We start from the raw sequence: 57671 nt of genomic DNA, 5'->3' as shown, positions 1-57671 counted from the left end.
TGCCTTGACGGGCCGGTATTTAAAGCTGAGGAGGTGGCGCTGTAATGTTAGAGGTGAATCTGCCGGGTCTCCAATTGAAAAACCCGATCATCCCCGCTTCCGGATGTTTCGGTTTCGGGAAAGAATATGCCGGATTTTACGATTTATCATGCCTTGGAGGCATTATGATTAAAGCCACGACGAACGAAGCCCGCTTCGGAAATCCGACGCCGAGAGTGGCGGAGACAAGCGCGGGAATGCTGAATGCCATCGGACTGCAAAATCCCGGCCTTGAGCATGTGCTCAATCACGAGCTGCCTTGGCTCGAACAATTTGACACGCCGATTATCGCAAATGTCGCCGGTTCTCAGGTGGACGACTATAAAGAAGTGGCCGAGCACATCAGCCAAGCGCCGAATGTGCATGCGCTTGAGCTTAACATTTCATGTCCGAATGTCAAAACGGGGGGGATTGCTTTTGGTACTGATCCCGTCATGGCGGCCGAACTGACAAAAGCGGTGAAAGAAGTTTCCGCAGTGCCTGTGTATGTGAAGCTTTCGCCTAATGTCGCAAACATAACCGAAATTGCCAAAGCGATTGAAGCGGCCGGTGCTGACGGTCTGACGATGATTAATACACTCATCGGGATGAGGCTCGATCTCAAGACGGGCCGGCCGATTTTAGCAAATAAAACGGGCGGACTGTCAGGCCCGGCGATCAAACCGGTCGCCATCCGGATGGTATACGAAGTCAGCCAGGCCGTTCAAATTCCGATTATCGGGATGGGCGGCGTTCAGACCGCAGAGGATGCATTAGAATTTCTTCTTGCGGGAGCGAGTGCGGTTGCCGTCGGCACGGCGAACTTCGTCAATCCGTTCGTCTGCCCGGAAATCATAGAACAGCTCCCCCATGTGCTGCGCCAACACGGCTTTCAATCTGTAAGTGAATGCATCAGAAGGAGCTGGAAACATGAAAAACAACCTGCCCATCATCGCGCTTGATTTTGCATCAGGGGAAGAGACTTTAACGTTTTTAGACTTGTTTGAAAAGGAAAGGCTCTTTGTCAAAACGGGGATGGAACTTTTTTATCAGGAAGGCCCCGCCATCATTCACCAATTAAAAGAACGGAACTGTGATATATTTTTAGATTTAAAGCTTCATGATATCCCGACTACGGTCAATAAAGCGATGAAGCGGCTGGCCGGCCTCGGCGTTGATCTCGTCAATGTGCATGCGGCAGGGGGCGCACGCATGATGCGCGCGGCCCTTGAGGGGCTTGAAGAAGGCACGCCGGCAGGCAGAAAACGCCCGTCTTTAATCGCAGTGACTCAGCTGACCAGCACTTCAGAGCAGGTGGCGAGGGAAGAGCTTCTGCTGCATAAGCCGCTGTTAGAAACGGTTGTGCATTACGGCAAAATGGCGGAAGAGTGCGGGCTGGACGGAGTGGTATGTTCGGTCCATGAAACAAAAGCCATTTATGAAGCGGTCCGGCCTTCATTTCTGACAGTCACGCCGGGCATCCGCACCGCCAGTGACGCAGCTGACGATCAAGTCCGTACGGCGACTCCGTCATTTGCGAAAGAAAACGGTTCGTCAGCCATCGTCGTGGGCCGCTCAATTACAAAAGCGGAAAACCCCGTTAAAGTATATGAAGCAATTAAACTGGAATGGGAGGGCGTTCGCCGATGAAACAGGCTATCGCAAAACATCTATTACACATTGAAGCTGTCTTTTTACGCCCGAATGAGCCGTTTACGTGGGCGAGCGGCATTTTATCACCGATCTATTGTGACAACCGTCTGACATTGTCGTATCCAAAAGTGAGAAATGATGTGGCGGACGGACTCGGCAAACTGCTGAAGGAGCATTTCCCCGAGGCGGAGATGATCGCGGGCACTGCAACGGCGGGCATTCCGCATGCTGCGCTTCTCGCAGACCGTACGGGCGCGCCGATGTGCTACGTCAGAAGCAAACCGAAAGCGCACGGCAAAGGAAATCAAATAGAAGGCGCCATTAAGAAAGGACAAAAAACAGTCGTGATTGAAGACTTGATTTCTACCGGAGGCAGCGTGCTTGAAGCTACGGCGGCTCTTCAAAGAGAGGGCGCGGAAGTCCTCGGCGTCATTTCCATTTTTACATACGGACTGCCGAAAGCAAAAGAAGCCTTTAAAAAAGCGGGTCTTCCTTATTACTCGTTAACCGATTATGACACGCTGATTGAAGTTGCGCTTGAAAACGGTACGATTCATTCAGCTGACATTGAAAAACTGAAATCATGGAAACTGAATCCCGAGTCAAAAGATTGGTTTAAAAAATAATGACAATAAAAACAGGCCTCAGGGCCTGTTTTATTATTCCTATCAAAAAACTCGGGTTGACTTCTGTTAGAATTGTGCTAAAATTTAGTACAAATCTAAAAAGCTTATCAAGAGCGGCTGAGGGACTGGACCGATGACGCCCGGCAACCTGCGTGTATTGCAAGGTGCCGCATCCAGAAAAATGCACAGCATTTTGAAGATAAGGGCTATACCGGGTCACTGTCTTTCATTCCGCTGGATTGAAAGTTTTTTATATGAAAAAAAGATTGAGGGATAAGACAACCGGCAGAGAACAACAGCTGTTTGATTGTCTCCGGGAGGAGGAAAGAAAAAATGCTAACGTATGACACATGGGAGGAACCGGCGATTACATTTCCGGAAGACGATTCCTATAAAGGCGCGCTGTCCGTTTTAAAATGGGCATACGGCCACTACGGAGACCAGCTTGTTTACGCGTGCAGCTTCGGGATTGAGGGCATCGTCCTGATCGATTTAATTTCTAAAGTAAAGAAAGACGCGGAAATCGTGTTTCTCGATACGGGTCTTCACTTTAAAGAAACATATGAAACGATCGAAAAAGTGAAAGAACGTTATCCGGGGCTGAACATTATCCTGAAAAAGCCCAGCCTTACTCTCGAGGAACAGGCCGAGGCTCACGGAGATAAACTGTGGGAAAGAGAACCGAACCAGTGCTGCTACATCAGAAAAATTCTGCCGTTAAGAGAAGCGCTCGCAGGGCATCCGGCATGGCTGTCCGGCCTTCGCCGGGATCAAGGGCCGAGCCGGGCGAATACGAATTTCCTGAATAAAGACGACAAGTTTCAATCGATTAAAGTATGCCCGCTGATCCATTGGACATGGAAAGACATCTGGAGATATACTTCCAAGCATAAGCTGGATTACAATATCCTCCATGATCAGGGGTATCCGAGCATCGGCTGTGAACCGTGCACTTCACCTGCGTTTACCGCGGAAGATTTGCGGAGCGGCAGATGGAACGGCATGGCGAAAACAGAATGCGGACTGCATGAATAAAGGAGCTGCCCGATGGAATTAGCCGCTATTTTATTCTGTCTGTTTTTTGCCATGAATATCGGAGCCAGCGGAGCCGCGGCATCAATGGGAGTCGCTTACGGGTCCGGCGCCGTTAAAAAGAAAACGTATGCGCTGATCATCTGCGCGGCCGGAGTCCTGTCAGGGGCGGTTATCGGCGGCGGTGAAGTCGTTAAGACGATCAGCGGCGGAATCATTCCCGAACAAACCATTACGCTCACCATTGTCTGCATTATAATCGGAGCGGCGGCGCTATCGTTATTCACGGCGAATGTGCTCGGCATTCCGCTGTCGACGAGTGAGGTCACTGTCGGGGCGATTGTCGGTGTCGGCGTCGCGTACAAAGTATTGTTTTTACAGCATCTTTTGGTCATCGTGATTTTTTGGGTGCTCGTACCGTTCGTCGCGTTCTGTTTCACTTTTCTCGTATCGAAGGTATTCAGTTCTCTGAATATTCGAGTCATTTCGAAACGGAAACAGAAGATTTTAGGAATTGTGCTGCTTTTTGCGGGTTTTTGGGAAGCTTTTTCAGCCGGAATGAACAATGTCGCAAATGCGGTGGGCCCTTTGGTGGCTGCGGGCGTACTCAGCGTGTCAAAAGGAACGCTGTACGGAGGCATCTTTGTCGCTCTCGGCGCTCTGCTTTTAGGACGCAAAGTGCTTGAAACCAACGGGAAAAAGATTACGAGGTTTTCAGCCGGAGAAGGCATACTGCTTTCAGGAACCGGTGCGGGGCTTGTCATTATCAGTTCCGTCTTCGGTCTGCCGGTCCCATTGGCGCAAGTCACATCATCATCAATTATCGGTATCGGAATGGCCAAAAACGGGCCGAACGTTTTTCATAAAGAAGTCGTGAAAACGATGCTCAAAGTATGGGTTGTTTCGCCGTTTTTGTCACTGTCGATTTCGTATCTGCTTGTCTCCCTGCTGTTAAAAGGAGATTACTATTCCATCTTTATGATGGCCAGCGTGCTTTTGGCAGCTGGCGGAGCCGCCAGTCTGATGAAAGCCATCCGAAAAGAGAAACGCTCTGTCCATGAACAAGGCGGGGGCATTTAACTATTAATCTGAGTTTATTTATCTGTTAACTGGGAGGAATCATGTATTATGAGTTTAGCACCGCACGGAGGAACATTAATTAATCGGGTGAATGAGCAGTATGATCTTACATCCGTCCACAAAGAAATTGAGCTTGATTTGATTTCGTTCGCTGATTTAGAGCTGATCGGGATCGGGGGGTACAGCCCGATTGAAGGATTTTTCACAGAAAAAGATTACGTGTCAGTCGTTGAAAATATGCGTCTGGCATCAGGGGTTGTCTGGTCCCTGCCGATCACGCTTCCGGTCGATTCAGAAAAAGCGGCTGAGCTTGCCGTCGGCGACACGGTGAAACTGACTTACGGCGGAGAAACATACGGTGTCGTCGACATCGAAGATATTTATACGCCGGATAAACAAAAAGAAGCCGTTCACGTATATAAAACCGATGATGCCGCGCATCCGGGCGTGAAAAAATTATTTTCACGCGGCGATACGTATGTCGGCGGGCCGATCACATTAATTAAAAAAGCGTCAAAGCAGTTTCCTGAGTTTACATTTGAACCTGCCGATACAAGACGAAGCTTCGAAGAAAAAGGCTGGAAAACCATCGTCGGTTTCCAAACGAGAAATCCGGTCCACCGCGCCCACGAATATATCCAAAAAACCGCGCTTGAGACGGTTGACGGCCTGTTTTTGAACCCGCTCGTCGGTGAAACAAAATCAGATGACATTCCGGCGGATGTCAGAATGGAAAGCTACCAGGTGCTGCTCGATCATTATTATCCGAAAGACCGCGTATTCCTCGGCGTGTTTTTGGCGGCAATGCGGTATGCGGGGCCGAGAGAAGCCATTTTCCACGCGCTTGTCCGCAAAAACTACGGCTGCACGCATTTTATTGTCGGCCGCGATCATGCCGGCGTCGGTGATTACTACGGCACATATGAAGCGCAAGAGCTGTTTGATCAATTTACAGCGGATGAACTCGGGATTACACCGATGAAATTCGAGCACAGCTTCTTCTGCCAGAAATGCGGCAACATGGGAACGGCCAAAACATGTCCGCATGACAGAGAAGACCACGTCATTCTGTCAGGAACAAAGGTCAGAGAAATGCTGCGAAGCGGCGTCATGCCGCCGGCGGAATTCAGCCGTCCTGAAGTTGTCGAGGTGTTGATTAAAGGGCTGAAAACGAAAGAAGAAGCAGGCGTTTCTTAAGGAGGAAAATAGAGTGACAAATCGTGATATCGTATGGCATGAAGCCTCAATAACGAAAGAAGAATACCAGCAGAAAAACAAACATAAAAGCTCTATCCTCTGGCTGACGGGCTTAAGCGGTTCAGGGAAATCCACAATTGCAAACGCCGCAGCGCGCGAGCTGTTTGAACAAGGCTATCAAGTCATTGTGCTTGATGGTGATAACATCCGCCACGGCTTAAACAAGGACTTAGGTTTTTCCGATGATGACCGCAAGGAAAATATACGCCGCATCGGGGAAGTGGCGAAGCTTTTCGTTCAGCAGGGAACCATCGTCATCACGGCTTTTATTTCTCCGTTCCGTGAGGACAGAGATCAGGTGAGAGAGCTTGTGGCAGAGGGCGAATTTAATGAAATCTACGTGAAATGCGACCTCGATATATGTGAAAAGCGCGATCCGAAAGGGTTATATAAAAAAGCAAGAAATGGTGAAATTCCGTTCTTTACGGGGATCGACTCACCGTATGAAGAGCCGAAAGCGCCTGAGCTCGTACTTGATTCAGGCAAATTTGAACGTGAAGAATGCACCGGAAGACTGGTTGACTTTGTGAAAAACAGCTTAGCATAATAGGTCCAAAAAGGCCGCGCAATCAGCCGGATATCCCCCGCAATGGCGGGATATGGTAAAATAGCTGAAGTGCGGCCTCGCGGCTGTTCTGGGAAGATTTCAAAACGGATCGGGGAGACATGCTATGGGGAAAGTATTTATCGTTGGAGCCGGTCCGGGAGATCCGGACTTATTAACGGTGAAGGCAATGAAAGCCATACAGAAAGCGGACGTTATATTATATGACAGATTGGTAAACAAAGAGATTTTACAGTACGCCGGAGAAGAAGCGGATCTGATTTACTGCGGCAAGCTCCCGGATTTTCACATTATGAAACAGGATACGATCAACCGTTTCCTTGTGAAGTATGCGAAAAAGGGGAAAACCGTTGTAAGGCTCAAGGGGGGCGACCCGTTTGTTTTCGGCCGCGGAGGCGAAGAAGCGGAGGCTCTCGCGCAAAACGCCATTCCGTTTGAGATCGTTCCCGGCATTACATCAGGAATCGCGGCTGCTGCTTATGCCGGCATTCCGGTGACGCACAGAGAGGCGAGCTCCAATGTCGCATTCGTTACGGGGCATTATAAACAAGAAGACGACTTTGAAGAAAAATGGAAAGCGCTGGCGACGGGCATTGATACGCTGGTGATTTATATGGGAATTAAAAATATCCGGCAGATTGAAAGAATGCTGCTGGAAAACGGCAGAGACGGCGGCACTCCGGCAGCCTTTATTCATTGGGGGACGACGGACAGGCAAAAAACAGTCGTCTGCACCGTCGGCACGCTTTCAGACACAGTGATAAAAGAAGAAATCAAAAACCCGAGTTTAATTGTTATCGGTGATGTCGTCAATTATCACTGCACACTGGACTGGTATGCATCTGATCAGAAAAATCCGGATTTGAGCGAGGCGTTGTAAATGAAGCAGGCGATTTTATATATCGGACACGGAAGCAGGCTGAAAAAAGCGCAGACAGAGTCGGCGGCGTTTTTAAAAGGGTGCATGCCGCACGCTGACGCTCCCATTCAGGAAATCTGTTTTTTAGAACTGCAGGAACCGTCTATTGAAGCGGGATTTGAAGCTTGTGTCAGACAAGGCGCCACTCATATTGCGGCTGTGCCTTTGCTGCTGTTGACCGCTGCCCACGCGAAACATGACATTCCGGCTGAAATCGCCCGTGCGGCGGCCCTGCATCCCGATATAAAAGTGACATATGGTGTTCCGATCGGAGTGGACGATGAAGTCGTAAAAGCCGTGCATCATCGCATTGAAGATACCGGAGTGTCCATTGAGCAGGCGAAAGTGGTGCTGATCGGAAGAGGAAGCACAGATCCGGCAGTTAAAAGCGCAGTCAGTGAGATTGCCGGAAAACTTGAGGCGATTACACCTGTTAAAGAAGTCATCCCTTGTTTTTTAACAGCATGTGACCCGCACTATAAAGAAGTGTTTGCCGGCCTTGAAGAGGATGACGGAGCACCCGTTTTTATCGTTCCATATCTTCTGTTTACCGGGCTTTTAATGACTGAGATTGAACGGGAAGTTCAAAAGCTTCAAACGGTCAATCAAAATGTTCATCTCGCTTCATACTTAGGTTTTCACCCGCATATTAAGCAGGCGTTTTTGAACCGTGTGACGGAAGCTGTCCGAAACCCCGGCGGGCAGTTTGATTTTAAGGGGGGACAGTATGCTGCCTCTGCACATTAATCTCAGCGGAAAAAGAATTGTCATCGCGGGCGGAGGCAATGTTGCCTTAAGAAGACTCAAAACAGTGCTTCCGGAAGGCGCGGATATTACTGTAATCAGTCCCGATGCCCTGCCTGAAATTAAACAGCTGGCGGATGAAGGACGTATCCGCTGGGTTTCCCGTAAAATTGAAATGAAGGATCTTGCGCCCGCTTTTTTCATCATTGCCGCGACAAATGACCGCAGCGTGAATCGGGAGATAGCCGAGGGCGCTTCTGAAACGCAGCTGGTCAATTGTGTAAGCGAGGCTGAACGGGGCAGCGTGTATATGCCGAAGATCATCCGCAAAGGGCGCATTCAAGTATCCGTATCAACAAGCGGCGCAAGCCCTGCACATACGAAAAGACTGGCTGAGGACATAAAGCCTCTCATTACTGCTGATTTGGCTGAAGAAGTGGATCGATTATTTGAGAAAAGAAGAAGACCATAAAAAACACCCTGTCTGTCATCAGGCAGGGTGTTTTTTATACTGTCCTGACAGTCCGCCGAATGTGAAAAATTCAAAACGAAAGCGGGCAGTTTGAATGGTATATGCCGACAAGCGGTCAGGATTGCGAAGTGATGCGGAATATGTATGTGATCCCGATGCCGCCTGGATTTCGCCCGCATACAAAGGAAAGGTCAGAGACCCGCCCGGATGTGCTCAGGTTCGGCGAGGGAAGGTGAAAGTATCCGCCGCCAAATCAGGTGTGACCGTTTAAATCACAGACGGCCCGGCGGATCATGCAGACATGACGGGAAACTGATCAGATACTGTAAAGATCGGTTCTGACGGCTGGGAGAGTTTCGTCTCCGTTTATACGTAATAAAAAAACACCTCCAAGCCGAGTGCGGGTTTCAGCTTGGAGGTGCGTTTATTTTTTCAGCCGTATGACAAGGTCGGCATCAGGTGTGACAAATACGGTATGCTGGCTGTCATAGGTGACAAATCCGGGCTTTGCGCCGTTTGGCTTTTTCACATGTCTGATTTTTGTATAATCAACCGGAACGGAGCCGGAATCTTTCGCTTTGGAAAAATAAGCGGCGATCGCAGCCGCCTCCAGTATGGATTGTTCATCCGGATCGCTGCTTTTAATCACAACGTGGGAACCCGGAATGTCTTTCGTGTGGAACCATAAATCATCCCTCGCGGCAGCTTTTGTCGTTAAGTACTCATTTTGTTTATTGTTTTTGCCGACAAGAATCGTCAATCCCCGTGAAGATTCATATTGCTCCAAAACAGGAACGTGCTGCTTCTGTTTTTTCTGTCCTCTCTGCTGTTTCGGCCGCAGATATTTGCCTTCCACAAGCTCTTCCCTTATTTCGTGAATATCCTTTGTGGAGGCGGAGGAGAGCTGCTGGATCAGCTGATCGAAATAAGCGATTTCCTCCTCGGCCAGACGGATCTGTTCTTTTACCACCTCGACGGAATTCTTCGCCTTTTGATACTTTGTAAAATACATCTGCGCGTTTTCTGACGGTGTTTTGTTCGGATTTAAAGGGATGGTCACCGTCTTACTTTCTTCATCATAATAATTGATGACTTCCGCTTCTTTGTCACCTTTTTTCAGCATATACAAATTTGCCGTCAGCAGTTCGCCGTATAGCTGGAATTCCTTCGCATTCTCTGAGTAGTCGAGCGTCTTTTCCAGCTTTTTTATCTTATTGGCATTCTTTTTCCGTTCATTTGCGACAAAACGCTCGAGATCCTGAGCCTGCTGTTTGACGCGGTCGCGTTCCGCTTTGCCGAAATAAAACCGGTCCAACAGCTCACTCAGTGAGTGAAAGGTGCGCTCCTCTCCGTTTACATGTGTGAGAGACAGGAGATAAAAGTATTCCTTTCCGCCGGCTGTCGTAATGTTCGGTGTAAACCTGCAATCTTTCACGGCATGGAACATTTCAATCAGCGTCTTCGGCAGCGTTATTTTGTTAGCGAGACCCGCTCTGTGCACGGCTTCTTTTGCAAACAGCGGAGAAACACCGGAGAAATGTCTGACGATCTGCTGGTCAAGCCGTCCTTCCTGAAAACTGAGATAACGCAAAACGTCCTCTTCATCCGCGGCAAGCGGCGAAACTTTTTCCTGAGCGGGAGGAAGCTTGTAATCATAACCCGGCAGAACGGTCCGGTAGCTGTTCATTGACGGAGATAAATGCTTCAGCCCGTCGATGATGGATCCTTCTCCGTCAGTCAGAATAATATTGCTGTGCCGTCCCATAATTTCAACATACAGCGTTCTTACGGTTTCGTCGCCGATTTCATTTCTGCTTTTTATGCGGAATATCATAATCCGGTCTAATCCGGCCTGTTCTATTTTCTCAATAAATCCGCCTTCTATATGCTTTCTGAGCAGCATACAAAACATCGGCGGCTCGCTCGGATTTTCATAGGCCTGGTTTGTCATGTGCACCCGTGAATAGCTCGGATGCGCCGACAATAATAATTTGTGGTTTTTTCCGTTGGCGCGGATATGGAATATCACATCGTGCTTAAAAGGCTGATGGACTCTCGTGATCCGTCCTCCGGCGATCCGGCTGTTTAATTCATGTGTCATTCCGTATGTAAACATGCCATCAAAAGACATATAAAACACCCTTTCCTTCTTCCTGCATTCGATAATTATAGCATGAAAAGGGACGAGTCAGAATAAGCTTGTTTACAGAGTGACATCTCTAAAGCGAGGCAGGGGAGTGGACGAGAAGAATGAAGTTTCATGAAATGGGACAAACCGATTTGCTGAAAGCAACAAATACGTCCATTAAACAGGGGTTGACCGAAAAAGAGGTGAAAAAACGCCTTGAAAAGCACGGGCCGAACGAGCTTCAGGAGGGCAAGAGGACACCGGCGATCGCCGTGTTTTTCGCCCAATTTAAAGATTTTATGGTGCTCGTGCTGCTGGCGGCAACCTTAATATCCGGGTTTTTAGGCGAATATGTAGATGCCGTAGCGATTATGGCGATTGTATTTGTCAATGGGGTTCTCGGTTTTTTTCAAGAGCGGCGGGCGGAAAAGTCTTTACATGCATTAAAAGAGCTGTCAACGCCGTATGTGTCAGCGTTGCGGGACGGGAGTTGGAAGAAAATTCAGTCCAAGGAGCTCGTTCCCGGCGATATCATGAAATTTTCAAGCGGCGACCGGATTGGCGCGGATGTGCGGATCGTTGAAGCGAAAAGCCTTGAAATTGAGGAATCGGCGCTGACCGGGGAATCAATTCCGGTGGTTAAACAAGCCGATAAATTGAGAAAGCCGGATGTTTCGTTAGGCGACATCAGCAATATGGCGTTTATGGGTACGATCGTAACGCGCGGCAGCGGTGTCGGCGTCGTCGTCGGTACAGGAATGAATACGGCAATGGGGAAAATTGCCGATATGCTGGAATCCGCCGGCAGCCTTTCAACACCGCTGCAGCGAAGACTTGAAGAGCTCGGCAAAATTTTAATTATCGTCGCGCTCCTTTTAACGGTATTGGTCGTTGCAGTCGGCGTCTTACAGGGACATGATCTTTACAGCATGTTTTTGGCCGGGGTGTCATTGGCCGTCGCCGCAATTCCGGAAGGGCTTCCCGCCATTGTTACGGTGGCATTATCAATCGGCGTCCAGCGCATGATCAAACAAAAATCAATTGTCAGAAAGCTCCCGGCGGTTGAAACATTGGGCTGCGCTTCTGTCATTTGTTCTGATAAAACCGGCACGCTGACACAAAACAAAATGACCGTCACTCATATGTGGTCAGGCGGCAAAATTTATAAAGTGTCGGGCATCGGCTATGTGCCGGAGGGCGTTTTCACCCGAGATGAGCGGGAAATCAAGCCGAAAGATGAGAAGATTCTTGAACAGATGCTGGTTTTCGGCGCGTTGTGCAACACATCTGAAATCGCACTGAAAGACGGCCGTTATGTACTCGACGGTGATCCGACAGAAGGAGCGCTGCTGACGGCTGCAAGAAAGGGCGGCTATTCAAACGATTGGCTCAGCGGGCATTACCGCGTGGTTGCCGAGTTTCCGTTTGACTCCGTCCGCAAAATGATGACCGTCATTGTAGAGGATCAGGAAAAAAAGCAGTTCGTCATCACTAAAGGAGCGCCCGATGTGCTGATTGACCGCTCATCACATCTGATGCACGGCGCAAGAAGTACGCCTTTTTCAGGAGAAAAGAAAGCAGAAACGGAAGCGGTTCTGAAAGAGCTGGCGTCGCAAGCTTTGCGTACGATTGCGATTGCTTATAAACCGCTTAAGCCCGGAGAAAAGCCGACAATGGAGCAGGCGGAAAAAAATCTGACGATGCTCGGCTTGTCAGGCATGATTGATCCGCCCCGTCCGGAGGTCAGACAGGCCATTAAAGAATGCCGTGAAGCCGGCATTAAAACGGTTATGATCACAGGGGATCACGTCGAAACGGCAAAGGCCATTGCAAAAGATTTGCGTCTTCTTCCGAAAAAGGGGCGTGTGATGGACGGCAAGACGCTGAATGAGCTTACGGACAAAGAACTTATCGAAACGGTCGATGATGTCTACGTCTTCGCACGCGTGTCACCTGAACATAAATTGAAAATCGTCAAAGCGTTCCAGGAAAACGGACACGTCGTCGCCATGACGGGAGACGGGGTTAATGACGCGCCGGCCATAAAGCAGGCGGATATCGGTGTTGCCATGGGCGTGACGGGAACGGATGTGGCAAAGGAAGCCTCTTCTCTCATTCTGGTAGATGATAACTTTGCTACGATTAAATCAGCCATAAAAGAGGGACGGAATATCTATGAAAATATAAGAAAATTCGTCCGGTATTTGCTGGCCTCCAACGTCGGTGAAATTTTAGTGATGCTGTTTGCGATGCTTCTCGCTCTGCCGCTGCCGCTCGTCCCGATTCAGATATTGTGGGTGAACTTAGTCACTGACGGGCTGCCGGCGATGGCCCTCGGTATGGATCAGCCGGAAGGAGACCTGATGAGGCGGAAGCCGCGGCATCCGAAAGAAGGAGTGTTTGCGAGAAAACTGGGCTGGAAAGTCGTATCAAGAGGGTTTTTAATCGGAGCCGCAACCATTTTAGCGTTTATCATCGTCTATCACCGCAATCCTGAAAATCTGCCCTACGCACAGACCGTTGCATTCGCGACTCTTGTCCTGGCTCAGCTTATACACGTGTTTGACTGCCGGAGCGAAACGTCTGTTTTCTCCCGGAATCCGTTTGAAAATATTTATCTGCTCGGCGCCATCGTTTCTTCTGTCTTCCTGATGGCCATCGTCATCTATTATCCGCCGCTGCAGCCGATTTTCAAAACAGTGCCGATTACGCCGGGCGATTGGATGCTGATTATCGGGATGTCTGGCATACCTACTTTTTTGCTGGCGGGTTCACTTTTGACAAGAAAAAAATAATTCCATATGATATAATCTTAGGGGTAATAGCATGTCTATTGCCCTTTTATTTTGATAACGGGAAAGAATTGGGTGTTTCATATGATACGGAGTATGACAGGCTTCGGCAGCGCAAGCAGCACAAAAGGCGATCTCTCGGCAACCGTTGAATTGAAATCCGTCAATTACCGGTTCAAAGAAGTGAACGCCCGCCTGCCACGGCCTTTGCTATATGTAGAGGATAAGCTGAAACAAACGATATTGCAGCATATACAGCGCGGAAGAGTAGAGCTGTTTCTCACTGTCAACAGTGACGCGCTCATAAAAAGAAGCCTGAACATCGATTGGGAGCTCCTTGATGAATATGTGAGCGCCGCACGCGCCATGAAAGAGCGCTACAGCCTGGCCGCAGAACCCGATGCAATGGATTTCTTTAGATTTGAACATATTGCGCAGATTCACGAAGAACAGATGCGTGATGACAAGCTTGAAGAAGTCATCAGGGAAGCCGCTGAGCTGGCTGTAAAGGAACTTTGTGACATGAGGGAAAAAGAAGGCCGGCTTTTGGCGGAAGACTGCTTTCTGCACATTGAGCGGCTTGAGACGCTGTCCGAACAGGTGAAAGAGCGCGCTTCGGCCGTTGTTATTCAATACCGCGAGCGTCTTTACGCCCGAATGAAGGAATGGACGGAGGACGCGCTCGACGAAAGCAGGCTGATCACGGAATGCGCCATTTTCGCCGATCGTTCTGATATAACGGAAGAAATTACCAGATTGAAGAGCCATTTTGTTCAATTCCGTGATATATTAAAAGAAGGCGGGGCAGTCGGCCGCAAACTTGATTTCCTTGTTCAGGAGCTTAACCGGGAAGCGAACACGATCGGCTCAAAAGCCAATGATCATCAAATCACAAAGCTTGTCGTTGAAATGAAAAGTTCTATTGAAAAATTGAAGGAACAAGTGCAAAATATAGAATAGCGACTGTGCGTATTGTTTACAGACGGTCTCTTCAGGTTACACTAGAGACGTCTATTTTACAGGGGGAACGTAGAAGATGACGATTAAACTGATTAATATCGGATTTGGCAATATCATCTCCGCCAATCGGATGATTTCGATTGTCAGCCCGGAGTCTGCGCCAATAAAGCGAATGATCCAGGATGCAAGAGACCGCGGAATGCTAATAGACGCTACATACGGACGAAGAACCCGTGCAGTTGTCGTCATGGATAGTGATCACATTATCTTATCTGCCGTCCAGCCTGAGACAGTTGCACACAGACTTTCTGTGAAAGAAGAAATTATGGATGAAGGGCAGGGGTAATTGCCGCATGAAAGAAAGAGGGTTATTAATCGTTCTCTCAGGTCCCTCCGGAGTTGGAAAAGGAACGGTTCGGCAAGCAATATTTTCACAACAGGACACGAAATTTGAATACTCAATTTCAGTCACGACGAGAAACCCGAGAGAGGGCGAGGTCGACGGCGTCGATTATTTCTTTAAATCCAGAGATGAATTCGAGCGCATGATTGAAAACAACAAACTGCTTGAGTGGGCAGAATATGTCGGCAACTATTACGGTACGCCCGTTGATTATGTCGAACAGACGCTTCAAGAAGGAAAAGACGTCTTCTTAGAGATTGAAGTGCAGGGCGCGCTCCAAGTGCGGAATGCATTTCCGGAAGGCCTGTTTATCTTCTTAGCGCCGCCGAGTCTTTCTGAGCTGAAAAACAGAATCGTGACAAGAGGGACTGAAACCGACGATTTAATCGAAAACAGAATGAATGCCGCAAAAGCTGAAATCGAAATGATGGACGCGTATGATTATGTCGTTGAAAACGACGATATCCAAACGGCTTGTGATAAGATTAACGCAATCGTTCTCGCCGAGCACTTAAAACGTGAACGCGTTGCTCCGAGATATAAGAAAATGCTGGAGGTAGAATAACTTATGTTAGATCCGTCAATTGACTCTTTAATGAATAAATTAGATTCTAAATATACGCTGGTGACTGTGTCTGCAAGACGCGCCCGTGAAATGCAGATCAAAAAGGACCAGCAGATTGAACATACCATTTCTCACAAATATGTAGGCAAAGCTTTAGAAGAAATTGACGCGGGCCTGCTTTCGTTTGAAAGAGAAGACAGCGAATAACAAGCACACGTAGCAACCTATCTCTACATAGGTTGTTATTTTTTTCCGTTTGGGATTTGTCCAATGCTTTCATAAAGGGGAGAAGACTTCATGAAAAACCGAAACATTTTGCTATGCGTAAGCGGAGGAATCGCCGTTTATAAAGCTTCCGCACTCACGAGCAAGCTGGTTCAGGCCGGCGCAAATGTCAAAGTGATTATGACTGAGTCCGCGCGTGAGTTTGTTTCTCCGCTGACATTTCAGGCGCTGAGCCGGAATGAAGTGTATACAGATACATTTAATGAACAAAATCCGAAGGTGATTTCTCATATTGATGCCGCTGACTGGGCGGATTTAATTATTGTCGCGCCCGCTACGGCAAATATTATCGGCAAGCTTGCCAACGGAATTGCTGATGATATGCTCACAACGACGGTGCTGGCGGCTGAGGCACCGGTCTGGGTGGCGCCTGCGATGAATGTCCATATGTATGATCATCCGGCGGTGAAACGGAACATTTCTGTGCTTTATCAGGACGGGGTCCGCTTTATCGAGCCGAGTGAAGGCTATTTGGCATGCGGATATGTCGGCAAAGGAAGGCTGGAGGAGCCGGAGCTTATTGTTGAGCGTGTCAGAGAGCATTTTAAGGAGCCTGAAGACGATGCGCCGCTGAAAGGAAAACATATTGTCATTACGGCCGGTCCGACGCGCGAAGCCGTGGACCCTGTCCGCTTCTTCACAAATAAATCCACCGGCAAAATGGGCTACGCTGCTGCTGAAGCCGCCGTCCGTCTCGGGGCGCGGGTGACGCTGATTTCAGGCCCGGTGTCAATAGAGCCGCCAGTCGGGCTGTATCAGTTTCTTCCTGTGCAATCGGCAGCCGATATGAGAGAAGCCGTGCTTTCTGTGTTTGATTCATGCGACATGGTGATTAAGACGGCGGCCGTGGCCGATTTTACGCCGGCTGCTGTTTCTGATCACAAAATGAAGAAGAAAGACGGTTCGCTCGTGATCGAATTCAACCGTACGGCAGACATACTGAAAGAACTCGGCGAACGGAAAACACACCAGCTGCTGGTCGGATTTGCGGCTGAAACGCAAGACGTCGAACGCTATGCGCGCAGAAAACTCGAACAGAAAAACCTTGATATGATCGTTGCGAATGATGTGAAAGCGGAAGGGGCCGGATTTGGCACGGATACGAATGTCGTCACCTTCTATTTCCGGGACGGAAGAAAACGGGAGCTTGCGCTTATGTCTAAACTTGACGTTTCCTTTGAAATGCTGAAGGAAATGACAGCTTTGAAAGCCGAGGACCGAAAACCCGTATGAATGTAGCAGAAGTCATTGTCGATGTCAGCTCCAAAAACATTGACAGACCCTTTGATTACAAAATTCCCGATCATTTAAAAGGGATGATCGAAGTCGGCATGCGGGTGATTGTCCCGTTTGGCCCGCGCAAGCTTCAAGGATTTGTGACCGGTTTGAAAGATTCGTCCGAATTAAACGGCGGCTCAATGAAGGAAGTCGAGAAGCTTCTTGATTTGACGCCCGTTCTGACTGAGGAACTGATGCAGCTGTCTTCATGGCTTTCTGACAAAACGCTGTCGTTTAAAATCACGGCGCTTCAGGCAATGCTGCCCGCCGCATTGAAGGCGAAGTACGAGAAAGAGCTGAAAGTCGTTGACGAAGAAGCGCTGACACCGGACATCAAACAGCTTTTCAGGAATCAAAAAAGTCTTCTGTACTCGGATATTACCGATGAAAGCATTCTTTCGTCACTTCAGAAATTCGTGCGTAAAGGAAGCATTGATGTCACATATAAAGTCGCCCAAAAAACGAATAAAAAAATGATCCGCATGATCGAAGCGGGGGCAGACAAAGAAGAACTCGCCCGGCACGCAGATTCATTGACAAAGCAGGCCTCTAAACAGCTCGCCGTGCTTACTTATTTTATCGGCGGGGGAGAAAAGATTTCCGCGGCTGAACTTTGCAAAAAGACCGATTCCAGTTCCGCGACGCTGAAAACGCTTCTTAAAAAGGGGCTTCTTACGGAAAGCTTTGAGGAGGTTTACCGTGATCCTTATCAGGACAGAATGTTCAAAAAAACAGAGCCGCTCTCTCTTACAGAAGAGCAGCAGGCCGCTTTTGAGCCGATTAAACAAGCTGTAGCCGACCATGTCCATCACGTCTTTCTGCTTCACGGCGTCACGGGAAGCGGCAAAACGGAAATTTACCTGCAATCCATTGAAAAAGTGCTGGCAAAAGGAAAAGAAGCCATCGTGCTCGTTCCGGAAATCTCGTTGACACCGCAAATGGTCAACCGTTTTAAAGGCCGCTTCGGCTCACAGGTTGCGGTCATGCACAGCGGATTATCCACAGGTGAAAAATACGATGAATGGCGGAAGATTCAGCGCAAGGAAGTCCGGCTTGTCGTCGGAGCCAGATCGGCCATCTTTGCCCCGTTTGAAAATCTCGGCATGATCATTATTGATGAAGAGCACGAATCTTCCTATAAGCAGGAGGAAATGCCGCGGTATCATGCAAAGGACGTAGCTATCCGCCGGGCCGAGCATCACAGCTGTCCGGTCGTCCTCGGGAGCGCCACGCCGACATTGGAGTCATTTGCGCGGGCGAAAAAAGGCGTTTATGAGCTGCTTCCGTTAAAACATCGCGTAAACCGCCAGCTCATGCCTGACGTTTCTCTCGTTGATATGAGAGAAGAACTGAGAAACGGCAACAGATCAATGTTCTCAAGAGAGCTGATGGAACAGCTGGAAGAGAAGCTTGCAAAAAAAGAGCAGGCCGTCCTTTTTCTGAATAAACGGGGGTATTCCTCGTTTGTGATGTGCCGGGATTGCGGTTATGTGCCGCAATGTCCGCATTGCGACATTTCCATGACTTATCACCGCTACGGACAAAGGCTGAAATGCCATTACTGCGGCCATGAGGAACCTGTCCCGGGGACATGCCCGGAATGCGGCAGCGAACATATCCGCTTTTTCGGCACGGGAACGCAGCGTGTGGAGGAGGAGCTTACCAAAGTGCTGCCTCAGGCGCGTGTGATCAGGATGGATGTGGACACCACTTCAAGAAAAGGCGCCCATGAAAAACTGTTGTCAGCGTTCGGTGAAGGGAAAGCGGATATCCTGCTCGGTACGCAGATGATCGCAAAAGGGCTTGATTTTCCGAACGTGACGCTCGTCGGAGTATTAAGCGCAGATACGACGCTTCACATCCCAGATTTCAGAGCCGCGGAGAAGACATTCCAGCTGCTGACGCAGGTAAGCGGACGGGCCGGGCGGCATGAAAAGCCGGGAACGGTGGTCATTCAAACGTATACACCGTCTCATTACAGCATTCAGCTGACGAAAACGCACGACTATGAAACTTTTTTTCAGCAGGAAATGGCGCACAGACGGGCCCAGTCATACCCGCCGTATTATTACGTGGCGCTGGTGACCGTTTCTCATGAAGAAGCGGCAAAAGCCGCGGTCACCGCAGAAAAGATTACAAACTATTTAAGAGCGGGATGCGGGCCTGATACGAAAATTCTCGGGCCGGCGGCTTCCCCGATTGCCAGGATCAAAGATAGATATCGCTATCAATGCGTGATAAAATACAGACAGGAAAACGAGTTGCAGATTCAGTTGAAAAAGATACTGGAGCACTATAAACGCGACATTGCGCAAAAGCATGTAATGATTTCAATTGATATGAATCCGTACATGCTGATGTAACATTAGTTTTTGGAGGGCAAAATTTTGGCTGTAAAAAAAATCGTCACACACCCGGCGGAGGTTCTGGAAACACCCGCCGATGAAGTGACAGTGTTTGATAAAAAATTAAAAAAACTGCTTGACGATATGTACGATACGATGCTCGAAATGGATGGCGTCGGTCTCGCCGCGCCGCAAATCGGCATTTTAAAAAGAGCGGCCGTCGTGGACATCGGTGAAGAAAGCGGCCGGATCGACCTTGTAAATCCGGTTATTCTTGAAAAGAGCGGTGAACAGACCGGAGTCGAGGGCTGCTTAAGTTTTCCCGGGGTTTTCGGTGATGTCACCCGCCCGGATTACGTAAAGGTAAAAGCCCACGACCGTAAAGGAAAACCGTTTATTTTAGAAGCGGAGGGTTTTTTGGCCAGAGCCGTTCAGCATGAAATGGATCATTTAGACGGCATTTTATTCACATCAAAAATTACGGCTTACTACACTGAAGAAGAACTGGCAGAAATGGAAGGATGATTGGATGACAAGGATCGTTTTTATGGGAACGCCCGACTTTTCAGTTCCCGTCCTGCGCACGCTTATTGAAGACGGATATGAAGTGGTTGGTGTCGTTACGCAGCCTGACCGCCCGAAAGGCAGAAAAAAAATCATGACGCCCCCTCCTGTAAAGGCTGAAGCTGAACGTCACGGCATTCCCGTGCTTCAGCCCGAAAAAGTAAGGCTCGAAGAAGAAATAGAAAAAGTGCTAAGCCTGAAGCCGGACCTGATTGTTACGGCGGCATTCGGACAGATCCTGCCCAAGCAGCTGCTGGACGGCCCGAAATACGGCTGTATCAACGTACACGCGTCACTATTGCCTGAATTAAGAGGCGGAGCGCCGATACATTATTCGATTCTCCAAGGCAAGAAGAAAACAGGCGTGACGATCATGTATATGGTTGAAAAGCTTGATGCGGGCGATATGATTTCTAAAATCGAAGTGGAAATTGATGAAACGGATAACGTCGGCACGCTGCACGACAAATTAAGCATAGCGGGGGCAAAGCTTTTGTCAGAGACCGTCCCGAACGTCATCTCCGGAAATATTAAACCGATCAAACAGGACGAATCAAAAGCGACTTACGCGCCTAACATTAAGCGTGAGCAGGAGCGGATTGATTGGGCAAAGCCCGGAGAAGAGATCTACAACCAGATCAGAGGTTTAAACCCTTGGCCTGTCGCCTATACAACTTTGAACGGTCAAACTATTAAAGTATGGGCTTCTGAAAAAGTTGCGGCAAAAACTGATGCTGCGCCCGGAACAGTCATCCGCACGGAGCAAAACGGCATTGTCGTCGCATCAGGAAACAGCACCGCCCTTTTAATCACTGAGCTGCAGCCGGCGGGGAAAAAACGGATGAAGGGCGAAGATTTTGTAAGAGGCAAAAATGTGCAGCCCGGTGACGTGTTAGGAGCAGCAAATGAAGAAAATTAATGTCCGGGAGCTCGCCCTTGAAGCGCTTGAGAAGCTTGAGCAAAATCAGGCATACAGCAACCTGCTTCTTACATCGGTTATCAAAACGAACACGCTCAGCGATCAGGACAGAGGACTGCTGACAGAGCTTGTCTACGGAACGCTGCAAAATAAAATCGCCTTAGACTATATGCTGAAGCCTTTTATCCGCAAGCCGAATAAGGTGAAGCCGTGGGTGATTCAGCTGCTTCGTCTGTCCGCGTATCAAATGGAGTATTTAGAAAAAATTCCGGATCGCGCCGCCATCCATGAAGCGGTTGAAATCGCCAAAAAACGCGGGCATAAGGGCATTGCGTCCTTTGTCAACGGCATTCTCCGCTCCCTGCAGCGTGAGGGGGCGCCGTCATTTGCTGAAATTGAAGACCCGGTTCTCCGTCTTTCTACAGAGACAAGCCATCCCGAATGGCTCGTAAAAGAGTGGGTCGAGGCGTACGGCTTTGAGGCGGCTGAAAAAATCTGCCGGATTCATCTCATTCCGCCGAAGCAGACGCTCCGTGTCAATCACATAAAGAGCGACAGGGAAACGGTGCTGAATGAGATGGAGAATGCCGGTCTGGAAGCGGAAGCCGGAGACCTTTCTCCTGATGCGATTAAGCTTTTGAAAGGAAGCATCGCGAACACGGCATTTTTCCAAAACGGCCGGGTATCCATACAGGATGAAAGCTCAATGCTTGTCGCGCGGGCGCTGGACCCGAAGCCGGGCGAAACCGTTTTAGATGCATGCGCCGCACCGGGCGGAAAGTCGGCTCACATTGCGGAACTGATGGAGAACGAGGGGAGCCTCACATCGCTTGATCTTCACCGCCATAAAGTGAAGCTGATTAAAGAGGGCGCAGAACGGCTCGGACTTACGATCATCGACGCGCAAACGATGGATGCGCGAAAAGCGGGAGAGGCCTTTGGCGCAGAACGGTTTGACCGTATTCTCGTTGATGCCCCTTGCTCAGGTTTCGGCGTCATCAGAAGAAAACCCGATATGAAATATACGAAGACGCCGGAGGACAGCAGACGGCTGTCAGAAATCCAGCTCGGCATTTTAAGGGAAATCGCCCCATTAGTAAAAAAAGGTGGCACACTCGTATACAGTACGTGTACAATGGATCGGACAGAAAATGAAGAAGTTATGCATGCGTTTATACAAGAACACCCTGAGTTTGAACCCGATTTGTCTCTTGAAAAGCGGCTGCCTGAAAAGGCGAGACCCTTTGTTCAGGATGGAAGCCTTCAAATTCTTCCGCATTATTTCGGAACAGACGGTTTCTTTATTAGCAGCATGAGAAAGAAGGGATAAAAAATGACACAATTAAAAAAGACAAGCGTACGGAAAGAGCTGCGGACTGAGCAGCCGTCCATTTACTCTTTTGAATTAGATGAAATCAAACAATGGCTGACCGAGAATGGCGAAAAGCCGTTCCGCGCAGCACAGATTTTTGAATGGCTCTATGAAAAGCGGGTTTCTTCATTTGATGAAATGACGAACCTCTCAAAAAGCCTGCGTGAAAAACTCGAGAGCAATTTTGTGCTGACAACGCTGAAAACGGCTGTAAAACAGACATCTCAAGACGGCACGATGAAATTTTTATTTGAGCTTCATGACGGTTATACGATCGAAACGGTTTTAATGAGACACGAGTATGGTAATTCTGTATGTGTAACGACACAGGTCGGCTGCCGGATCGGCTGCACATTTTGCGCATCAACGCTCGGCGGTCTGAAACGGAATCTTGAAGCGGGAGAAATCGTCGCTCAAGTCGTGAAAGTGCAAAAGGCGCTTGATGAAACGGATGAACGCGTCAGCTCAGTCGTCATCATGGGAATCGGAGAGCCGTTTGATAATTTCAATGAAATGCTCGCTTTCTTAAAAATCATTAACCACGATAAAGGGCTGAACATCGGAGCGCGTCATATCACAGTTTCCACCAGCGGAATCATTCCGAAGATTTACGATTTCGCCGATCAAAAAATGCAGATCAATTTCGCGATTTCTCTGCATGCTCCGAATACGGAAATCAGAAGCCGTCTGATGCCGATTAACAAAGCCTATAAGCTTCCTGACCTTATGGAGGCCGTCAAATATTACATCGAGAAAACAGGCAGACGGATCAGCTTTGAATACGGGCTGTTCGGCGGCGTAAATGATCAGGTCGAACATGCAGAAGAACTTGCAGAACTGTTAAAAGACGTGAAATGCCATGTCAATTTAATTCCGGTAAACTATGTGCCTGAACGGGATTACGTCCGCACACCGAGAGATCAGATTTTCGCATTCGAAAAAACGTTAAAATCCCGCGGTGTAAATGTCACGATCAGAAGAGAGCAAGGCCATGACATTGACGCGGCCTGCGGTCAGCTTCGCGCGAAGGAGCGTCAAGACGAGACGAGGTGAAGAGGTTGATTACAGCCTTGAAAACAGATACAGGTAAAGTCCGCCGGCATAATGAAGATGCGGCGGGCATTTTCACAAAAGAAGACGCGGTGCTTGCGGTTGTCGCCGACGGCATGGGCGGTCATCTTGCCGGAGATGTAGCGAGCAGGATGGCGGTTGCGGCGATGGAAGAGCAGTGGAACCGGACCGAAACGGTTCCTTCTCTGCCGTCCGCTTGCGAGGATTGGCTGAAAGACCGGATTCATGAGGCGAACGTCAAAGTACATGATCACGCTAAAGCGAATGAAGAATGCCGGGGAATGGGCACCACCATTGTCTGCGCCTTATTCACGGGGAAGTTTGTCACTGTGGCTCATATTGGTGACAGCCGGTGCTACCTGCTTCAAGAGGGGGAATTCACTCAGCTGACTGAGGACCATTCGCTTGTGAATGAGCTGGTCAAGACGGGGGAAATTTCGAAAGAGGACGCCGAGCACCATCCGCGGAAAAATGTATTGACGAGAGCGCTGGGGACAGATGAAACCATCAGCCCCGACGCCCGTTCTTTTGAACTGTCTGACGGCGATCAGCTGCTTTTATGCTCTGACGGACTGTCAAATAAAATAGAAGATCACGAGATCAAACAAATGCTTCAAGCCGAATCTGATCCTCAGGAAAAAGTAGACCTTCTCATCAGCAAAGCAAATCAAAACGGCGGCGAAGATAACATCACGGCTGTGTTGATTGAGTTTTCCGCAGATGCAAAAGAGGGTGAAGACAAGTGCTAACCGGCAAGCGGATCAGCGGGCGTTATCATATCCTCCGGCCCATTGGCGGCGGCGGAATGGCAAACGTTTTTTTAGCTGAGGACATCATTCTCGAACGTGAAGTCGCAATTAAAATTCTGCGGTTTGACTTTGTGAATGACATTGATTTTATCAGGCGTTTCAGAAGAGAAGCACAGTCGGCATCAAGCCTCGATCATCCGAATATCGTCAGTATTTACGATATCGGGGAGGAAGGCGATATTTATTACATTGTCATGGAATATGTGGAAGGCATGACATTAAAGGAATACATAACCGCACACGGACCGCTTCATCCGAAAGAAGCGCTGTCCGTTATGGAGCAGATCGTCTCGGCCATCGCCCATGCCCATCAAAACCATATCGTGCACCGGGATATTAAACCGCACAATATATTGATAGATCATTTAGGGCATATCAAGGTGACGGATTTCGGCATCGCCACAGCGCTTACGTCTACGACAATCACACATACGAATTCTGTGCTGGGCTCGGTTCATTATTTGTCTCCGGAGCAGGCGAGAGGCGGTCTGGCAACGAAAAAATCAGATATTTACGCGCTCGGCATCGTGCTGTTTGAGCTTTTAACAGGCAAAATCCCTTTTGACGGAGAATCAGCCGTCAGCATAGCGCTAAAGCACCTGCAAACAGAAACGCCTTCCGCCAGAAAGTGGAACCCTTCCATTCCGCAGAGCGTTGAAAACATTATTTTAAAGGCAACCGCCAAAGACCCGTTTCACCGCTATGAAAGCGCCGAGGACATGGAGGCGGACATCAGAACGGCTTTTGACGCCGGCAGGCTGAATGAACAAAAATTTTCCGTGCAGGATGATGAGGAAATGACAAAAGCCATTCCCGTTATTACTGACGGCGCAAAAGCCGCGTCTCAGGCGGAAACGCCGGGGGAGACGGATGATAAGGAACAGCAGCCAGCCAAAAAGAAAAAACGGAAATGGCCGTGGGTTTTGCTGGCCGTCTGTTTCATTTTCATTATGGCGGCTGTTCTTGCGGTCACCGTGTTCCCGTCTTTATTTATGCCTAAAGATGTAAGCGTCCCCGACGTACGGGGCATGAAGTACGAAAAAGCGGAAGCCCTGCTTGAAAAGAACGGGCTCCGGGCTGATCCTGATATAACGGATATTGAAGATGAAAAAATAGAAGAGGAATTAATGGTCAAAACGGACCCAAAAGCGGGGTCTACCGTTAAAGAAGGCTCTTCTGTAAAACTGTACAAAAGCATCGGAAAACCGAAAACCCAGCTGATCGACGTGAAAGGACGGCAGATCGGCGACGCAAAAAAAGCGCTGAAGGAAAAAGGTTTCAAACATGTCAATGTCAAAGAAGAAAACGATGACAGCGAGGCCGGCACCGTAATTGATCAGGACCCGTCAGCCGGCACCGATATGGTCGCAAGCGACGATGAAGTCAATCTAACGGTCAGCCTCGGCCCGGCGGACGTTACGCTGAGGGACTTAAAGACTTACAGCAAAGAAGCGGCTTCAGGGTATCTTGAAGATAACGGCCTGCAGCTTGTTGAAAAACAAGCCCATTCAGATGACGTGCCGGAAGGACAAGTCATGAAACAAGAGCCGTCAGCCGGCACTGCGGTTAAGCCGGGAAGTAATGTTGAAGTGACGTTCTCGCTCGGACCTGAAGAAAAACCGGCGAAAACGGTAAAAGAAAAAATCAGCATTCCTTACGAACCCGAACATGAAGGGGAAGAGCTTGAAGTGCAAATCGCCATCGATGATAAGGACCACAGCATCTCTGATACGTATGACTCATTTAAAATAAAAGAGCCGACCGAAAAAACAATTGAACTGAAGATTGATCAGGGACAGAAGGGGTATTATCAAGTGATGGTCGATCATAAAGTCGTCAGCTACAAAACGATTGAATACCCGAAAGATAATGACTGATAAGGAGGGACCCTATGCCTGAGGGCAAAATTATAAAAGCGTTAAGCGGATTCTATTATGTCTTGGATGAATCACAGGACAAGATCATTCAATGCAGAGGCCGGGGCATTTTCAGAAAAAATAAAATAACGCCCCTGGTCGGCGATTATGCCGTTTATCAGGCTGAAAATGATAAAGAAGGCTACCTGCTGGAAATCAAAGAACGAACAAATGAGCTGATCAGGCCGCCGATTTCAAATGTCGATCAGGCCGTTCTCGTCTTTTCTGCCGTTCAGCCGGCGTTCAGCACGTCTTTATTGGACCGTTTTCTCGTCCTTGTGGAAGCCAACGGCATTCACCCGATCATCTGCATAACCAAAATGGACTTAGCTGCAGACGGGGAATCGAAAGAGGCGATACTTTCTTACGTGAAAGACTATCAGGCGATCGGTTATGACGTATATGTGACATCATCAAAAGAAAACAGCGGCTTAACAGGCATTGTGAAACACTTCGAGGACAAAACGACGGTGTTTGCCGGTCAGTCCGGAGTCGGAAAATCTTCGCTTTTAAATGCGATCAGCCCGGAGCTTGAGCTGAAAACAAACGAGATTTCCGCGCATTTGGGACGCGGAAAACATACGACGCGCCATGTGGAGCTCATTCATACATCAGGCGGTCTGGTTGCGGATACTCCGGGGTTCAGTTCGCTTGAATTTACCGGCATTGAGGAAGAAGAGCTGGGCAGCACGTTCCCTGAGATCAGAGAAATAAGCGCCTCCTGCAAATTCAGAGGCTGTCTGCATCTTAAGGAGCCGAAATGCGCGGTAAAGCAAGCGGTGGAAGAAGGAGAGATTCAGCCGTACCGCTACGAGCATTACAAAGAATTTATGCAGGAAATAAAAGAGAGAAAGCCGAGGTATTAATATGATTAAGGTTGCGCCATCAATTCTTTCCGCCGATTTTGCTACACTGGGCGAGGAAATTAAAGACGTGGAAAAAGGAGGGGCGGACTATATCCATATTGATGTCATGGATGGCCATTTCGTCCCTAACATTACAATCGGGCCGCTTATCGTTGAAGCCGTCCGTCCGGTGACTGATCTGCCGCTGGATGTCCATCTTATGATTGAAAACCCGGACCGCTACATCCCGGCATTCGCAAAAGCCGGTGCGGACATCCTTTCCGTTCACGCTGAAGCGTGTCCGCATCTTCACCGGACCATTCAATTGATAAAAGAGCAGGGGGTAAAAGCGGGAGTTGTGCTTAATCCGCATACGCCCGTCCAAATGATTGAACATGTGATCGAGGAGCTTGACCTTGTGCTGTTAATGACGGTTAACCCCGGTTTTGGCGGACAGCGCTTCATTCATTCGGTTCTGCCGAAAATCCGTCAGGTCAAACAGCTGGCTGAGGAGAAAGGCCTGTCTGAGCTTTTAATCGAGGTGGACGGAGGCGTTAATAAAGAAACAGCCCCTTTATGCGCTGAAGCGGGCGCCAATCTGCTTGTTGCCGGGTCTGCCGTATATAATCAGCCGGATCGGAAAAAAGCCATCGCTGACATCCGAAACGCATCATAAACATGCTGAAAAAGAGCCCGGTGAAAGCCGCCGGCTCTTTTCGCGTCTAAGAGAGAGGATAGCATATGAAGACAATCAATATCGTTGCGGGCGGCCCGCGGGAGCTTATTCCCGATCTATCCGAATACACAGACGGAGATACGACGTGGGTCGGAGTTGATAAAGGGACGGTTGCTCTTTTGGAGGCCGGAATCATTCCGCAGGAAGCTTTCGGTGATTTTGACAGCATTACGGAAGAGGAGCTCATGCAGATTCAAAAAGCGGCGCCGGCCCTCCATGTGTATCAGGCGGAAAAAGATTATACCGATCTTGAACTCGCCCTTGACTGGGCTTTACAAAAAGAACCGGAAAACATTCGGGTATTCGGTGTGACGGGCGGAAGAGCCGATCACTTTTTAGGGAACATCCAGCTGCTGTATAAAGCCTTACATAAGCATACCGATGTCAAGCTGATCGACCGGCAGAATGACATTCAGATGTTCGGGCCCGGCCGTTATACAATTGAAGAAAAAGTGCGCAGACGCTATATTTCTTTCATTCCGTTTACGGAAGCGGCAGACGGCCTGACACTCGACGGTTTTAAATATCCCCTTGATAATTGTCATATTCCTCTGGGTTCCACACTATGTATTAGTAACGAACTCATTCATTCACGAGGTACTTTTTCGTTTGCAAAAGGCATATTAATAATGGTAAGGAGCGCGGATTAGAAAAGCGGCTTCTGCCATATGCGGAAAAAACCATGAATCCTAAAGTGATGAACGCAGCGGATACGGGACTTATAGGAGGGGACAAAATGAAATTTTATACCATTAAATTGCCGAAGTTTTTAGGAGGAATTGTCCGGGCGATGCTGGGCTCATTTAGAAAAGAGTAAGCCCAAGAAGCTGAAATCGCCCTCTTTGAACGCATAAAAAACGCCTGCCGCATAAAAGGGCAGGCGTTCATTTTTGCTTATACACGCTCAACTTTACCGGATTTTAAAGCCCGGGCAGATACATACACTTTTTTAGGTTTGCCGTCAACGAGGATGCGGACCTTTTGAAGGTTGGCGCCCCAAGTACGCTTAGAAGCGTTCATTGCGTGAGAACGGTTGTTTCCGGCTTTTGTTTTTTTACCTGTAATAAAACATTTACGTGCCATTTGTTTCCCTCCTAACTGCGCGAAACATCTTTTTAAACATAGTGTCTCAGATGCTTTCGTTATACAATACTTTAAATAATTTACCACAGCTAAAAACCGTTTGCAACTATTGTTTCCCTTACTTTCAAGAAAAATCACTTGACATGTAAAACCAATCACATTTCCGCGCTGAAGGCCGCTGTCTGTATCTTTTCTTTTCATAATGGGATACATATAGTAGAATAATGATAACTCTATGCACCTGAAGGAGGAACCTGTGTGTCCATTGAAATGAAGACAAAATACGGACAGATTGATATATCCAACGAAGTCATCGCAATGGTTGCCGGAGGCGCTGCCATTGACTGTTACGGAATAGTGGGGATGGCCTCAAAAAACCAGATTAAAGACGGTTTGTCTGAAATCCTCCGGAGAGAGAACTTCGCAAAAGGCGTACATGTCCGTCAGGAAGCCGAACAAATACATATCGACATGTACATTATTGTCAGCTACGGCACTAAAATATCCGAAGTAGCCCACAATGTTCAGACGAAGGTAAAATACACAGTAAATCAAACAATCGGACTTGCAGTTGATTCTGTAAATATTTATGTCCAAGGCGTACGAGTAACGAACCCGTAGTGAGGAGGATGAGTATTGTCTAGACGAAACTTAGATGGGAGAGCTTTTGCGGCAATGATTCTGGCGGGGGCTGAGACATTGTCTCAAAACGCATCCGCGGTGGATGCGCTGAACGTGTTTCCCGTGCCTGACGGCGATACCGGAACAAATATGAATTTATCGATGTCATCCGGTGCAAGAGAGGTAGAGCACATTGACTCACCCGACATCGGCAAAGTCGGCATCGCCCTGTCAAAAGGCCTGCTTATGGGAGCGAGAGGAAACTCAGGGGTGATCTTGTCCCAATTGTTCAGAGGTTTCACAAAGAGCATTGAAAACAAAAACCAAATTGACGCCCAAGAGTTTGCCGCAGCACTCCAAGCGGGAGTGGATATGGCATATAAGGCGGTTATGAAACCGGTTGAAGGAACGATTTTAACCGTGGCCAAGGATGCGGCTAAAAAAGCGGTCGCCTCGGCCAAAGAAGAAACCGATATTATTTCAGTCATGGAGGCCGTTATTGAAGAAGCGGAAGCGTCGCTCAACCGCACGCCGGATCTGCTTCCTGTTTTAAAGGACGTCGGTGTCGTTGACAGCGGCGGAAAAGGTCTGCTTTGTGTATATGAAGGCTTTTTGGCTGCTTTAAAAGGAGAGGCCGTACCGAAAAAAGCGGTTCTTCCGGCACTCGATGATATGGTGAATGCCGAGCATCATAAAAGCGCGCAGAGCATGCTGAGTACAGAAGACATTGAATTCGGATTTTGTACGGAAGTGATGGTGAGGCTGGATCAAGATAAACGGACGTTCAAGGAAGAGGCGTTCAGAAACGAACTGAGCCGTTTCGGCGATTCATTGCTGGTCGTGGCTGATGATACGCTGGCGAAAGTTCATATTCATGCCGAAGAACCAGGGAACGTACTCAATCTCGCACAGCGTTACGGCGATCTGATTAAAATTAAAATTGAAAACATGAGGGAACAGCATACTTCAATCATCAGCCAAGAACATGATGAAAAAAAGCCGGCCGGCGTTATGAAAGAAGCCCGCAAGCCTTTTGGCATCGTGACTGTGGCAATGGGAGAGGGCATTTCTGAATTGTTTACGAGCATCGGCGCTTCACACGTAATCGAAGGCGGCCAGACAATGAATCCGAGCACGGAAGATATTGTTGAAGCCGTTCAGTCTGTCAATGCGGAGACGGTTTTCATTCTTCCGAACAATTCCAATATTGTGATGGCTGCCAATCAGGCGGCGAGCGTGGCTGAAGAAAATGTCATTGTCATTCCGGCAAAAACGGTCCCTCAAGGCATGACCGCCCTGCTTGCGTTTAACCCTGACCAGCCGGCTGATGAAAATGAAGCCAATATGCTTGAGGCCATCCGGAATGTGAAAAGCGGACAGGTGACATATTCAGTCAGAGACACCCATATTGACGGCAAAGATATTAAAAAAGGTGATTTTATCGGCATTTTAAACAGTTCAATTATCGGCAGCGCCGAAGATCGGATAAGTGCGGCGAAATTGCTGCTGGATGAAATGATCGGGGAAGAAGATGAAATCGTCACCATCCTGTACGGAGAGGACGCGCCGGAAGAAGAAGCTGAGAAACTCGCTGAGTATATTGCTAGTGTCTGTGAAGATATCGAGGTTGAAATCCATAACGGCAGACAGCCTCTGTATCCATATATATTTGCGGCAGAATAGAAGGGCTTATCAGGCCCTTCTATTCTTATGCCTTTATTTACCTGCGGCAGTGCGGCAGTGTGCCTGCTTGCCAATTGAGAAATGTTCAATTAGTCTAAAGAAAAGCGCTGAATGAAGTGATGTTAAGGAGGAGCAAACCAGCATGAAGTATAGAAGCGTTTTTGATATTATCGGCCCGGTCATGATCGGTCCGTCCAGTTCACATACCGCAGGCGCCGCCCGGATCGGCAGAGTGGCCAGAAGCTTATTCAGGCGGGAGCCCCGCCGGATCGTTGTGTCTTTTTACGGATCATTTGCAGAAACGTATAAGGGTCACGGCACTGATGTCGCGATTATCGGCGGCCTGCTTGATTTCGATACATTTGATGAACGGATTAAAACAGCGATTCAAATTGCGGAAGAGAAGGGCATATATGTAGAGTTCCGTACAGAGGATGCCGTGCCCGTTCATCCGAATACGGCGCGTATCGTCATTTCTGATGATGAGGGAGAGCTTGCCCTTACCGGTATTTCCATCGGCGGCGGAAAAATAGAAATCACGGAGCTTAACGGCTTTGAGCTGCGACTTTCCGGAAACCACCCGGCTATTTTAGTCGTTCACAATGATAAATTCGGTACGATTGCAGGCGTTGCCAATGTGCTTGCGAAATTCTCCATCAACGTCGGACATATGGAAGTGGCGCGTAAGGACGTCGGCCAGCTTGCGCTGATGACGATTGAGGTCGATCAGAATATTGAAGAAGAAGTGCTTGACGAGCTTTCGACACTTCCTAATATTATACAGGTTACTAAGATAGCTGACTAAAAAGTCAGGAGGAAAATGACATGTTTCGTAATGTAAAAGAATTAATAGAAATCACTCAAGAAAAACAAATTCCGATTTCGGAAGTGATGATCACCCAAGAGATGGAAGTGACGCAAAAAACACGGGAAGAAATCTTTCAAGGAATGGAGCGCAATCTCTCCGTCATGGAAGCAGCTGTTGAAAAAGGGCTGAAGGGCGTCACGAGTCAGACCGGTTTAACAGGCGGAGATGCCGTGAAACTTCAGGCATACATCCAATCGGGAAGAAGCCTGTCGGGCAATCTGATTTTAGACGCCGTTTCTAAAGCTGTGGCGACAAATGAAGTCAATGCGGCGATGGGAACGATCTGCGCTACACCGACCGCCGGCTCTGCCGGGGTTGTGCCGGGAACTTTATTCGCCGTAAAGCATAAGCTGAACCCTACGACAGAACAAATGATCCGTTTTCTGTTTACAGCCGGCGCGTTCGGTTTTGTCGTAGCAAATAATGCGAGTATTTCAGGAGCGGCAGGAGGCTGTCAGGCGGAAGTCGGGTCAGCATCAGGCATGGCAGCGGCCGCGATTGTGGAAATGGCGGGCGGAACGCCTCAGCAATCAGCGGAAGCAATGGCGATTACACTGAAAAATATGCTCGGTCTCGTATGTGACCCGGTCGCCGGATTGGTAGAAGTGCCGTGTGTCAAACGAAACGCAATGGGAGCATCCAACGCGATGATCGCGGCGGATATGGCGCTGGCCGGGATTACAAGCCGCATTCCTTGCGATGAGGTGATTGACGCGATGTACAAAATCGGCCAGACAATGCCGACAGCACTGCGTGAAACGGGACAAGGCGGTTTAGCTGCGACACCGACGGGAAGAGAATTAGAGAAAAAAATTTTCGGAGGAGCGCTGAAATCAAGTGACACACCATCAGCAAACTAGTATAGCGGAAATTAAGGGCATTGGGCCGGAAACAGAAAAAACATTGCACGAACTTGGTATCTATGACATTTCTGATCTTCTGAATTATTTCCCTTACCGTTATGACGACTATGAGCTGAGGGATTTAGAAGAAGTAAAACATGAAGAAAGAGTGACGGTAGAAGGGAAGGTTCATTCAGAACCTTCTCTTACCTATTACGGCAAAAAACGAAACAGGCTGACATTCAGGGTGCTTGTCGGAAATTATTTAATTACCGCGGTCTGCTTTAACCGTCCCTACTTAAAAAAGAAACTGACGTTAGGTTCTGTCGTCACGATATCCGGGAAATGGGATAAACACAGACAGACCGTTTCCGTGCAGGAATTAAAAAACGGTCCTCATCAAGAAGATAAAAGCATTGAGCCTGTTTATTCCGTTAAAGAAAACGTCACCGTAAAAATGATGAGACGGTTTATTAAGGAAGCGCTGCAGCATCATTTGGACAGTGCGGCCGATCCGCTTCCTGAAAAATTGAGAATCCGCTATAAGCTGCCTGATTACAAACATGCCCTGCAGACGATGCATCAGCCTGAAACGAGGGAATCGTTACAGCAGGCAAGACGACGGTTTGTTTATGAGGAATTCTTATTATTTCAGCTGAAAATGCAGGCGTTCCGTAAAGCGGAAAGGGAACAGTCAAAAGGCATCAGCCATGTGTTTCCTGCTGAAAAGCTCACCGCTTTCACAGACAGCCTGCCGTTTTCGCTCACGACCGCACAGACGCGCGTGCTTCGGGAAATTACCGCTGATATGACATCCCCTTACCGAATGAACCGTCTGCTGCAAGGTGATGTCGGTTCAGGGAAAACGGCCGTCGCCGCCATCGCTTTGTACGCTGCGATTCTGTCGGGGCATCAGGGGGCATTAATGGTGCCGACTGAAATTCTGGCCGAACAGCATGCAGATTCTCTCGTATCGTTGTTTGCAAATGAAGATGTAAATATCGCGCTTTTGACGAGTTCTGTAAAAGGAAAGCGGCGCAGGGAGCTTTTGGAGCGGCTTGCTCTCGGAGAGATTGATATTTTAGTAGGGACCCATGCTTTAATCCAGGATGAAGTGGAATTCAAAGCGCTGAGTCTTGTTATTACGGACGAGCAGCACCGGTTCGGGGTCGAACAGCGCAAAAAACTCAAGAATAAAGGTCAGGATCCGGATGTGCTGTTTATGACAGCCACCCCGATACCGAGAACGTTGGCCATTACCGTCTTCGGAGAAATGGATGTTTCCGTGATAGATGAAATGCCCGCGGGGCGAAAACAAATCGAAACGTATTGGGTGAAACACGACATGCTGGAGCGGATTTTGGCTTTTATAGAAAAAGAGCTGAAGCAGGGAAGGCAAGCCTATATTATCTGCCCGCTCATTGAAGAGTCGGATAAACTGGATGTACAGAATGCGATTGACGTATATAACATGCTGTCTGATGTTTACCGCGGTAAATGGAATGTCGGCCTGATGCACGGGAAGCTCCATTCTGATGAAAAAGATCAAGTGATGAGAGAATTCAGCGCCAATCAATGTCAGGTACTTGTGTCAACAACCGTCGTAGAAGTCGGGGTGAACGTGCCGAATGCGACGATTATGGTCATCTATGACGCCGACCGTTTCGGATTATCTCAGCTCCATCAGCTCCGCGGCCGGGTCGGGCGGGGAGACCACCAATCTTTCTGCATCTTGATGGCCGATCCGAAATCCGAAACCGGGAAGGAACGGATGAGAATCATGTCAGAGACAAACGACGGCTTCGAGCTGTCTGAAAAGGACCTTGAACTGCGCGGCCCCGGTGATTTCTTCGGAAAAAAACAGAGCGGTATGCCCGAGTTCAAGGTGGCGGATATGGTTCATGACTACAGAGCTTTGGAAACGGCCCGCCAGGATGCGGCCAATCTGGTGTCTTCAGAGGCTTTTTGGAAAGATGACGAATACCGCATGCTGCGCGGTCAATTACTTTCAAGCGGCGTCTTAGAAGGGGAGAAATTAAGCTGATTCTGTAAAATTCGGCGGCTTTCAAAAAACAATCATTGCATTCCAATCTATGAGATTATATACTACTATTAGTACCTAGTCTTAATTGTCCGGATGGTGTTTACAGATGAGAAGAAGCAAGAAAGAACGCCAAAAATTATTGCAGCAGACGATCAAATCGACACCCTTCATCACAGATGAAGAATTAGCGGGGAAATTCGGCGTCAGCATTCAGACGATCCGTTTAGACCGCTTAGAGCTCTCAATACCGGAGCTGAGGGAAAGAATTAAAAACGTGGCAGAACAAACGCTTGATGATGAAGTGAAATCATTGTCTTTAGACGAAGTGATCGGTGAAATCATTGATCTGGAGCTTGACGGCCAGGCCATTTCCATATTAGAAGTAAGACGCGAACATGTCTTCAGCCGCAATCAAATTGCGCGGGGGCATCATTTGTTTGCGCAGGCGAACTCACTCGCCGTAGCCGTCATTGATGATGAGCTGGCGCTGACCGCAAGCGCAAATATCCGCTTTACAAGACAGGTGAAAGAAGGCGAGCGCGTCGTTGCGAAAGCCAAAGTGACGGCAGTCGAAAAAGAAAAAGGCAGAACGGTAGTTGAAGTCAACAGCTATGTGGGAGAAGAAGTCGTGTTCTCCGGCAGCTTTGATATGTACCGTTCAAAACAATCATAAAGGTGGAGCATGCATGAGAATAGCTGTAGATGCAATGGGAGGCGACAACGCACCCAAAGCTGTTATTGACGGAGTAATGAAGAGTATTGAGGCATTTGACGATCTTCATATTACGCTGGTCGGTGACAAGACAACGATAGAATCACACTTGCCAACAACATCAGACCGCATCACTGTGTTGCACGCCGATGAAGTGATTGAACCGACGGATGAACCGGTCCGCGCCGTACGCAGAAAGAAAAACTCTTCTATGGTGCTGATGGCGCAGGAAGTGGCTGAAAACAGAGCGGACGCCTGTATCTCAGCGGGGAATACGGGCGCACTCATGACAGCGGGACTGTTTATCGTCGGCAGAATTAAAGGAATCGACCGGCCTGCGCTTGCGCCGACGCTTCCGACCGTTTCAGGCGACGGTTTCCTTCTTTTGGACGTGGGCGCCAATGTCGATGCCAAACCGGAGCATCTCGTCCAGTACGGAATTATGGGATCTGTATATGCCCGGCAGGTTCTCGGAATCAGCTCGCCCCGCGTCGGATTGTTAAATGTCGGCACGGAAGAAAAGAAAGGAAACGACCTGACAAAAAAGACGTTTGAATTATTAAAAGAAACAAACGTGAATTTTGTCGGAAACGTTGAGGCGAGAGACTTGCTCGAAGGCGCTGCTGACGTCATCGTCACAGACGGCTTTACGGGCAACGTCACGTTGAAAACATTGGAAGGTTCAGCGTTATCGATTTTCAAAATGCTGAAAGATACACTGACTTCAAGTTTTGTTTCTAAGCTCGCAGCGGGAGTGCTGAAGCCGAAGCTGATGGAAATGAAACTGAAAATGGACTATTCTGAGTACGGCGGGGCGAGTCTTTTCGGTTTGAAAGCGCCCGTCATTAAAGCGCACGGCTCTTCTGACGCACGCGCTGTTTACCATGCGCTGCGCCAGGCGAGAGAAATGGTCAGCCAAAACGTGGCCGCATTTATAGAAGAAGAAGTAAAAGAAGAAAAAACAGATGAGTAGTCTGGAGGTTACCGCATCATGAGTAAGATTGCATTTTTATTTCCCGGACAGGGATCACAATATATCGGTATGGGAAAAGACCTGTACGAACGCGAAGAAGCGTCAAAACGTATTTTTGATGAAGCGGATGAAACGCTTGAAACAAAGCTGAGCTCGCTCATTTTTGAAGGTGACGCCGAAGAATTGACCCTTACATACAATGCGCAGCCTGCGCTGTTGACAACGAGCATCGCCGTATTGGAAAAGTTTAAAGAATCCGGCATCACCCCTGATTTCACCGCCGGCCACAGCCTCGGAGAATATTCGGCGCTTGTTGCGGCGGGAGCGATGACATTTAAAGATGCCGTTTACACGGTAAGAAAACGGGGAGAATTCATGAATGAAGCCGTGCCGGCCGGAGAAGGCGCCATGGCCGCGATTCTCGGAATGGATGCGGAGTCCTTGAAAAAGGTGACGGATCAAGTGACGGAAAACGGTCATCTCGTACAGCTTGCAAATCTGAACTGCCCCGGCCAGATCGTCATTTCCGGAACGGCAAAAGGCGTGGAGCTGGCTTCAGAGGAAGCGAAAAACAACGGAGCGAAACGGGCGATCCCATTAGAAGTAAGCGGACCGTTCCATTCTGAATTAATGAAGCCGGCAGCGCAAAAACTCGAGGAGGTGCTCAGCGCCTGTGAGTTAAAAAATGCGGCTGTTCCCGTGATTTCAAACGTTTCGGCTGACGTTATGACGGAAAAAGACGATATCAAGAAAAAACTGATCGAACAGCTGTATTCGCCTGTTCGTTTTGAAGAAACCATTAACAAACTGATTGACGAAGGCGTCACGACGTTTGTTGAAATCGGGCCCGGAAAAGTGCTTTCAGGCCTTGTGAAAAAAGTGAACCGCCGCCTTAAAACAATCTCGGTTTCTGACCATGAAACCATCGAACTGGCGATTCAAACGCTGAAGGAGGAGAATCAGGATGCTTAATGAAAAAACAGCAGTGGTAACGGGAGCGTCCCGCGGAATCGGTCGGGCGATCGCGCTTGATCTTGCGAAAAACGGCTGTAATGTAGTAGTCAACTACTCCGGGAATGAAGCGAAAGCGAACGAAGTCGTAGATGAAATCAAATCTTTGGGCCGAAACGCGATCGCCGTAAAAGCCGATGTATCAAATTCCGAAGAAGTACAAAACATGATGAAAGAGGCTGTCGCTGCATTTTCTTCAATCGACATTCTCGTGAACAATGCGGGGATCACAAAAGACAATCTTCTGATGAGAATGAAAGAAAATGAATGGGATGATGTCATTAACATTAACTTAAAAGGTGTATTCAACTGCACGAAAGCCGTTACAAGACAGATGATGAAACAGCGCTCCGGCCGGATTATCAACGTATCATCAATTGTCGGCGTCAGCGGAAACCCCGGCCAGGCAAACTATGTGGCGGCAAAAGCCGGTGTAATCGGCTTAACGAAGTCATCAGCCAAAGAGCTTGCGAGCCGAAATATTACGGTCAATGCCATTGCTCCGGGCTTTATTTCCACGGATATGACGGACAAGCTTTCTAAAGAAGTCCAAGATGAAATGCTGAAGCAGATTCCGCTCGCGCGTTTCGGTGATCCTTCCGATATCAGCAGCGTTGTTACGTTCCTTGCTTCTGAAGGATCGCGTTATATGACGGGCCAAACCCTTCATATTGACGGCGGAATGGTGATGTAAAGATTTGTTTTTAAAATTTCATCCTAGTTTCTCTAGTTTTTTAAAAACGAATCCTCTATAATACTTGAGGGGAGGTGAATTGCTATGGCAGATACATTAGAGCGTGTAACGAAAATCATCGTAGACCGCCTTGGCGTTGATGAAGCTGACGTCAAACTTGAAGCTTCTTTCAAGGAAGACTTAGGTGCTGATTCCCTAGATGTAGTTGAGCTTGTTATGGAACTTGAAGACGAGTTTGATATGGAGATTTCTGACGAAGATGCTGAAAAGATTGCAACAGTCGGCGACGCTGTGAACTACATACAAAACCAGCAATAAGCTGATGCTAAAAGTCCCGCCTGACAGCGGGGCTTTAGCCCTTTAATCGTTCGGTTACCGGCGTCTGACGCTGTACGCGCTGCTGATTCCGTTTACGGCGGGGAGCGCGGTGAACCTGATGTGCCTATGGAGGTTACTATGTCAAAACACTCACATTTTAAAGATAAAAAAAAGTTCTATAAAAAAATAGAGCAATTTAAAGAGTTCCAAGAACGGATTTCGGTTCATTTTCAAAACGAGAAACTTTTGTATCAAGCATTTACACATTCATCTTATGTGAATGAGCATCGGAAAAAGCCGTATGAAGACAACGAAAGGCTTGAATTTTTAGGTGACGCTGTTTTGGAACTGACGATCTCCCAATTCTTATTTGCCAAATATCCGGCCATGAGTGAAGGAGATTTGACGAAGCTGAGAGCCGCTATCGTATGCGAGCCGTCACTCGTCTCACTTGCCCACGAATTATCATTCGGCGATCTTGTTCTCTTGGGAAAAGGAGAAGAAATGACGGGCGGCAGAAAGCGTCCTGCGCTTTTAGCGGATGTGTTTGAAGCGTTTATCGGCGCACTGTATCTGGATCAGGGCCTTGAGCCGGTTCAGCAATTCCTGAAAGAGTACGTGTTCCCTAAAATAAACGATGGTGCTTTTTCTCATGTGATGGATTTCAAAAGCCAGCTTCAAGAATTTGTACAGCGGGACGGAAAAGGATCGCTTGAGTACAAAATTCTCAATGAAAAAGGGCCTGCCCACAACCGGGAATTCGAGGCGCTCGTCTCTCTTAAAGGTGAGGCGCTCGGTATCGGGAACGGACGTTCCAAAAAAGAAGCCGAGCAGCATGCGGCACAGGAAGCTCTTGCAAAATTGCAAAAACATCATACGAAACAATAAAATCCCCCTGTATCCCTAGGGGGATTTCAGTATGTCTGCGCCTGATATAAGCGGGTGATTATGATAATATTGAGATACTTATACGATAAGGAGGATCTGGGATGTTCCTCAAACGTTTAGACGTTATAGGATTTAAATCATTTGCAGAACGGATATCCGTTGACTTTGTAAAAGGCGTCACGGCCGTTGTCGGTCCGAACGGCAGCGGAAAGAGCAACATTACCGAAGCCATCCGCTGGGTGCTCGGCGAACAATCAGCCCGCTCGCTTCGGGGCGGAAAAATGGAAGATATCATTTTTGCGGGAAGTGATTCGCGCAAGCGGCTGAACCTTGCCGAAGTCACGTTAACGCTTGATAATGAAGATCATTTTCTCCCGATCGATTATCACGAAGTCAGCGTGACGAGGCGGGTGTACCGTTCCGGAGAAAGTGAATTTCTCATCAACAATCAGCAGTGCCGCCTGAAAGACATCATTGACTTATTTATGGACTCCGGGCTCGGAAAAGAAGCATTCTCCATTATCAGCCAGGGGAAAGTCGAAGAGATTCTCAGCAGCAAAGCGGAAGACCGCCGCAGTATTTTTGAAGAAGCGGCCGGCGTGCTGAAATATAAAACACGAAAGAAAAAAGCGGAAAACAAACTGTTTGAGACGCAGGATAACTTAAACAGGGTGGAAGATATTCTCCACGAGCTTGAAGATCAGGTCGAACCGCTGAAAATCCAGGCATCAATCGCCAAAGACTACTTAGAAAAAAAGAAAGAGCTTGAGCATGTCGAAATCGCCCTTACCGCCTTTGACATCGAACAACTGCATAGCAGATGGTCGGGTTTAAAAGAAAAGGTGCAGACGGCAAAACAAGAAGAATTGGCGGAATCATCAGCTCTGTCCGCAAAAGAAGCGATGATAGAAGAGACGAGAGATAAAATCCACGCGCTTGATGAATCCGTCAACGAACTGCAGCAGGTGCTGCTCGTGACAAGTGAAGAGCTGGAAAAGCTGGAAGGCCGGAAAGAAGTGCTGAAAGAGCGCAAAAAAAACGCCGCGCAAAACCGGGAACAGCTAGAGGAATCCGTTACACATTACACGAACAAAGAAGCCGAACTGAAAGCGGACATTGAAAAACAGTCTGCCGTCTATGATAAACTTCGTGCGGAAGTGAAGCGGTTAAACGCCCAGGTGAAAGAAAAGCAGCAGGCTCTCAGTCTGCATAATGAAAATGTAGAAGAGAAAATCGAACAATTAAAAAGCGATTACTTTGAATTGTTAAACAGCCAGGCGTCGATTCGCAACGAGCTGCAGCTTTTAGATGATCAGATGTCCCAATCTGCGGTCCAGCAGGCGAGACTGACCGCAAACAATGAAAAATACCTTGAAGAACGTAACGATATTGCAGTCCGCAAAGCGGCGTGCGAAGAGGAATTGGCCGCCGTTGAAGAGGATATTCACAATCAGGTCGTCCGCTTTCGCGAAGTCCAGACAGCATATGAACAGAAAAAACGCCAGTATGAAAAGAAAGAATCAGCGCTGTATCAGGCATATCAATTCGTCCAGCAGGCCAGATCCAAAAAAGATATGCTTGAAACGATGCAAGGCGATTTTTCAGGATTTTACCAAGGCGTAAAAGAAGTGCTGAAGCAGAAAGAGCAGCTCGGCGGCATCCGCGGCGCCGTTCTCGAACTGATTGCGACCGAACAAAAATATGAAACGGCGATTGAGATTGCACTCGGCGCAGCGGCGCAGCACGTTGTCACAGACGATGAGCAGGCGGCGCGGAAAGCGATTCAATATTTAAAACAGAATTCCTTCGGCCGCGCGACGTTCCTGCCGCTTACAGTTATGAAACCGCGCCAGCTTCAAACCCGTGATGAACAGACGGCTTCAAAGCATCCGTCTTTCCTCGGCACAGCGAGCGGGCTTGTCACATATGATGCGGCGTATCGGAATGTCATTCAAAACCTTCTCGGCACCGTGCTGATCACTGAAGATTTAAAAGGCGCGAATGAACTGGCCAAGCTTCTCGGGCACCGCTACCGCATCGTCACGCTTGAGGGCGATGTCGTCAATCCAGGCGGATCAATGACAGGCGGCGCGGTCAAAAAGAAAAACAATTCTCTGCTCGGCAGAAGCCGCGAGCTTGAGACGGTGACTGCGCGGCTTGCCGAAATGGAAGAAAAAACAGCTCTGCTCGAAAAAGAGGTCAAAGCGCTGAAGCAGGCCATTCAAGAGCTTGAACATACGCTGAGCGGCCTCCGTGAAGACGGTGAGGCTTTCAGAACAAAGCAGCAGGATGTAAAAGGCAGGCTGTATGAACTCGAAGTTGCTGAAAAGAACATCAATACCCATTTGGAGCTTTACGATCAGGAGAAAGCATCACTGACGGAAAGCAGCCGGGAAAAAGAGACGCGCAAATCAGCTCTGGAAGAACAGCTGAGTGAGGCATCCGGCCAGCTGAAAGAGCTTGAGGAAGAGATGGAAAGGCTGACAAAACAAAAGCAGACCCTATCCTCAACAAAAGAAACGCTCTCTCATGAACTGACGGAATGTAAAGTGGCCGCTGCGAAAAAAGAACAGGCGTGCTCGAGTGAGGAAGACAACCTCAAAAGGCTGAAAAAAGAGCTTGAAGAAACGCAGCTCGCTCTGAAAGAAACACGGGAAGATTTAAGCCTCCTGACCTCAGAGATGACGTCCAGCACAAGCGGAGAGGAGCAGCTTGAAGAAGCAGCCCATCATAAGCTTCACGATAAAACGAGAACGATCGAATTGATCGCCAGCCGGCGCGACCAGCGTGTGAAGCTCCAGCGGGCGCTTGATACGAACGAGCTTGAGCTGAAAGAGATGAAGCGTCTGTACAAGCAAAAAACGGACATTCTGAAAGATGAAGAGGTAAAACTCGGCCGGATGGAAGTTGAGCTTGATAATCTCTTGCAGTATTTACGCGAGGAGTACAGCTTATCCTTTGAAGGGGCAAAAGAACAATATCAGCTTGAACTCGAGCCTGAAGAGGCGAGAAAACGGGTCAAACTGATCAAGCTTTCAATTGAAGAGCTCGGAACGGTCAATCTCGGCAGCATCGATGAGTTTGAAAGGGTAAACGAACGGTATCAGTTTTTAACAGAGCAGAAAAATGACCTGACGGAAGCGAAAAACACACTGTTTCAAGTCATTGAAGAAATGGATTCTGAAATGACGAAGCGATTCCATGAAACGTTTATCCAGATCCGTTCTCAATTCAACGACGTGTTCCGTTCTTTATTCGGAGGAGGACGGGCTGAACTGAAGCTGACTGATCCGAATGATCTTCTTAATTCCGGGGTGGACATTATCGCGCAGCCTCCGGGCAAAAAACTGCAAAACTTAAATCTTTTGTCAGGGGGAGAACGGGCGCTGACTGCCATTGCCCTTTTATTCTCTATTCTGAAAGTAAGGCCCGTGCCGTTCTGCGTCCTTGATGAAGTGGAAGCTGCGCTTGATGAAGCCAATGTATTCAGGTTTGCGCAATATTTAAAAAAATACAGCGGCGACAGCCAGTTTATCGTCATCACCCACAGAAAAGGCACCATGGAAGAAGCGGATGTCCTCTACGGTGTTACGATGCAGGAATCCGGCGTTTCCCGAATGGTTTCGGTCAAACTGGAAGAAACAAAAGAATTCGTTCAGTAACGAGGAAAGAGGTTGAAAGATGAGCTTTTTTAAAAAATTAAAAGAGAAAATCACGAAACAGACAGATTCCGTCTCTGAAAAATTTAAAGATGGTCTTGAAAAAACAAGAAATTCCTTCTCAAATAAAGTGAACGAACTCGTCTCCCGCTACCGGAAAGTCGACGAGGATTTCTTCGAGGAGCTTGAGGAAGTGCTGATTGGCGCTGACGTAGGTTTTACAACCGTCATGGAGCTGATTGATGAGCTCAAAAAAGAAGTGAAGCTGAAAAACATTCAGGATCCTCAGGAAGTGCAGTCCGTCATTTCTGAAAAGCTTGTCGACATTTATAACAGCGGCGACGAACAGATTTCTGAATTAAATATTCAGGACGGGCGCCTGAACGTTATTCTGCTTGTCGGGGTAAACGGCGTCGGAAAAACGACAACGATCGGAAAACTTGCCCATAAGCTGAAGAATGAAGGCAAATCCGTTGTGCTCGCTGCCGGAGACACCTTCAGAGCCGGGGCGATTGAACAGCTTGAAGTGTGGGGGGAGCGTACAGGTGTGCCTGTCATTAAGCAGGCTGCCGGAAGCGACCCTGCGGCGGTTATTTATGATGCCGTACACGCGGCTAAAGCAAGAGGAGCGGATGTGCTGATTTGTGATACGGCCGGCCGCCTTCAGAATAAAGTTAACTTAATGAAAGAGCTTGAAAAGGTCAAACGCGTCATCGAACGCGAAGTGCCTGAGGCCCCGCATGAGGTTCTCCTTGCGCTGGACGCGACGACAGGCCAGAATGCGATGGCGCAGGCGAAAGAATTCTCCAAAGCGACGAATGTGACGGGTATCGCATTAACGAAGCTTGACGGCACCGCAAAAGGCGGTATCGTCCTGGCGATCCGCAATGAGCTTCACATCCCTGTGAAACTGGTCGGCCTCGGAGAAAAGGTTGACGATCTCCAGCGGTTTGATGCAGAATCTTACGTATACGGTCTCTTTTCGGATTTAGTTGAAAAAGCCGAGGATTAATGAATAAAAAACGAGTATAAAATGGACGGTTTTATACTCGTTTTTTTATACGCATTGATAGATCGGAATGGAGGGGGCAGTTGTTGGACAAATGGCTGAAAGCTGAATTGGAAAGTAAGATCGGCGCGATAAACCATATGTCGCTGCTGGATGAACAGGGAGGCACTTCAACCGTTCGAAAAATAGTGACCGGCCAAGACGCATTTTTGCTGAAAAGTTCTTTTCAACAGAAGTATCGGGAATGGTTAATGAGAGAAGCCTTCGTTTTACAACAACTGACGGAAACTCGTCGTCTGCCTGTTCCTATTTACTATGGGATGATACAGGAACAGCATGCCAGCCATATCATCATGTCATTTGAGGATGGAATCACCCTGACTTCGGCTTTAAGAAAAGCCAAAGGGGATACTGAAAAGAAAAAGCTGATCAAAAGTTTCGGCCAGTTTCTGCAGCGGCTGCATGAAACCGAAATGGTCTCTGGTTTACAGCCGGAAACAGACTGGCTCGATCTGCAAATCAAACGAGCCGGGGAATATGTCAAAAAAGGACAAGCTGAAGGAAGTGCAGAGCTTTTGAAGGAATTGGACAGGTACAGGCCTGTTCCTGTTCAGCAGACAATGATTCACGGTGACTGCACGACTGATAATGTGCTGGTGAGAGACGGAGAGGTCTATCTGTTTATCGATGCTGCGGGAATATCGGCGGGAGATCCGCGTTATGATGAATCATTAGCGATCAGTCGTTTTGTCACAAATGAATCATGTCTCAATGCTTTTTACGAAGGCTATTGCCGCTATCGTGTATCAAAACAAGAATTCGAGTATTTTAACGACGGTCTGTATGAATTTTTTTGAAAACACTTATTATGTAAAAAGGGCATCCTGCTTTGACAAGATAAAAACTTGACACACGCTCTGAAACCATGTAAACTAAGTTTTTGTAAAGGGATTTGACTTAACAAAGGGGAGAGCTCAAATGTCGCTCGAAAAAACGACGAGAATGAACTATTTGTTTGACTTCTATCAGTCGTTGCTGACGTCAAAACAAAAGAGCTATATGTCGCTTTATTATCTGGACGATTTCTCCCTTGGTGAAATAGCCGAAGAGTATGACGTTTCAAGGCAAGCCGTTTACGATAACATCAAACGGACTGAAGCGATGCTTGAACAATATGAAGAAAAACTGCTCCTTTTTAAAAAGTTTCAGGAGCGTAAAGAAATGTTTACAAAGCTGAAAGAGCTTGCTTCCGGCTTGCAGGAAGAGGAAAAAATGACGGCTCTGATTGAAGCGCTTGAGAAATTAGATTAGGAGGCGGCAAACAATGGCATTTGAAGGATTAGCCGACCGACTGCAAAAGACGATTTCAAAAATCCGCGGAAAAGGAAAAGTCAGCGAACAAGACGTAAAAGAGATGATGCGTGAAGTCCGTCTTGCGCTTCTTGAGGCTGACGTTAACTTTAAAGTCGTAAAGGATTTTGTGAAAAAAGTAAGTGAACGGGCTGTCGGGCAGGACGTCATGCAGAGTCTGACACCCGGTCAGCAGGTTATTAAAGTCGTAAAAGAAGAGCTTACCGAGCTGATGGGCGGCGAAGAAAGCAAAATTGCCGCCGCCAAACGCCCGCCGACCGTTATTATGATGGTCGGGCTCCAAGGTGCCGGTAAAACGACAACCACGGGGAAGCTTGCCAACCTGCTGCGCAAAAAACATAACCGCAAACCGCTGCTCGTGGCTGCGGATATTTACCGCCCCGCCGCGATTAAACAGCTGGAAACACTGGGGAAACAGCTTGATATGCCGGTCTTTTCGCTTGGCGATCAGGTCAGCCCGGTGGAAATTGCCAGACAGGCGATTGAAAAAGCGAAGGAAGAGCATCATGATTATGTGATTTTAGATACCGCCGGACGGCTGCACATCGATCATGAACTGATGGATGAGCTCTCCGGCGTAAAGGAAGTCGCAAATCCTGAGGAAATTTTCCTTGTCGTCGACTCAATGACCGGTCAGGATGCGGTAAACGTCGCCAAAAGCTTTAATGACCAGCTCGGTTTAACGGGCGTCATTTTAACAAAGCTTGACGGGGATACCCGCGGAGGTGCGGCGCTTTCTATCCGCGCGGTCACCGAAACGCCGATTAAATTCGCCGGAATGGGAGAAAAGCTCGATGCTCTTGAAGCGTTCCATCCTGAACGGATGGCATCCCGGATTCTCGGAATGGGTGACGTGCTGACGCTGATTGAAAAAGCTCAGGCGACCGTTGATGAAGACAAAGCCAAAGAGCTTGAGCAGAAAATGAGAACGATGAGCTTCACATTGGATGATTTTCTGGAGCAGCTCGGCCAGGTCCGAAACATGGGGCCTCTTGACGAACTGCTGCAAATGATGCCCGGCGCAGGCAAAATGAAAGGCTTAAAAAACATCCAAGTCGATGAAAAACAGCTGAATCATGTGGAAGCGATCATTAAATCAATGACTGTTCTTGAAAAAGAACAGCCGGATATTATTAACGCCAGCCGGCGGAAGCGGATTGCAAAAGGAAGCGGAACATCCGTTCAGGAAGTCAACCGTCTTTTAAAGCAGTTTGAGGAAATGAAAAAAATGATGAAGCAGATGACCAACATGTCAAAAGGGAAGAAAAAAGGCTTTAAATTACCTTTTATGTAATCGGTTATACATGATAAAACCGTTGTTAAGAAAAAACACTTTACAAACACTTTTATCATTGTTAATATACTATCTTGTTGAAATATTTTCGGAGGTGCTAGTAAAATGGCAGTAAAAATTCGTTTAAAACGTATGGGAGCAAAAAAATCTCCTTTCTATCGTATTGTTGTAGCAGATTCTCGTTCACCGCGTGACGGCCGTTTCATCGAAACAGTCGGCACATACAACCCGGTTGCAAAGCCGGCTGAAGTGAAAATCAATGAAGAGCTTGCTCTTAAATGGCTTCAAACAGGAGCTAAACCTTCTGATACAGTCCGCAACTTGTTCTCAAGCCAAGGAATTATGGAAAAATTCCACAACGCTAAACAAGGCAAGTAATGACTGATCAGAACTTGGAAGATTTGATTGTCAGCATTGTGGCTCCGCTTGTCGACCATCCGGAAGACATAACGGTCACAAAGGAAGAGACTGATCAAAAGATTGCGCTGCGCTTATCTGTCAATAAGTCGGATACCGGTAAGATTATCGGAAAGCAAGGCCGGACTGCAAGAGCGATTCGAACCGTCGTTTTTGCAGCTGGCGCACAGTCTTCTAAGAAAGTTCAATTTGAAATATTTGACTGAAAAAGGGAGAGGGCCGGCACCTCCCCTTTTTTTACACGTAAAAAAGGCAAATGAACAGAAATATGTTGGAAGAGTGGGGAGTCTGGTCCTATGCAGATTATTCACAGGGTAACCGTTATGCAGGTTCTGACCGAGCAAAGCAAGGAAAAGCTTTTGGCCTCTTTTGCAGAAAAAAAGCAAACGCTTGAACGAGAATGCAGCCAGCTCTATTTTCAGCTTAGAAAACATGAAAAAGATCAGCAGAATCCCGATGTAGCGGAATCTTTTAAAAAAGCCATTGAAAAAAGACAAGATAAAATCAAAATGATCGATTTCCAAATAAGCCAGACAGAGTCGCTCCCGCTTGGAAGCGAAGTGAAGGAAAAGGAGATCGATGCGCTGCTTTCAATCAATGTCGGTGATAACTGGCATGAAAAAACAGCGGCAAATACCATCGTCATAAAAGACGGGGTAGTAATTGAAATCCGCCCGAGGTGATAATATGACAAACAGATGGTTTAATGTAGGCAAAATTGTAAATACCCACGGCATTAAAGGCGAAGTGCGGGTCATTTCTAAAACGGACTTTGCCGAAGAACGGTACAAGCCCGGCAATACGCTCTATTTGTTTGCGGAAGGGGCTGCGGAGCCAATCAAAGTAACGGTCAGCGCCCACAGGCTTCACAAGCAGTTTCACCTGCTGCAATTCAAAGAAATGCCGAGTCTCAATGAAGTCGAACACCTAAGAAACATGGTGATCAAAGTTCCTGAAGAAGACTTGGGAGAGCTTGAAGAAGATGAATTTTATTTTCATGAAATCATCGGCTGCGAGGTTGTGTCAGAAGACGGGGAACTGATCGGCACAGTGAAGGAAATCTTGACGCCCGGGGCTAATGACGTATGGGTGGTTGCAAGAAAAGGCAAAAAAGATGCGCTCATTCCGTATATAGCTTCTGTGGTGAAGGATATTAATATAAATGAGAAGAAAATTAAGATTCATGTAATGGAAGGGTTAATAGACGAATGAAAATCGACTTTTTAACACTGTTTCCCGAAATGTTTCAAGGGGTGCTCGGTTCATCCATTCTGCAAAAAGCACAGGAAAAAGAGGCTGTCCGTTTTGACGTCATCAATTTCCGGGCTTTTTCGGATAATAAACACCAAACGGTTGATGATTACCCGTACGGCGGGGGAGCCGGGATGGTGTTAAAGCCGCAGCCCGTATTTGATGCGGTTGAAAAGCTGACAGCCGGTACGGACGCCAAGCCGCGCATTATTCTCGTCTGCCCGCAAGGTGAGCGTTATACGCAGAAGAAAGCCGAGGAGCTGGCGGAAGAGGAACATCTCATGTTTATTTGCGGGCATTATGAAGGGTATGATGAACGGATCCGGGAACATCTTGTCACTGATGAAATCTCCATCGGGGATTTTGTGCTGACCGGGGGAGAGCTCCCTGCCATGATGATTGCCGACAGCGTTGTCAGGCTTTTGCCGGGCGTCCTCGGAAAAGAAGCATCCCACGTGGAGGATTCCTTCAGCACGGGGCTTTTAGAGCATCCTCACTATACGAGGCCAGCCGATTATAAAGGCTTAAAAGTGCCTGAGACCCTTTTGTCCGGCAACCATGCCAAAATACAAGAATGGCGCAATAAAGAATCAATCAGAAGAACCTTTTTAAGACGTCCGGATCTTCTTGAAAACTATCCTCTCACTGATGAGCAAAGAAAATGGATTTCCGAGTGGGAAAACGAATAGATTCTATTGCGCAGGTGATGAAGATATGATAAGATACTACTTGTGGCTTAAGGAGGCTTATCCTTCAGAAGCTTGAAAACGATGTTCCGCTGTGCCTTGCAGTTGTGGCCAAGAGCATCTGTTGGAAGGAGTTGAAAACGATGCAAAAACTAATTCAAGATATCACAAAAGAACAGCTTCGCACTGATCTTCCTGCGTTCCGTCCTGGTGACACTTTACGTGTACACGTAAAAGTTGTTGAGGGTAACCGTGAGCGTATCCAGATCTTCGAAGGTGTTGTGATCAAGCGTCGTGGTGGTGGAATCAGCGAAACGTTCACAGTTCGTAAGATTTCTTACGGTGTTGGCGTTGAACGTACATTCCCTGTACACACACCAAAAATCGCGAAAATCGAAGTTGTACGTTACGGTAAAGTACGTCGCGCTAAGCTTTACTACCTGCGTGAACTTCGCGGAAAAGCGGCTCGTATTAAAGAAATCAGACGATAATGATAACGAACGAAAAGAGCTTGTTACCCGTAACAGGCTCTTTTTTTATATGAAATTTGTAAAAGCGGAACAAGCAACGTAAAATACATAAGAGATCATCGGAACATCCGGTTCCGGTAAATAAGGCAGGTGTCGAAGTCACATGACCATTCAATGGTTCCCGGGCCATATGGCTAAAGCGAGACGGGAAGTAACAGAAAAACTGAAATTAATTGATATCGTATACGAATTGGTGGATGCGAGAATCCCGATGTCATCGAGAAATCCGATGATTGAGGAGATTTTAAAAAATAAGCCGCGCATTATGCTTTTAAATAAAGCCGATAAGGCGGATGCGGCTGTGACTGCCCAGTGGAAGGACCACTTTCAGGAACAGGGCATTCCCTCTCTTTCAATAAACTCCGTTAACGGGCAGGGACTGCATCAAATCGTGCCGTCCTCGAAAGAGCTGCTGAAGGATAAGTTCGATAAAATGAAAGCAAAAGGTGTTAGGCCGAGAGCAATCCGCGCATTAATCATCGGCATTCCGAATGTCGGCAAGTCTACGCTCATTAACCGGCTGGCCAAAAAAAACATTGCCAAGACGGGAGACAGGCCCGGCATTACCACTTCACAGCAGTGGGTAAAGGTAGGCAAGGAATTAGAGCTGCTCGATACACCGGGAATTTTATGGCCTAAATTTGAAGATGAGCTTGTCGGCTTGCGCCTGGCGATCACCGGGGCGATTAAAGATACGATTATCAACCTGCAGGATGTGGCTGTTTTCGGGCTGCGCTTTCTGGAAGAGCATTATCCCGACCGTTTGAAGGAGCGCTACGGACTTCAGGAAATCCCTGAGGATATCGCCGCTCTTTTTGACGCGATCGGTGAAAAACGCGGCTGTTTGATGGGCGGCGGAATGGTTGACTATGATAAAACAACGGAAGTTATCATTCGGGACATCCGGACGGAAAAATTCGGCAGGCTTTCATTTGAAGCACCATCAGAATAAAGACGCGCAGCGATGCGGGTCTTTATTTTTTCCGCAGAATACCGATATACATAATGTAAGGGAGAAGAGAACGTGAATACATTAACCGTAAAAAGCGTAAAAGAACGCCTGCAAGAGATCAGGGACGAAAGCGACCCCTTCCTTGCCCAATGTGAGAAAGACCCGAGAAAAAGCGTACAGACGCTTTTAGAGCAATGGCTGAAAAAGCATGCGAAGGAAAAAGCTCTTAAAGAGCAATGGCTGGACATGACGGCATACGAAAGACTGTCATCCAAAAAGGGCTTCCGCCTGATTGCGGGTGTTGACGAAGCCGGAAGAGGGCCGCTTGCCGGACCGGTTGTCGCCGGCGCCGTCATTTTGCCGGCAGAATGCGAGATTCTCGGTCTCACGGACTCGAAGAAATTGTCGGAAAAGAAGCTCGAGGAGTATTACAGCCGGATCACGGAAGAAGCGGCGGCTGTAGGAGTCGGCATTGTCCATGCGGACGTCATTGACCGGATCAACATTTATGAGGCCGCGAGACTGGCGATGGTAAAAGCCGTCAATGCTTTAACGGAAACACCTGATTATCTGCTTGTTGATGCCATGACCCTTCCGCTTGACATTCCGCAGTCATCAGTTATAAAAGGGGATGCCAAAAGCGTGTCAATTGCCGCCGGAGCCTGCATAGCAAAAGTAACGCGGGACCGTCTCATGGCTGAGTACGCCAAAACTTACCCCATGTACGGCTTTGAAAAAAATAAAGGCTACGGAACGAAAGAACATCTTGAAGCTCTTCAGGCATACGGACCGACAACTATTCACCGAAAAACGTTCGCTCCCGTTCAATCTTATTGTTAGAAAAGAGGCTTAAGACATGAACATTAGCGGCGAAATCCAAGCGGCTTTCAGACAGCTGACGGCGGAAATCCCTCCGGACAGGCAGGACGGCGGTAAAGACAGCGGTACTCAAAGGCTGCTGTTAGGGAAGGTTCTCCGTTTGCTGGACGATCAAAGCGCTCTTATCCAGATCGGCGGCCGGACGATGCAGGGAAAACTTGAAACCGCCCTTCGTCCGCAGGCGTATTACTGGTTTTCTTATGACAAACAGCCGGCGGAAAAAACGGGCCGGCTTCATGTCATCGACCAATTCGAAGGAAGCCCGAAAACCGTTCAGGAAGCGGCGGGTAGACTGTTAAACGCTCTTTCCGTCAAACCGGGCCCTGTGTCTCTGCAGATTGCCGAAACGTTTATGCAGCAGAAGCTGCCGATGACGGAAAACAGCCTCAAAGCCTGCATCCGCTGGGCTGAATCGCTTCCGGCCGCCGAATTGAAAAAAGCGGCGGAAACAATCGTATTTGCGCTGAAACGGGAACTGCCCGCACATCCGGAAGTCTTGTCATCCATTCATGCCGTTAAATATCCGGTTCCGACCCGTCGCCTCCTCTCAGGACTGCTTCAGGCAATCAAACAGGCCCCGCAATCGGCAAAAGAGCTGTCTGTGCTCAAAGAGGCGGTTTCTGACGTATTAAACGCGGAAACGGATCTTCATGCAGAACGTCTCTTGAAGAAGCTTGCCGAGGCTGCACGCATGCCGATCCCAGAAACCGGGCTGATGGATGAAGAAGAACGGACGGAATCAAAACAATCACCATTTGTCCGAGAGACTCGTGAAAACGGAAAGGCAGTCTCAAGCCAACCTTCTCCTCCGAGTGCGCGGACAGATCAAAAACTTCCTGAAAAAACGGCAAAACAGATTATAGAGAAATTAATGACATCGGCAGAAAAAACTGAAAACCGCCCCGTAAAAGTAACGGCGGAGATCATTAAGGCTTTCATTTCTCAAGAAAAAACATTTAAAACAGCACCTGTTCTTCAAAAAGCACATCTGACAGAACAGGAGGCGGCTGTTTTCGAAAAAGCCGTTCAGCTCACCGAATTGAAATATGCGGAAAAACATGATGTATTAAGCCTTTTGCAGAAAATCAAAAAAGGATTGGGCACGCGTGATGAATTATCATTCATTACAGCGCTTGAAAAAGGCGTATCTCCGCAGCCGGAGAAACAAGCGCTGAAAACGGCCCTCCAAGCCGTCCGGACGCTTCAAGAAGCGCCCCAATCCGTTAAACAAGAGGCGGAACCGCTTATTCATAAATTAAACGGCCAGCTGTTTATTGAGCAGCATAACCCTTCTTTTACGCAGATGGTGCTGTCATTTCCGCTGGGAGCGTCCGCGTATGAGAATGACATCACAGTTCTCTTTAAAGGACGGAAGAAGCCGGACGGAAAACTCGATCCGTCACATTGCAGGCTCCTGTTTTTGCTGCATCTTGAAACACTGCAAGAAACCGTTGTGGACTGCATGATTCAGCAAAATGTAATGACCATTACGGTTGAGACTGATTTTGAGCTTCAGGCGGCCATCGACCCTCTCGTACCGGCTTTAAAAGAAGCCGTAAAAGAAACGGGCTTCAGCCTGTCAGGCGTCACGTCTAAAAAACGGCGCCCGAAAGACCAGAGCGCTCTTGTGGAAGAGTTTATAGAAAAAGACGGCGGAAGAAAAGTGGATGTGAAAATATGAAAGAGCAAACGCCGTTAAGAAGAGCTGTCGCCCTGCATTACGACCGGCAGAAAGATCAAGCCCCGAAGGTTGTCGCAACAGGCAGGGGGCATGTGGCGGAAAATATTATAAAAGAAGCTGAGAAGGCTGGGGTCCCCATTCAGGAAGACAGAACCCTTGTCGAATTAATGCGCCATTTGACGGTTGACGATCACATACCGGAGGCGCTTTATGAAACCGTTGCCGAAATTTTTTCATTTGTTTACAGACTGGACGAAACCCTGAAAAACGAAAAATAAGGACCATTCATTTCCCGGACTCCGTTTAAATTTATATTTTCAATAAAATAAAAGTTAGAATGTTTGGAAGGATATAAAGATTTTGTTTTGAACCCTAGACAATTCTTCCAGTATTATATAGAATGAAAGCGCAGTCTATTTTTAGTTTTGCTACATAAGTTAGGAGGATGGGAAATGAATATCCATGAGTACCAGGGAAAAGAAGTCCTCAGAAAATACGGGGTGTCTGTTCCTGAAGGTAAAGTGGCTTTTACAGCAGAGGAAGCAGTTGAAAAAGCAGAGAGCCTGTCAAGCTCGGTTTATGTCGTAAAGGCGCAAATCCATGCTGGCGGCCGCGGCAAAGCTGGTGGGGTAAAGATTGCAAAAACAAAAGATGAAGTGAAAGAGTATGCCGAAGAACTGTTAGGCAAGACGCTCGTCACACATCAAACGGGTCCGGACGGACAAGTAATAAAACGCTTACTTATTGAAGAAGGCTGCGATATTAAAAAGGAATACTATGTCGGGCTTGTACTTGACCGCGCTACTTCAAGAATCGTTTTAATGGCGTCTGAAGAAGGCGGAACGGAGATTGAAGAAGTAGCGGAAAAAACACCTGAAAAAATTAAAAAAGCGGTAATTGATCCGGCTGTCGGCCTTCAGGGCTATCAGGCAAGGGAAATTGCATTCGCAATTAACATCCCGAAAGAGCTTGTCGGCAAAGCCGCTAAATTTATGCTCGGTTTATATAAAGCATTTGTTGAGAAGGACTGCTCCATCGCTGAGATCAACCCTCTCGTCGTTACGGGGGACGGAAACGTCATGGCGCTGGATGCTAAGCTGAACTTCGACAGCAATGCGTTATACAGACAAAAAGACATTATGGAATACAGAGATTTAGATGAAGAAGATCCGAAAGAAATCGAAGCGTCAAAATACGATTTAAGCTACATTTCCCTTGATGGAAATATCGGCTGTATGGTAAACGGCGCGGGTCTTGCAATGTCTACAATGGATATCATTAAACACTACGGCGGAGAACCTGCAAACTTCCTTGATGTCGGGGGCGGCGCAACCGCAGAAAAAGTGACGGAAGCTTTTAAAATCATTCTTTCCGATCAAAATGTAAAAGGAATTTTCGTTAATATTTTCGGAGGCATCATGAAGTGTGATGTCATCGCCGAGGGCGTTGTTGAAGCGACGAGACAAGTCGGATTGACATTGCCGCTGGTCGTGCGCCTTGAAGGGACAAACGTAGATTTAGGAAAGAAAATCCTGAATGAATCAGGCTTAAACATCACATCTGCGGAATCAATGGCAGACGGCGCACAGAAAATCGTATCCTTAGTTTAGGAAAGAATGAAAGGCAGGGGACCAGATAATGAGTGTTTTTATCAATAAAGATACAAGAGTTATTGTACAGGGGATTACAGGTTCTACCGCTTTATTTCATACAAAGCAGATGCTGGAATACGGCACGAATATCGTTGGCGGTGTAACACCTGGAAAAGGCGGAACGGAAGCGGAAGGCGTACCGGTATTCAATACGGTCGCAGAAGCGGTTCACACAACGGGCGCTGATGCGTCAGTCATTTACGTTCCGGCTCCGTTTGCGGCGGACGCAATTATGGAAGCGGTTGACGCAGAAATTGATCTTGTCATTTGTATCACTGAGCACATTCCGGTTTTGGACATGGTGAAAGTGAAGCGCTTTATGGAAGGCAAGAAAACGAGATTAATAGGGCCGAACTGCCCGGGTGTTATTACACCTGAAGAATGCAAGATCGGCATTATGCCGGGATACATTCATAAAAAGGGTCATGTAGGCGTTGTATCCCGTTCAGGAACATTGACATACGAGGCCGTCCATCAGCTTTCAGAAGCCGGCGTAGGCCAGTCTACCGCTGTAGGGATCGGCGGCGATCCGGTCAACGGCACGAACTTTATTGACGTGTTAAAAGCGTTCAATGAAGATCCTGAAACACATGCCGTCATCATGATCGGAGAAATCGGCGGCACAGCTGAAGAAGAAGCGGCTGAGTGGGTGAAAGCGAACATGACGAAGCCTGTTGTCGGCTTTATCGGCGGTAAAACCGCGCCTCCGGGAAAACGCATGGGCCATGCGGGCGCCATCATCTCCGGAGGAAAAGGCACGGCAGAAGAAAAAGTCAAAACGATGAACGCCTGCGGAATTGAAGTCGCGGAAACCCCTTCTGTAATGGGTGAAACGCTGATTAAGGTGTTAAAAGAAAAAGGCTTATTTGAAACGTGCAAAACGCACTGATCGAAGCAGGGGCAGCCGTAACGGCTGTTCCTGTTTTTGCTGAAAAAAGAGGAGGTTGCCCGATTTGGATCAAGCATCGCGCTGTTTAATGGTCTGCAGTATTAATCAAATCATTTCCCCGTCTCTTCTATTAAAATGGTGGAAAGCTGATCACTCTCTGTCTTTTTTACCGGATCCGCATCCATTAACTGTTTTATCAGAAGGGAAAACAGCCCCGGAAGCAATTTTTCGGGAAATAGAGCGCAAGGATCCGGAACTTGATGAAGTTCTGTCCGATTACCGCCGCGAAGGCATTACTGTTATTCCGATTTCATCAAGCCGCTACCCAACATGGCTTAAAGCGATTTATGATCCGCCGGCTGTCTTGTATGCAAAAGGGAACACACCGCTTCTTGAAAAAGGCAGAAAAATCGGGATTGTAGGAACGCGGAAACCGACGGAAGACGGAATAAAAGCGGCTGGGCATCTTTCCGCCGAACTCTCAAAAAAAGGCTGGGTCATTGTAAGCGGGCTTGCATCCGGTATAGACGGTTTGTCTCATAAGGCGAGCATCAGGGCAAAAGGGCTTACGATCGGCGTGATAGCCGGCGGATTCCATCACATCTATCCCCGGGAAAATCTCCTGTTAGCAGAATACATGGCTGAACACCATCTCCTACTCTCAGAACATCCTCCTGAAACAAAGCCGAAAAAATGGCACTTTCCGATGAGAAACCGCATAATCAGCGGACTAAGTGAAGGAATTGTGGTCGTGCAGGGAAAAGAAAAAAGCGGTTCATTAATCACAGCTTACCAGGCCCTCGATCAAGGCAGAGAGGTATTTGCCGTTCCGGGTTCCATATTTAATCCATATTCCGGAGGACCTATAAAACTCATTCAAGAAGGGGCGAAAGCTGTATTATGCGCAGAGGATATTGACGGAGAGCTGACCGCCCGATGCGTTCAGTATACGGAACCCTTTTGAAATATCGTTTGACAAACGGTATTGTAATATTTAATAATAGTGAGGATTTAAAGTTGCATATTATTTTCATGTATAAAATGACGTTCATCATAAAGAATGAAATGTTGAAAGCCATAAAAAGGCAGCTCTAAAATGAATTGATACTTGAAAAGAGAGAGAACACCTCTTGAGGGGGATGAAAATGTCTGATTATCTAGTCATCGTGGAATCGCCGGCAAAGGCGAAAACGATTGAACGTTATTTAGGGAAGAAATATAAAGTCAAAGCTTCAATGGGACATGTCCGGGATCTTCCGAAAAGTCAAATGGGAGTTGACATCGAACAGAACTTTGAACCGAAATATATTACGATCCGCGGAAAAGGCCCTGTTTTAAAAGAATTAAAAACAGCGGCAAAGAAAGCAAAAAAAGTCTATCTCGCGGCCGACCCCGACAGAGAAGGGGAAGCGATTGCATGGCATCTCGCACACAGCCTTGATCTGGATCTCAGCTCGGACTGCCGGGTCGTCTTTAATGAAATAACGAAAGACGCCATTAAAGAATCATTTAAACATCCGCGCATGATTAACATGGATCTTGTCGATGCGCAGCAGGCGCGCCGCATACTAGACAGACTCGTCGGATACAAAATCAGCCCGATTCTTTGGAAAAAAGTAAAAAAAGGCCTCAGTGCGGGCCGTGTGCAATCCGTTGCGCTCAGGCTGATCATCGACCGGGAAAAGGAAATCAATGACTTTAAACCTGAAGAGTACTGGACGATTACCGGCTCATTTTTAAAGGGAAAAGAGACGTTTGAAGCCGGATTTTTCGGGAAAAACGGCAAAAAGCTTCCTTTAAAAAGCGAAGAAGACGTAAAAGCCGTCCTTGCTCAGCTGAAAGGCAATAAGTATACAGTTGACAAGGTGACGAAAAAAGAGCGCAAACGAAATCCCGCTCTGCCGTTTACAACGTCCACTCTGCAGCAGGAGGCTGCCAGGAAGCTGAATTTCAGAGCGAAGAAAACGATGATGATCGCTCAGCAATTATATGAAGGAATTGATCTCGGCAAAGAAGGGACAGTCGGACTCATCACGTATATGAGAACGGACTCAACGCGGATTTCCAATACAGCCGTTGAAGAGGCGTCAGCTTTTATTGATCAGGCATACGGAAAAGAGTACTTAGCGGGAAAACGGAAACCGGCAAAGAAAAATGAAAACGCTCAAGATGCCCACGAAGCGATCCGCCCGACTTCGGTGCTCAGAAAACCTGCCGACTTAAAAGCGGTGCTTGGAAGAGATCAGCTCAGACTATATAAGCTGATTTGGGAGCGTTTTGTTGCAAGCCAGATGGCGCCTGCCGTACTTG

60 protein-coding genes and 1 riboswitch (2 of these 61 only partly in view) are annotated in these 57671 nt (G+C 47.9%); of the genes, 58 read left to right on the top strand and 2 right to left on the bottom strand.

What is annotated here, in order from left to right; all coding sequences use genetic code 11:
* From AC2CGA_RS03245 to AC2CGA_RS03195, 11 genes are all read left to right on the top strand, one after another.
* A protein-coding gene (locus AC2CGA_RS03245; RefSeq protein ID WP_060657321.1) for a dihydroorotate dehydrogenase electron transfer subunit crosses the window boundary here: on the top strand, positions 1-45 show its 3' end. 726 nt of this gene lie to the left of the window's left edge; 45 of the gene's 771 nt are visible here — the last part of the coding sequence; the start codon falls outside the window, past its left edge; its stop codon occupies positions 43-45.
* Positions 45-980 (top strand): dihydroorotate dehydrogenase, encoded by a 936-nt coding sequence (locus AC2CGA_RS03240; RefSeq protein ID WP_024085287.1) that lies wholly within the window; start codon positions 45-47, stop codon positions 978-980. Before AC2CGA_RS03245 ends, AC2CGA_RS03240 begins: the two co-directional genes overlap by 1 nt.
* Complete coding sequence (gene pyrF, locus AC2CGA_RS03235; RefSeq protein ID WP_095315383.1) at positions 949-1668, top strand: orotidine-5'-phosphate decarboxylase; 720 nt, start codon at positions 949-951, stop codon at positions 1666-1668. Before AC2CGA_RS03240 ends, pyrF begins: the two co-directional genes overlap by 32 nt.
* Positions 1665-2297 carry an orotate phosphoribosyltransferase gene (pyrE, locus tag AC2CGA_RS03230; protein ID WP_307772364.1) on the top strand — a complete coding sequence of 211 codons (633 nt, stop codon included), beginning with the start codon at positions 1665-1667 and terminating at the stop codon, positions 2295-2297. The genes pyrF and pyrE overlap by 4 nt, the downstream gene beginning before the upstream one ends.
* Positions 2298-2398: 101 nt before the next feature.
* Positions 2399-2503, top strand: a riboswitch (SAM riboswitch).
* Between the two features lie 127 nt (positions 2504-2630).
* Positions 2631-3332 carry a phosphoadenylyl-sulfate reductase gene (locus AC2CGA_RS03225; protein ID WP_484480121.1) on the top strand — a complete coding sequence of 234 codons (702 nt, stop codon included), beginning with the start codon at positions 2631-2633 and terminating at the stop codon, positions 3330-3332.
* Between the two features lie 12 nt (positions 3333-3344).
* Positions 3345-4409, top strand: coding sequence for a sulfate permease (cysP, locus tag AC2CGA_RS03220; protein WP_003154367.1), 1065 nt, complete (start codon positions 3345-3347; stop codon positions 4407-4409).
* 48 nt (positions 4410-4457) lie between these two features.
* Entirely contained in the window at positions 4458-5606 is a 1149-nt protein-coding gene (gene sat / locus AC2CGA_RS03215; protein WP_024085289.1) for a sulfate adenylyltransferase, read from the top strand.
* 13 nt (positions 5607-5619) lie between these two features.
* A complete protein-coding gene (gene cysC / locus AC2CGA_RS03210) occupies positions 5620-6213 on the top strand; it encodes an adenylyl-sulfate kinase (RefSeq protein ID WP_003154363.1) in 594 nt (197 codons plus the stop codon).
* Between the two features lie 124 nt (positions 6214-6337).
* Positions 6338-7111 carry a uroporphyrinogen-III C-methyltransferase gene (cobA, locus tag AC2CGA_RS03205; RefSeq protein WP_025851340.1) on the top strand — a complete coding sequence of 258 codons (774 nt, stop codon included), beginning with the start codon at positions 6338-6340 and terminating at the stop codon, positions 7109-7111.
* Positions 7112-7897 (top strand): sirohydrochlorin chelatase, encoded by a 786-nt coding sequence (locus AC2CGA_RS03200; RefSeq protein ID WP_015388252.1) that lies wholly within the window; start codon positions 7112-7114, stop codon positions 7895-7897. It abuts the gene before it with no gap.
* Complete coding sequence (locus AC2CGA_RS03195; RefSeq protein WP_024085291.1) at positions 7878-8366, top strand: precorrin-2 dehydrogenase/sirohydrochlorin ferrochelatase family protein; 489 nt, start codon at positions 7878-7880, stop codon at positions 8364-8366. The genes AC2CGA_RS03200 and AC2CGA_RS03195 overlap by 20 nt, the downstream gene beginning before the upstream one ends.
* A 424-nt stretch (positions 8367-8790) precedes the next feature.
* Here AC2CGA_RS03195 and AC2CGA_RS03190 read toward each other — a convergent pair whose 3' ends face one another.
* Positions 8791-10497, bottom strand: coding sequence for an Rqc2 family fibronectin-binding protein (locus AC2CGA_RS03190; protein WP_025851333.1), 1707 nt, complete (start codon positions 10495-10497; stop codon positions 8791-8793).
* A gap of 119 nt (positions 10498-10616) precedes the next feature.
* Between AC2CGA_RS03190 and AC2CGA_RS03185 the strand changes: the two genes are divergently transcribed.
* From AC2CGA_RS03185 to spoVM, 17 genes are all read left to right on the top strand, one after another.
* Positions 10617-13289 (top strand): calcium-translocating P-type ATPase, SERCA-type, encoded by a 2673-nt coding sequence (locus AC2CGA_RS03185; protein WP_015388249.1) that lies wholly within the window; start codon positions 10617-10619, stop codon positions 13287-13289.
* Between the two features lie 81 nt (positions 13290-13370).
* Complete coding sequence (locus tag AC2CGA_RS03180) at positions 13371-14246, top strand: YicC/YloC family endoribonuclease (protein ID WP_003154356.1); 876 nt, start codon at positions 13371-13373, stop codon at positions 14244-14246.
* Positions 14247-14322: 76 nt separating this feature from the next.
* Positions 14323-14592: an extracellular matrix/biofilm regulator RemA gene (gene remA / locus AC2CGA_RS03175; RefSeq protein WP_003154355.1), complete on the top strand. Its 270-nt coding sequence runs from the start codon at positions 14323-14325 to the stop codon at positions 14590-14592.
* A 7-nt stretch (positions 14593-14599) separates the two neighbouring features.
* Positions 14600-15214 (top strand): guanylate kinase, encoded by a 615-nt coding sequence (gene gmk / locus AC2CGA_RS03170; protein WP_003154347.1) that lies wholly within the window; start codon positions 14600-14602, stop codon positions 15212-15214.
* Positions 15215-15217: 3 nt separating this feature from the next.
* Complete coding sequence (gene rpoZ / locus AC2CGA_RS03165) at positions 15218-15421, top strand: DNA-directed RNA polymerase subunit omega (protein WP_003154346.1); 204 nt, start codon at positions 15218-15220, stop codon at positions 15419-15421.
* 90 nt (positions 15422-15511) lie between these two features.
* Positions 15512-16732, top strand: a complete 1221-nt coding sequence (coaBC, locus tag AC2CGA_RS03160; protein ID WP_003154345.1) for a bifunctional phosphopantothenoylcysteine decarboxylase/phosphopantothenate--cysteine ligase CoaBC — start codon at positions 15512-15514, stop codon at positions 16730-16732.
* Positions 16729-19140, top strand: coding sequence for a primosomal protein N' (gene priA / locus AC2CGA_RS03155; RefSeq protein WP_063174813.1), 2412 nt, complete (start codon positions 16729-16731; stop codon positions 19138-19140). The genes coaBC and priA overlap by 4 nt, the downstream gene beginning before the upstream one ends.
* A 24-nt stretch (positions 19141-19164) precedes the next feature.
* Entirely contained in the window at positions 19165-19647 is a 483-nt protein-coding gene (gene def / locus AC2CGA_RS03150) for a peptide deformylase (RefSeq protein WP_003154343.1), read from the top strand.
* A 4-nt stretch (positions 19648-19651) separates the two neighbouring features.
* Entirely contained in the window at positions 19652-20605 is a 954-nt protein-coding gene (gene fmt / locus AC2CGA_RS03145) for a methionyl-tRNA formyltransferase (protein WP_003154342.1), read from the top strand.
* Positions 20592-21935 carry a 16S rRNA (cytosine(967)-C(5))-methyltransferase RsmB gene (gene rsmB / locus AC2CGA_RS03140; RefSeq protein WP_003154341.1) on the top strand — a complete coding sequence of 448 codons (1344 nt, stop codon included), beginning with the start codon at positions 20592-20594 and terminating at the stop codon, positions 21933-21935. Before fmt ends, rsmB begins: the two co-directional genes overlap by 14 nt.
* Positions 21936-21938: 3 nt before the next feature.
* Positions 21939-23030 carry a dual-specificity RNA methyltransferase RlmN gene (gene rlmN, locus AC2CGA_RS03135; RefSeq protein ID WP_003154339.1) on the top strand — a complete coding sequence of 364 codons (1092 nt, stop codon included), beginning with the start codon at positions 21939-21941 and terminating at the stop codon, positions 23028-23030.
* 5 nt (positions 23031-23035) lie between these two features.
* Positions 23036-23797, top strand: a complete 762-nt coding sequence (locus tag AC2CGA_RS03130) for a Stp1/IreP family PP2C-type Ser/Thr phosphatase (protein WP_015388247.1) — start codon at positions 23036-23038, stop codon at positions 23795-23797.
* Positions 23791-25734 (top strand): Stk1 family PASTA domain-containing Ser/Thr kinase, encoded by a 1944-nt coding sequence (gene pknB, locus AC2CGA_RS03125; protein WP_069448728.1) that lies wholly within the window; start codon positions 23791-23793, stop codon positions 25732-25734. The genes AC2CGA_RS03130 and pknB overlap by 7 nt, the downstream gene beginning before the upstream one ends.
* A 14-nt stretch (positions 25735-25748) precedes the next feature.
* Complete coding sequence (rsgA, locus tag AC2CGA_RS03120; RefSeq protein WP_003154333.1) at positions 25749-26639, top strand: ribosome small subunit-dependent GTPase A; 891 nt, start codon at positions 25749-25751, stop codon at positions 26637-26639.
* A gap of 1 nt (position 26640) precedes the next feature.
* A complete protein-coding gene (rpe, locus tag AC2CGA_RS03115) occupies positions 26641-27294 on the top strand; it encodes a ribulose-phosphate 3-epimerase (protein ID WP_015388246.1) in 654 nt (217 codons plus the stop codon).
* Between the two features lie 65 nt (positions 27295-27359).
* The gene (locus tag AC2CGA_RS03110) at positions 27360-28004 is read left to right on the top strand and encodes a thiamine diphosphokinase (RefSeq protein ID WP_015388245.1); all 645 of its coding nucleotides are present in this window, start codon (positions 27360-27362) and stop codon (positions 28002-28004) included.
* Between the two features lie 86 nt (positions 28005-28090).
* Entirely contained in the window at positions 28091-28171 is an 81-nt protein-coding gene (gene spoVM, locus AC2CGA_RS03105; RefSeq protein ID WP_003154329.1) for a stage V sporulation protein SpoVM, read from the top strand.
* 77 nt (positions 28172-28248) lie between these two features.
* Here spoVM and rpmB read toward each other — a convergent pair whose 3' ends face one another.
* The gene (gene rpmB, locus AC2CGA_RS03100; RefSeq protein ID WP_003154328.1) at positions 28249-28437 is read right to left on the bottom strand and encodes a 50S ribosomal protein L28; all 189 of its coding nucleotides are present in this window, start codon (positions 28435-28437) and stop codon (positions 28249-28251) included.
* Between the two features lie 258 nt (positions 28438-28695).
* On the opposite strand from rpmB, the gene AC2CGA_RS03095 reads away from it, so the two are divergent.
* The 30 genes from AC2CGA_RS03095 to topA all read left to right on the top strand — a co-directional run.
* Positions 28696-29058, top strand: a complete 363-nt coding sequence (locus tag AC2CGA_RS03095; protein WP_003154327.1) for an Asp23/Gls24 family envelope stress response protein — start codon at positions 28696-28698, stop codon at positions 29056-29058.
* A gap of 15 nt (positions 29059-29073) precedes the next feature.
* Entirely contained in the window at positions 29074-30741 is a 1668-nt protein-coding gene (locus tag AC2CGA_RS03090) for a DAK2 domain-containing protein (protein WP_015388244.1), read from the top strand.
* A 142-nt stretch (positions 30742-30883) separates the two neighbouring features.
* Complete coding sequence (gene sdaAB, locus AC2CGA_RS03085; RefSeq protein WP_003154325.1) at positions 30884-31546, top strand: L-serine ammonia-lyase, iron-sulfur-dependent subunit beta; 663 nt, start codon at positions 30884-30886, stop codon at positions 31544-31546.
* Between the two features lie 20 nt (positions 31547-31566).
* On the top strand, positions 31567-32469 hold the full coding sequence (sdaAA, locus tag AC2CGA_RS03080; protein ID WP_003154324.1) for an L-serine ammonia-lyase, iron-sulfur-dependent, subunit alpha: 903 nt from the start codon (positions 31567-31569) through the stop codon (positions 32467-32469).
* Positions 32447-34495, top strand: a complete 2049-nt coding sequence (recG, locus tag AC2CGA_RS03075; RefSeq protein ID WP_014304995.1) for an ATP-dependent DNA helicase RecG — start codon at positions 32447-32449, stop codon at positions 34493-34495. Before sdaAA ends, recG begins: the two co-directional genes overlap by 23 nt.
* 106 nt (positions 34496-34601) lie before the next feature.
* A complete protein-coding gene (fapR, locus tag AC2CGA_RS03070; RefSeq protein ID WP_003154320.1) occupies positions 34602-35168 on the top strand; it encodes a transcription factor FapR in 567 nt (188 codons plus the stop codon).
* A gap of 13 nt (positions 35169-35181) precedes the next feature.
* Positions 35182-36180 (top strand): phosphate acyltransferase PlsX, encoded by a 999-nt coding sequence (gene plsX, locus AC2CGA_RS03065; protein ID WP_003154319.1) that lies wholly within the window; start codon positions 35182-35184, stop codon positions 36178-36180.
* Positions 36181-36198: 18 nt separating this feature from the next.
* Positions 36199-37152 carry an ACP S-malonyltransferase gene (gene fabD, locus AC2CGA_RS03060; RefSeq protein WP_003154316.1) on the top strand — a complete coding sequence of 318 codons (954 nt, stop codon included), beginning with the start codon at positions 36199-36201 and terminating at the stop codon, positions 37150-37152.
* Positions 37145-37885, top strand: a complete 741-nt coding sequence (gene fabG / locus AC2CGA_RS03055) for a 3-oxoacyl-[acyl-carrier-protein] reductase (protein WP_003154312.1) — start codon at positions 37145-37147, stop codon at positions 37883-37885. Before fabD ends, fabG begins: the two co-directional genes overlap by 8 nt.
* An 84-nt stretch (positions 37886-37969) precedes the next feature.
* Positions 37970-38203, top strand: coding sequence for an acyl carrier protein (gene acpP, locus AC2CGA_RS03050; protein ID WP_003154310.1), 234 nt, complete (start codon positions 37970-37972; stop codon positions 38201-38203).
* Between the two features lie 138 nt (positions 38204-38341).
* Positions 38342-39091, top strand: coding sequence for a ribonuclease III (gene rncS / locus AC2CGA_RS03045; RefSeq protein WP_003154303.1), 750 nt, complete (start codon positions 38342-38344; stop codon positions 39089-39091).
* 101 nt (positions 39092-39192) lie between these two features.
* On the top strand, positions 39193-42753 hold the full coding sequence (gene smc, locus AC2CGA_RS03040; protein WP_014304996.1) for a chromosome segregation protein SMC: 3561 nt from the start codon (positions 39193-39195) through the stop codon (positions 42751-42753).
* A 19-nt stretch (positions 42754-42772) separates the two neighbouring features.
* On the top strand, positions 42773-43762 hold the full coding sequence (gene ftsY / locus AC2CGA_RS03035) for a signal recognition particle-docking protein FtsY (RefSeq protein WP_003154301.1): 990 nt from the start codon (positions 42773-42775) through the stop codon (positions 43760-43762).
* An 83-nt stretch (positions 43763-43845) separates the two neighbouring features.
* A complete protein-coding gene (locus AC2CGA_RS03030) occupies positions 43846-44616 on the top strand; it encodes a phosphotransferase family protein (protein ID WP_025851293.1) in 771 nt (256 codons plus the stop codon).
* 121 nt (positions 44617-44737) lie between these two features.
* Positions 44738-45070, top strand: coding sequence for a putative DNA-binding protein (locus AC2CGA_RS03025; protein WP_003154299.1), 333 nt, complete (start codon positions 44738-44740; stop codon positions 45068-45070).
* A gap of 13 nt (positions 45071-45083) precedes the next feature.
* Complete coding sequence (gene ffh, locus AC2CGA_RS03020) at positions 45084-46424, top strand: signal recognition particle protein (RefSeq protein WP_003154298.1); 1341 nt, start codon at positions 45084-45086, stop codon at positions 46422-46424.
* Between the two features lie 105 nt (positions 46425-46529).
* On the top strand, positions 46530-46802 hold the full coding sequence (gene rpsP / locus AC2CGA_RS03015) for a 30S ribosomal protein S16 (protein WP_003154296.1): 273 nt from the start codon (positions 46530-46532) through the stop codon (positions 46800-46802).
* Positions 46802-47047 (top strand): KH domain-containing protein, encoded by a 246-nt coding sequence (locus tag AC2CGA_RS03010; protein ID WP_007611392.1) that lies wholly within the window; start codon positions 46802-46804, stop codon positions 47045-47047. Before rpsP ends, AC2CGA_RS03010 begins: the two co-directional genes overlap by 1 nt.
* A gap of 90 nt (positions 47048-47137) precedes the next feature.
* Positions 47138-47524, top strand: a complete 387-nt coding sequence (locus tag AC2CGA_RS03005) for a YlqD family protein (protein ID WP_003154291.1) — start codon at positions 47138-47140, stop codon at positions 47522-47524.
* A 4-nt stretch (positions 47525-47528) separates the two neighbouring features.
* Positions 47529-48053 (top strand): ribosome maturation factor RimM, encoded by a 525-nt coding sequence (gene rimM / locus AC2CGA_RS03000; protein ID WP_003154290.1) that lies wholly within the window; start codon positions 47529-47531, stop codon positions 48051-48053.
* Positions 48050-48781 (top strand): tRNA (guanosine(37)-N1)-methyltransferase TrmD, encoded by a 732-nt coding sequence (trmD, locus tag AC2CGA_RS02995; protein WP_003154289.1) that lies wholly within the window; start codon positions 48050-48052, stop codon positions 48779-48781. Before rimM ends, trmD begins: the two co-directional genes overlap by 4 nt.
* Before the next feature lie 140 nt (positions 48782-48921).
* A complete protein-coding gene (gene rplS, locus AC2CGA_RS02990; protein ID WP_003154288.1) occupies positions 48922-49269 on the top strand; it encodes a 50S ribosomal protein L19 in 348 nt (115 codons plus the stop codon).
* A 142-nt stretch (positions 49270-49411) separates the two neighbouring features.
* The gene (gene ylqF / locus AC2CGA_RS02985; protein ID WP_003154287.1) at positions 49412-50260 is read left to right on the top strand and encodes a ribosome biogenesis GTPase YlqF; all 849 of its coding nucleotides are present in this window, start codon (positions 49412-49414) and stop codon (positions 50258-50260) included.
* Positions 50261-50332: 72 nt separating this feature from the next.
* Positions 50333-51100, top strand: a complete 768-nt coding sequence (locus AC2CGA_RS02980; protein ID WP_014304999.1) for a ribonuclease HII — start codon at positions 50333-50335, stop codon at positions 51098-51100.
* 16 nt (positions 51101-51116) lie between these two features.
* Positions 51117-52820 carry a glycosyl transferase gene (locus AC2CGA_RS02975; protein ID WP_139885270.1) on the top strand — a complete coding sequence of 568 codons (1704 nt, stop codon included), beginning with the start codon at positions 51117-51119 and terminating at the stop codon, positions 52818-52820.
* A complete protein-coding gene (locus AC2CGA_RS02970; protein ID WP_003154284.1) occupies positions 52817-53098 on the top strand; it encodes a FlhB-like flagellar biosynthesis protein in 282 nt (93 codons plus the stop codon). Before AC2CGA_RS02975 ends, AC2CGA_RS02970 begins: the two co-directional genes overlap by 4 nt.
* Before the next feature lie 174 nt (positions 53099-53272).
* Positions 53273-54430 (top strand): ADP-forming succinate--CoA ligase subunit beta, encoded by a 1158-nt coding sequence (sucC, locus tag AC2CGA_RS02965; RefSeq protein ID WP_003154283.1) that lies wholly within the window; start codon positions 53273-53275, stop codon positions 54428-54430.
* Positions 54431-54458: 28 nt separating this feature from the next.
* The gene (sucD, locus tag AC2CGA_RS02960) at positions 54459-55361 is read left to right on the top strand and encodes a succinate--CoA ligase subunit alpha (protein ID WP_003154281.1); all 903 of its coding nucleotides are present in this window, start codon (positions 54459-54461) and stop codon (positions 55359-55361) included.
* Positions 55362-55425: 64 nt separating this feature from the next.
* Positions 55426-56325, top strand: a complete 900-nt coding sequence (dprA, locus tag AC2CGA_RS02955; protein WP_015388238.1) for a DNA-processing protein DprA — start codon at positions 55426-55428, stop codon at positions 56323-56325.
* 181 nt (positions 56326-56506) lie between these two features.
* Positions 56507-57671, top strand: the 5' portion of a protein-coding gene (gene topA / locus AC2CGA_RS02950; protein ID WP_003154274.1) for a type I DNA topoisomerase. 911 nt of this gene lie beyond the right edge of the window; only the first 1165 of its 2076 coding nucleotides appear in the window; its start codon is at positions 56507-56509; the stop codon falls past the right edge of the window.

This window comes from Bacillus sp. SYZHCR11 (assembly GCF_057196865.1).
This window is presented reverse-complemented; position numbering and strand designations above follow the sequence as displayed.

Excerpts from the sequence above, each read along its gene's own strand:
- rpsP (WP_003154296.1), top strand. The coding sequence starts at position 46,530 with ATGGCAGTAAAAATTCGTTTAAAACGTATGGGAGCAAAAAAATCTCCT.
- fmt (WP_003154342.1), top strand. The coding sequence starts at position 19,652 with ATGACAAGGATCGTTTTTATGGGAACGCCCGACTTTTCAGTTCCCGTC.
- rpoZ (WP_003154346.1), top strand. The coding sequence starts at position 15,218 with ATGTTAGATCCGTCAATTGACTCTTTAATGAATAAATTAGATTCTAAA.
- fapR (WP_003154320.1), top strand. The coding sequence starts at position 34,602 with ATGAGAAGAAGCAAGAAAGAACGCCAAAAATTATTGCAGCAGACGATC.
- rsgA (WP_003154333.1), top strand. The coding sequence starts at position 25,749 with ATGCCTGAGGGCAAAATTATAAAAGCGTTAAGCGGATTCTATTATGTC.
- ffh (WP_003154298.1), top strand. The coding sequence starts at position 45,084 with ATGGCATTTGAAGGATTAGCCGACCGACTGCAAAAGACGATTTCAAAA.
- sucD (WP_003154281.1), top strand. The coding sequence starts at position 54,459 with ATGAGTGTTTTTATCAATAAAGATACAAGAGTTATTGTACAGGGGATT.
- rimM (WP_003154290.1), top strand. The coding sequence starts at position 47,529 with ATGACAAACAGATGGTTTAATGTAGGCAAAATTGTAAATACCCACGGC.
- coaBC (WP_003154345.1), top strand. The coding sequence starts at position 15,512 with ATGAAAAACCGAAACATTTTGCTATGCGTAAGCGGAGGAATCGCCGTT.
- AC2CGA_RS03190 (WP_025851333.1), bottom strand. The coding sequence starts at position 10,497 with ATGTCTTTTGATGGCATGTTTACATACGGAATGACACATGAATTAAAC.
- priA (WP_063174813.1), top strand. The coding sequence starts at position 16,729 with ATGAATGTAGCAGAAGTCATTGTCGATGTCAGCTCCAAAAACATTGAC.
- sdaAA (WP_003154324.1), top strand. The coding sequence starts at position 31,567 with ATGTTTCGTAATGTAAAAGAATTAATAGAAATCACTCAAGAAAAACAA.
- cysP (WP_003154367.1), top strand. The coding sequence starts at position 3,345 with ATGGAATTAGCCGCTATTTTATTCTGTCTGTTTTTTGCCATGAATATC.
- rncS (WP_003154303.1), top strand. The coding sequence starts at position 38,342 with ATGTCAAAACACTCACATTTTAAAGATAAAAAAAAGTTCTATAAAAAA.
- pyrF (WP_095315383.1), top strand. The coding sequence starts at position 949 with ATGAAAAACAACCTGCCCATCATCGCGCTTGATTTTGCATCAGGGGAA.
- cobA (WP_025851340.1), top strand. The coding sequence starts at position 6,338 with ATGGGGAAAGTATTTATCGTTGGAGCCGGTCCGGGAGATCCGGACTTA.
- sdaAB (WP_003154325.1), top strand. The coding sequence starts at position 30,884 with ATGAAGTATAGAAGCGTTTTTGATATTATCGGCCCGGTCATGATCGGT.
- fabG (WP_003154312.1), top strand. The coding sequence starts at position 37,145 with ATGCTTAATGAAAAAACAGCAGTGGTAACGGGAGCGTCCCGCGGAATC.
- trmD (WP_003154289.1), top strand. The coding sequence starts at position 48,050 with ATGAAAATCGACTTTTTAACACTGTTTCCCGAAATGTTTCAAGGGGTG.
- ftsY (WP_003154301.1), top strand. The coding sequence starts at position 42,773 with ATGAGCTTTTTTAAAAAATTAAAAGAGAAAATCACGAAACAGACAGAT.
- pyrE (WP_307772364.1), top strand. The coding sequence starts at position 1,665 with ATGAAACAGGCTATCGCAAAACATCTATTACACATTGAAGCTGTCTTT.
- sat (WP_024085289.1), top strand. The coding sequence starts at position 4,458 with ATGAGTTTAGCACCGCACGGAGGAACATTAATTAATCGGGTGAATGAG.
- rlmN (WP_003154339.1), top strand. The coding sequence starts at position 21,939 with ATGACACAATTAAAAAAGACAAGCGTACGGAAAGAGCTGCGGACTGAG.
- AC2CGA_RS03185 (WP_015388249.1), top strand. The coding sequence starts at position 10,617 with ATGAAGTTTCATGAAATGGGACAAACCGATTTGCTGAAAGCAACAAAT.
- rplS (WP_003154288.1), top strand. The coding sequence starts at position 48,922 with ATGCAAAAACTAATTCAAGATATCACAAAAGAACAGCTTCGCACTGAT.
- remA (WP_003154355.1), top strand. The coding sequence starts at position 14,323 with ATGACGATTAAACTGATTAATATCGGATTTGGCAATATCATCTCCGCC.
- plsX (WP_003154319.1), top strand. The coding sequence starts at position 35,182 with ATGAGAATAGCTGTAGATGCAATGGGAGGCGACAACGCACCCAAAGCT.
- gmk (WP_003154347.1), top strand. The coding sequence starts at position 14,600 with ATGAAAGAAAGAGGGTTATTAATCGTTCTCTCAGGTCCCTCCGGAGTT.
- AC2CGA_RS03200 (WP_015388252.1), top strand. The coding sequence starts at position 7,112 with ATGAAGCAGGCGATTTTATATATCGGACACGGAAGCAGGCTGAAAAAA.
- AC2CGA_RS03025 (WP_003154299.1), top strand. The coding sequence starts at position 44,738 with ATGTCGCTCGAAAAAACGACGAGAATGAACTATTTGTTTGACTTCTAT.
- rpmB (WP_003154328.1), bottom strand. The coding sequence starts at position 28,437 with ATGGCACGTAAATGTTTTATTACAGGTAAAAAAACAAAAGCCGGAAAC.
- AC2CGA_RS03010 (WP_007611392.1), top strand. The coding sequence starts at position 46,802 with ATGACTGATCAGAACTTGGAAGATTTGATTGTCAGCATTGTGGCTCCG.
- AC2CGA_RS03180 (WP_003154356.1), top strand. The coding sequence starts at position 13,371 with ATGATACGGAGTATGACAGGCTTCGGCAGCGCAAGCAGCACAAAAGGC.
- AC2CGA_RS03240 (WP_024085287.1), top strand. The coding sequence starts at position 45 with ATGTTAGAGGTGAATCTGCCGGGTCTCCAATTGAAAAACCCGATCATC.
- acpP (WP_003154310.1), top strand. The coding sequence starts at position 37,970 with ATGGCAGATACATTAGAGCGTGTAACGAAAATCATCGTAGACCGCCTT.
- AC2CGA_RS03110 (WP_015388245.1), top strand. The coding sequence starts at position 27,360 with ATGAAGACAATCAATATCGTTGCGGGCGGCCCGCGGGAGCTTATTCCC.
- AC2CGA_RS03225 (WP_484480121.1), top strand. The coding sequence starts at position 2,631 with ATGCTAACGTATGACACATGGGAGGAACCGGCGATTACATTTCCGGAA.
- sucC (WP_003154283.1), top strand. The coding sequence starts at position 53,273 with ATGAATATCCATGAGTACCAGGGAAAAGAAGTCCTCAGAAAATACGGG.
- ylqF (WP_003154287.1), top strand. The coding sequence starts at position 49,412 with ATGACCATTCAATGGTTCCCGGGCCATATGGCTAAAGCGAGACGGGAA.
- rsmB (WP_003154341.1), top strand. The coding sequence starts at position 20,592 with ATGAAGAAAATTAATGTCCGGGAGCTCGCCCTTGAAGCGCTTGAGAAG.
- rpe (WP_015388246.1), top strand. The coding sequence starts at position 26,641 with ATGATTAAGGTTGCGCCATCAATTCTTTCCGCCGATTTTGCTACACTG.
- smc (WP_014304996.1), top strand. The coding sequence starts at position 39,193 with ATGTTCCTCAAACGTTTAGACGTTATAGGATTTAAATCATTTGCAGAA.
- spoVM (WP_003154329.1), top strand. The coding sequence starts at position 28,091 with ATGAAATTTTATACCATTAAATTGCCGAAGTTTTTAGGAGGAATTGTC.
- AC2CGA_RS02975 (WP_139885270.1), top strand. The coding sequence starts at position 51,117 with ATGAACATTAGCGGCGAAATCCAAGCGGCTTTCAGACAGCTGACGGCG.
- fabD (WP_003154316.1), top strand. The coding sequence starts at position 36,199 with ATGAGTAAGATTGCATTTTTATTTCCCGGACAGGGATCACAATATATC.
- AC2CGA_RS03005 (WP_003154291.1), top strand. The coding sequence starts at position 47,138 with ATGCAGATTATTCACAGGGTAACCGTTATGCAGGTTCTGACCGAGCAA.
- AC2CGA_RS02970 (WP_003154284.1), top strand. The coding sequence starts at position 52,817 with ATGAAAGAGCAAACGCCGTTAAGAAGAGCTGTCGCCCTGCATTACGAC.
- AC2CGA_RS03195 (WP_024085291.1), top strand. The coding sequence starts at position 7,878 with ATGCTGCCTCTGCACATTAATCTCAGCGGAAAAAGAATTGTCATCGCG.